This is a genomic window from Vibrio pelagius (assembly GCF_024347575.1).
Lineage (GTDB): Bacteria > Pseudomonadota > Gammaproteobacteria > Enterobacterales > Vibrionaceae > Vibrio > Vibrio pelagius.
In genome coordinates this window covers 346,029-395,604 of record NZ_AP025505.1, presented here as the reverse complement: position 1 = coordinate 395,604, position 49,576 = coordinate 346,029, and the positions used below count along the sequence as shown (strand labels likewise).

The following is a 49,576-nucleotide window of genomic DNA, read 5'->3' as shown; positions in this document are numbered from 1 at the left end:
AAGTAATACCAACGGTTGTATCTTATTCGAAAACGGAAAACTATCCGTTGCTTGTTGCTCTCAAATACCAAAATATCAACAGCACCAGTGTGATTAAACCGACAGCTGCAACTTTATATTTTTTAATTAACTGTTCAGCTTTATCACCGGCAACATACATGACGATGGCAATCCCGAAGTACCTGATCGAACGAGACAGACCCGTTGCGAATAGAAATAAAGATAACGAAAAAGAAGTTGCTCCCGCTGACAACATCGCTATTTGAAATGGTATTGGCGCTACACCTAAGGTCATGATAAACCAGAAACCTTCAGTATTCATTCTCTGTATAACCGTGTCGAGGCGTTGCTCTGATATCCAGTTTTCGACGAGCCAATCTCGCAGTAGTTCGAAGGTAAAGTATCCAAACGCATAACCCAATAAGGCGCCCGTCATACAACCTAAGGTTGCCATTAACGCAATCTGCCAAATCTTATCACGTCGTTTCTGCAACAGTGGAATAAGTAGTGCTTCTAGAGGAATAGGAACAATCGTAGACTCAAGAAGAGAAGCCGTGAAAATACCGCCTAAAATATTTTCAGATTCGATGAGAGCTTTGGTTTTTCGTTTCAATTTTTTAACCATGCACATTTATCCTTCAAAATGCAACGGGATCAACCCTAAAACAAACTACGCCTTTCGTTATCAACTAATCGTAATTTGAGGACGACTTACTTTGCTTAGCACAACATTGATAAGTACCAGCAACGGTCCTCCTATCAACATGCCCATCGCTCCCCATAACCAACCCCAAAACACTAACCAAACAAACAGAATCAAAGGGTTTAAACGGAACCTTTTGCCAAGTAAAGTCGGGGTCGCTAATTGACTCTCTATGAGATTGATGACCAAAAAAAGCGAAGCAACAGTCAATGAGTAGCTTAAGGATTCAAACTGCAAAAAGGACACCAAGGCAAAACAAGCCACTGAAATCATCGGCCCAAGATAAGGGATATAGTTCATCAAACCAGCAAATGCTCCCCATAAAAACGGGTCTTTGAGCCCCATCATGTAGAACACGCAACCAACGACCAATCCCAAACAAATGTTGATAATCGTGATAGAACTTATGTAGCGCGATAGATCAGTTTGGACCACTTTCACAAGCCCAACCACTTTACGTTTATCAGAAAATCGCGTGAGCAAAGATAAACATTGAGAATACATCTGTCGGCCATAACTCATCATGAAGTACGCCATAAAAAGTGCGACCATCAACTGTGTGACTATCGTTGGAGTTGTGGTGAGTACTGATTTAATAATAGAAAATGAGGTATTACTTGTAAGTCCATCATGCGTCATCGTGCTACTCAGAGTGAAATCAGTCTCTTTGACCAACTCACTATTCTCAGTAGCTTCACTGACTTCGTTAGAGACGTTCTCAATTAACATGGGTAACTTAGACCACCATTGCTGAGCAGGCTCACTTAACAGGTTTAAGCTCAACACAATGAAACTAACGAACCCTAATAAAACAGCGATAACGTTGATGATACGAGGAATGCCAAAACGCACTAATCGATTGACTAACGGGCTACATAGAAGTGAAATAAAAAAACCGAAAAAAACGGGCAACAAAAAGGGTTTTGCAACATGTAATATGAAAATGAACATTATGATAAGAGCAATGGTCATTAAACTAAGCTGTAATATCCTATCTCTTTTAACGTCCATCATATTCCTCAGATATTAAGATTTTGTTTCCGATTAGTCACACCAAATTCAGTGGTGAATAACGACATTGGAGATGAAACCCATTAATTATTGTTCAAGTGAACGAATTAATTGGCGAGCCTGTTTATAGCCATAAAAAAGCGTTCTGATATTTTTAGCTTTGCTTGTGGCAATCATACTGAGTGCTAAGATCCCTACTGAGTGGAGTGGGTACTCCTGGACATAACTTTTTCCTTTAAAATAAAGCAGATTCATGCTGAGTCCGATTTGACGAGATTTACTATCACACTCAAGCCTTTTCATTAAAATTTTCCGCTGCCGTTTTTTCATTGATCGCATGATAAAATCTCCCAAGCTGCTCTTTAGTGTATTTAAAACCCACGAATTGGGTGTAATATCGACTGCCGAGTCCCAAAAGCACAAGGATAGCGCCAAACGCTCCAATGAACGCGCCGTACCCTACCAGAAGGTTCGAAGTTAAATAGTACCCAACAACTCCAGCACCGACAGCGATGCTAATTAGAAACATCGGCAGTAGAGTCACGAAGAGGAATTTAATGACAATCAGTTTTCTACTCGCGGCAACCGTGTTATGCAACTCCAAAGAAAACAACTCAAAAATCGATAGGAACCACTGTTGAGTGTGAGACTGGAGAGCAGTTAGGTCTTGTAGAAGCCCCTTTAGTTGAACAAACGCATGATCTAGAAGCTCCGCTTCGCGGTCTTGAGGCTCATTGTGTGCGTCTTTGGAATGATTAGACTGCATAACTTTCCTCTTCGTGTTCACTAAAGCTTATTTGATTAACTTAGAAATTGCCCAGCCTGCAACAAATGCGCAGCCAACGCTCAAAAGCGGACGCTCTTTAATCATATTTTCAGCCTGCTCTGCTTTACTTTTTACAGTTTCAGAACCTGCTTCTAGCGTATCTTGAACAGTATTTTTGACATTTTCTATTGCTTCTGTAGCAACCTCTTCTGCCATCTCATAAACTTCTTCGGCTTGTTGCTTAGGATCCGTTTTTTTACTATTTGCATTTGGCATACATAATCTCCTTAACTGAGTTAATTGGAAAAAATAAAGTGATCGCAAGACAGTAATTATCACTTCTTACAATAAGCCAAGCGAACATCATGCCAACTTTAAAACATCCTGCTATATATGGTATTTTCGGGTTCAAGATAAGTTAAAGTCTCAGTGTTCATGTAATATTTTCACTTATTTTTTCTACCAATTGTATCTTTTACAAAAAAACAGGCTTCTCTATCCATAAATTAGGATTCAATGGTGGTTTTATTTGGCACGCAACATGCTTTATTCCTATTACGTGAAATCCAAATGAGGCAATATGAGTAATAAAAACATTTCATCCATTATTAGTTTGATAGAAAGTGGAAATATCATATATGAAAGAGCGATATCCAATGTGGATAACGAAGATATAAGAGAAAGTCTTTTTGATATATATGCCGTCAAGAAGTGTGTTGAGCTAAAACTAAAATCGCTCTCCAGACCTTCAAAACAGCATCAAATCATTCCAGACAGCTATACCATTAATGCTCGACGTTGCTGGATTGAAGCAGAGGAAGGCCAAGGCAGAGCTGATAACCACCTCTATCTCAAACACCTGTCAGGCATAGAAGAAAAAACCATTGATGACATCGCAATTTTATCAGATCAAGTACCAGAATTAAGACAAAAAATAACAACTATTCAGAGAGAAGTAGAAATGTGTCGTCATCATCTTCGTGGCTTACAGTCAATGGATTGAGCAGTCAATTTGTGCAGGTATGGAAAAACAGTTCGGACAAGAAGGAGTATCAATATGCGGATTGAAAATAACAATGGGTCTATAGACGCGACGCACGACCAACGGATAGATAAAATATTATTTGCTCTTAAAGGACATTATCAATCATGCCGCGATCTCGTTGAGTACAGGGCGCATCAAGCTCTCTCTAGAGCTGCAAGTCGATTTTTAAAAATCGAGCGTTCAATGATCAATGAAATTAAACTTAAAATTAGTGACTTAAATCCAGAGATAGATAGTTCAGCGCGGAAGTACCAGCCTATTGTGATTAGCAATTACGACGAGATGTATCAGAGCAACCGACAGTTAATCACGTATTTGAAAAATGCGATTGGCACATTTAACAATCCGAAATTGTCGTCATTCTTCTCTTACTGGGTTGCCGCATTGCAGGTGGAAAATGACGAAATGGCGAAGCACTTATAGCATATATCGATTTTATCCGTCGCATGCAAACTAGAGTAATAAAAAAGCGTCAAGCCTATTTGCTTGACGCTTTTTAATATTGTGATCATTTTATATTAGAGACATTATTCGACACTATACTTGATAGACTTTCTCCTCCTTTCGCCTCAAAATCCAATGTGCGAATAGGAAACGGAATCGTAATCCCAGCATCCGACAGTGATTCTTTAATCGCTACAATACTGTCATTTTGTGCTTCCATGTAACCATAGTCACCAGGGTAATCAATCCAAAACCACACTAGCAAGTTGATACTACTATCGGCAAAACTAGCAGCATGAACAGCTGTGTCATCAGGGTTACTCACGTAAGGTTTCTGATTAATAGCTTCTGTTATTACTTTGGTTGCCAAAGTTGGACTGTCCGCATAAGAGATACCTACCGGAATTTCTATTTTTCTGACACCTTTTCGGCTGTAGTTCGTCAGGATGTTGCGAAACACCATTTTATTGGGAATCATCACCTGCTGACCTGAAAATGTCTCCACAAGAGTGTTGCGCAAATTAATCTGAATGACTTGCCCCATCACACCGTTGGATTCAACAATATCTCCTATTTTGAATGGTTTGCGGATACTCATTGTGATCCCTGAAATCAGGTTTTCAGTCATATCCTGGAAAGCAAAACCAATAGCGAGCCCCAAAATCCCTGCACCAGCGAGGAGTGATGTGACCGTACCTTGCAAGCCAACGAAATCTAATGCTACAAAAAAACCAACGGTTATTATGCCCACCTTAACAATCGATGCTAATAAGTTAGTCGCTTCCTTTGAATCTACGACTCGGTCGCTCAAATTCCTAAACAATCGACCGCCTAAGTTGGCGATAAAGATAAAAGCAAACAACGTAAGGATCGCTACAATAATATTCGGAATCAACTTGATGGTTTCAACAAGCCAATGCTCCAGCTTTTGTTCAATCAAATGATTAAACTTCTCAATGTCAAAAGAGAGGTTCATCTCCATGATGATCTCCTTTATTTTTAGTTCGTTCTATGATCGCTGACTAGGGAATGCAAACGGATAAGGCATGGCTTTTAATACTTATCTCAAGTGACTCTGCAGAGAACTTTTCTCCGTCAATGACATAATTAATCTGTCGATTTGAGTCGATTTTGACTCGCTTTGCAGACTCATATTCAAAGAAGGAGGCTTGTTCTTTGAGCCCTAGGCTTGAGAGGAGTACATCAGACATCGCTAAAGCTCTTTCCCCAAGCGAATCAGTATGTTCTAAATAGGTAATATGCAATTGGCCATCATCAGGTCTTGGCTCTTTCCCCCCTTGAGCAAGCACCGTGCTGAAAGGCGATGTGTTGGCAACCACTAAACTTTGTAATTCGGCTTCTCGTGATACCTCCCCATCTATAGTGACTACAAACCACTGGCTTTCTCCTACGACAACCGCAGAAAACAGACCCGACAAGTAAGCCAGTTGGCCACTTTTATTTTTCTGTTCACGATGAGCGTAATCAATCATCTTCTCTTCAAACCCAATACCAAGAATGAGCAGTATTGGCTGATCGTTACAGTACGCTAAATCCATTTTCTTAGAGTTGCCAGATAAGATAGCCTCGCAAGCCTTTTCAACAGGCGACATTTTTGTCGCAAAACCATAAAGTACATGGCATAAAGCATTTGCTGTCCCCAATGGGATAATCCCGAGGGCTATGTCTGTCCCTACGATTTGTCTTGCCACCTCGCTGACGGTACCATCGCCGCCAGAGACTATGATATGAGAGGCATTTCTCGCTCTAGCTCGTTCGGCTAAAGATTCCGCTGACACTTCTTTACTGGTGGTCGCTATCTCTAAATTGAACTTTCGGGTTAGCTCTCTAATAACCTGCTGCTCATATGTTTTCCATTTTCCCCCACCCGCGACAGGGTTAGCAATTAGGCAGCATTTATCTTCAAGGTGGAGTAGCCCTTTATCACAGATAGCATTCAACACTTTTCTTTGTTTTTTATTTAACTGTGCAGTGCTTCGTACATCATTGATGTCTTTGAGCACCTGTTCCACCCTTAAAGATGGGTTTTTCGCTAGCAGATATGCAGCAACCACAAACACTGAGCGCCCACGTCCAAGTGCACAATGAACAACCACTGACCTCGATTGGTTTATCTGAGTGTCTATCCAATTAAGCGCATGTTTAAGCTTTCGTAGTTTAGGGACTTGATGATCGAGAACAGGGGTATTGAGATAGTGGAACTCATCGCTGGTCATAGCACTCTCTAACCCAGAGAACTCCGCTGTTACATCAACAATACACGTTATATTTTGCGATTGCAGAAATGCCAAGTCGGATGGGAGTAAACGTCGTGAGACATATAACCCCTCTCCTACTTTCTGAATAGGCTCAACTTTATCTCTTTTTATAGCCCAGATATTGTATAAACGAACACCCAGAAAAAAAGGAATAAACGCCCATCTGATCCACCATGCTATTTTTCCATCACTATTTTTTCTGAATATGGATGGCATCTTGAAGATATAGGCCACGCTAACGATAGACACCGATAACCCTGACCAGACGAACAGTAAGCTAAATAATACATTGGGGACAACCAGTGCCACGGAAAAACAAGCGATAGCAATGAGAATATAGTACTTAACAATAAACATAGTGAGGCCTTAATTTCTTTGTTTCTTCGTGTAAAAAAAAGGGTCCATAAATGAACCCAGGTTGTTAAACCAAAACCTACGCTTCACTGTTAAGCTTAGGTTACACTTCGAATCAAGCCATTTCTTGCTCATACTTTCTAGCTAACGTTTCTTTTTGTTTGGAGTCTAAAACTCGGCCAGCTGTTTGAAAGAAACGCTGCTCTTCTTCTTCTAAGTGATGCTCCACCTTGTGCTTTAGTGTTTTCATCAATGTGAGCCAGGCTGGTGAAGACATTTCGGTGTCATCCAATTGAGCAAGCACCTTATCGATACCGTGGTGTTCAGCAATACCGTGCCTAGTCATATCAACAGACTTATCACTCTCTATCAAAGGAGAATAGAAATGTCTCTCTTCCGCCACCGCATGTTTAGTTAATTCCTCTTTAAGACTGGAATAAAATTCTTGCCTAGCTTGAGAATCGCCTGATGTTTTGAGTATTGCATCCATCAAAAGTCGTTGCTTCTCATGGCTATCTTTCAACACATCAAATATGTTTTTCATATTTAGCTCCTGATTCATTTCTTTTGTATGAGATTCGGATGATTTAATTCATAAGTTAATGCGTGTTATTAGCAGTCCTGATCTTTGGCATCCATTTGCTCTTTCACATTCTCACAACTGTCCTCGATCTTATTTTGAACATCCTCTATCGTCTCATCTGCTCGTTCACCCGCTTTTTCAAGGGGACCATCGTCACTACATGCGGCAAGCGTAAAAGCGAGACCTGAAACCATTAGGAAACGGAAAATAACTGTACTTATATTCATAAAAACTCCTAACTCTTATTTTTGTTAATTAAACTCATCACCACTGACACAAGCAACGAGATGACAAATATATAAAACATAACTTTAGCTACTGTGGCCGCAGCGCCTGCTATACCACCAAATCCAAATAAAGCTGCAATGATGGCAAGAACGAAAAATATTAACGCCCAATGAAGCATAATAATCTCTCTTCGGTTTATTCGGGAATTTGTTATTGAATTACTTCAAGTTTATCAATGACTTTATCAACATCAGAAGTGTTACGAGCAATAGATAATGCGAGGTCATGCTCAGTATCCGATGCCACCGACCCCTTCAACACAACGGTATTTCCATTAGTTTCTACTTCGATATCAGAACCACTGACTTCCGTATTCATTAGCAGTCGAGTCTTAACAATGGCCGTTATCTTAGTATCCATTAAAACCTGAGTTGACTCTTTGTTCTCTTTTTCATTGTCGATGACCGTCAGTTCATTTTTGACCGATTTAACACGATCAAGACTTAATACTAATTCCTCGGCAAGGGATTTTTCTGTCTCATTTTCTACCGACCCTGTTAAAGTGACAACTTGGTCTTTAACATAAGTATTAATATCAAAAGAGTTCAGATTAGAATTCAGTAATAAAGTTGTTTCCGCTTTGCCATCAATCCAAGCATCTAACGTCTCTTCTTTCCACATACTATCTGCAATAGCCACAGAAGAAGAAGTAGCAATAACCGTTGTTAGTAGAATTTTACTTGCAATGTTTTTCATTATTTTTCTCCTTTTTTAACTGACACCACTAACAGAGCAAGCTGCATGCCAAAAAGATAAGCAATTGAATTAAAAGACTTTTAATTTAAAATAAAAACCTTGAATAATATTATTTACGATGCTGGATGAACATTTTACAAGGAGTGTTTGTAAAAAGTATAAATACTCGAACCTTGATATTCAGCAATGCGAAATTAATAAATTCAAAAACATAAAAAACTCACCCTATACGTTGTAACTATCAGGAAAGAAACATACATTCTCATTGCCTATACCTCGTGTTATCATCACTCTCACTACTGTTTAAAGAGAGTTAAATCATGACATTACCAACACTGTTCGTAGAATTGAAAGATCAGAAACTACTGTCTCAAATAAACTCTCTGGAGGAGTTGTCACGATTTGATACGATAAGCAATAAGGACAACGAGCACTGGATAGATAGCCTACAACGACTTCAACCTAATGCCGCTATTGTTGAAGTATCTCAATTTACCAATGATGATTTCGTCGCCCTATCAAGTGCAACAGGCCTAGAAGAATTAGATTTAATCATCATCGGTTCCGGTGCACCCAATAAGAATTTAGACATGATGATGAAAAGCGGTGCTATTTTTCACTACAGAAAGCCGGTCGATATTCAAACGTTAGCGGATACTCTAGCGGACTTCAGTCAATACTTTTTGGAAAGACAAGAAGAGGGAAAAAAAATATCCACAAGCGATTTAGACCAGTTTGGGATGTTAGTGGGTTCCTCGAGGCCTATGCATAACTTGTATCGCACACTCAGACGCGTAGCGAAAACAGAAGCCAACGTATTGATTGTTGGTGAGAGTGGCGCCGGCAAAGAACTAGTCGCGCAGACTATTCACCTTGCCAGTGATAGAAAAGAGCAGCCTTTTATTGCTATAAACTGTGGCGCCATCAGTCCAGAATTAGTGGATAGTGAGCTCTTTGGTCATGAAAAGGGGGCGTTTACAGGTGCTAACCGAACACACCAAGGTGTTTTTAAGCAAGCTGAGGGAGGGACGTTGTTTCTTGATGAAGTCACAGAAATGCCCCTTGAGCATCAAGTAAAACTGTTGCGAGTGCTTGAAACTGGTGAGTATCGCCCGGTCGGCAGTAATACACTTCATGTTGCCAACACACGTATTATCGCGGCGACCAACCGTGATCCCCAAGTGGCTATTGAAGAGCAATTTCTACGAGAAGACCTCTATTTTAGGTTAGCTCACTTCCCTATTAATATTCCCCCCCTCAGAGAGCGAGGCTGTGATATTGTCGGCCTTGCTAAGCACTTCATCGCGCACCGGAATGCGAACGAAGTTGCCCCAAAAGCTATTTTGCCCTCCGCCCTCGAAAAAATCGCAGCGCATACATGGCCAGGCAATGTTAGGGAATTAAAACACTGCATCGAACGAGCGTTCATCTTGGCAGACGATACAATTAAAGACGAGCACCTCATTTTTGATACGCCCCCATTAGAAACAGGGTCAACTCTAGAAGATAGGGTACCGGCAGGTGTGGCATTGGAAGAGATAGAAAAAGCCGCCATTATGAACACGCTTGAAGAAAATGAAGGCAACAAAAAAGAAACAGCTGAGGATTTAGGGATAAGTATAAAAACCCTCTATAACAAACTGGATAAATATCAAAACTAGTAAAGCTAGTTAAACCACTTTTGGTGATGAGTAGGACCAAGCATAGCCCAATCTGTAGGGAAACCTGGCCACCTTGTTATAAAGGTGGCTTTTTCATCTTCAACTAAGCAACCGAAGCCGAGAAGACGGTGGTTAATGCTGCTTACTCTCGAAGTGTCTAACGACATAATCGATAAAAGTTCTGACTTTTTGAGATTGCTCCCTATGGAAAGGATAAACGACATACAGTGAATGCTTATCAACTTGCCACATCGGTAAAACTTCAACTAATTCCCCTGACTCTAACTCACTTTTAACGAATAAATCAGGAAGCAAGCAGATACCGTGGCCTGAACACGCTGTTTGTTTGAGTGCCAACCCACTGTTTACCACATAAGCGCTTGATGTGAGCTCAATCTCTTTGACTTCATCCGCATTTCTAAATCGCCAACGCCTAGCTGACGAAGAAAAACTGTATATGAGGCACTTGTGATGATCGAGGTCTTCTGGCTTAAGAATCTCTCTGGATTTTGAAAGGTACTCAGGAGAAGCGCAAAGCACTCGTCTCATATCGATTAATTTTCGGGATCTTAGACTAGAATTGCTTAACTCCCCCCCACCCCGAATCGCAATATCAATGCCTGAGTCGATGAGATCGATATACTGGTCACTCATAACCACTTCAATAGACAAATCAGGATATTGGTGCATGAAATCACAAACAATGGGGTTAATTTCTAAAATGCCTAACGACATAGGAACGCTGATTTTCAGCGTTCCTTTTAACGTATGAGACGACTCAATGACTGACAAATCTGCATGTTTCAAATCATCTAATATGTTGCAAACCTGATTGTAGTAAAGTTGACCATTCTCCGTTATGTGCATGTTTCGTGTCGTTCGGTTTATCAGAGGGCTTTTAAGATAGTCTTCCAACTCATTGATATTCTTACTAACTGCTGCTTTTGACAAGCATAAATCTTCAGCTGCTGCTTTGAAGCTTCCCAGCTCTACAACTCTTCTGAAAACGGTTAGCGCCCTTATTTTATCCACTTCATCCTCACTTAAAACCTTTATTGTTCACCTAAAGTAAACTGTTTGGTCACTAATATATAGTTTATTCACTATTTTTGGTCAATTAGTATTTGATGGTGAGTTTGACGTAGCGATTAAAGCTGAGCTGGAAACGCTGATGTCTTCTTTTAAAAACGCACAGGTTACATAAGTTTAGGTAATTCAATGAATTAAGGTGGATTTTATTATGGCTGTATTAGAAAAAGGGATTTGGTATCCAAATAAAGAAGTAAACGAACTCTCTAGTGAAGACAGCTTTGACCTGCCAGAAGTCGCAGAGCAAAAGCGTTATCACTTATACATGTCATTTGCGTGCCCTTTTGCTCATCGTCCTTATTTGGTTATCAATTACCTAGGACTGAATGATGCGATCTCCGTTTCATCTGTCGCCGCAAAGCGATATGCCGAAGAGTGGTTGTTTGACAATGCTCATTCCGACCCTTTATTTGATTCTAAGAACTTGGTTGAGCTGTACCAACGAGCAAATCCACATTACACCGGCAGGGTGACAGTCCCAGTATTGTGGGACAAACAAGAACATATCATAGTAGGAAATGACTCTGCTGCAATAGCGATGGATCTTGCCACTAAGTGGCTACCTTTAGCTAAGAACAAAGTTCAGTTAGTTCCAAACACCCTGCGAGAAGAAATAGAAATGCTCAACGAGTGGTTACACCTTAACGTGAATCGGAAGGTCTACCACGTTGGTTTTGCCAAAGGGCAGTCAGAGTATGACCTCGCCAGCGATACCTTGTTTGATGCTATGGAGCAGTTGGACAGAAAACTAAGTCAAGCTCGTTATCTGCATGGTTCGAGCATCACGCTATCGGATCTATTTCTGTTACCGACACTGGTGAGATTTGAAGCCGTTTATGAAGTTCACTTCAAAGCCAATAAAAAGCCACTAAAAGCCTTCGAGAATCTTTACCGCTATATGCTGGATTTACTCAGTCACGAAAGTATCAGAAAAACGATCGATATCGATTACATGAAACTGCATTACTATTTCTCACACACGCACATTAATCCACATAGAATTGTTCCTGCTGGCCCTACTATAACTTGGTAAGTTAGCAACGCTCAATTTGGCGGCATGTAAGGCAAGTGAACAACTACTACAAAGTTTAAAGACAGCCTATTAAAAAGGTATCGCCTCAAACAGAGTGCGTACCTTTTTAAGTCATCGTTGGTGATCCTTTAAATACTACGCATAGGTCATCTTAGTTGCGAGAGCGAATCGGTTCCAAGCATTAATCATAATGACTTGCATCATCGACTCTGCAAGCAACTCTTCTCCAAGCAAATCTAAACACTGCTGATAAGTCGTTTCCGAAACCCCGGCATTGAAAATCATTGTCATTTCGTCGGTGAGCGCTAGTAACGCTCGCTCCGTGCTATTGAATAGTGGCGACTCTTGCCATGCTGAGATAGCAAACAGCTTGTGCTGTGAAACACCAGCTTGTAATGCTTCAGTTGTATGCATTTGAATACAATAAGCACATTTGTTGATTATTGATGCTCTAATTTTAATTAATTTCTTAAGTTCATTAGATAGCGCTCCATTCGATAAATGCCCCTCTATAGATAACATTGCATTCAAAGATTTAGACTGAACTTGACCGAGATCGATACGTTTTGACATTTTAACACCTCTATTTGGTTAGAAAATATCGCTACCAATGCGATAGCGTTATTGTCCACAATTCGAAAAAGAAGCAGAATAGGTATATTGTGTGAATCAGTTGTGCGTAAAACGCAAAGGTGAATATGTGTTCGAGCTGATAAAAATATTTGACCAAGTGGTGGCGTCAGGCAGTTTCTCTCAAGCAGGTAGAGCTCTAAATATGGCTCCTTCTTCTGTAGCTAGGAATATAGATAATCTTGAAAACAAAGTTAAAGCTTCACTATTTAAGCGCAGTACACGACAGCTCATACTCACTGAGGAAGGACAATATTTTTACGAGCAATCTGCCAAAATCTTACGAGATAGCGATCGATTATTGGAAGAAATGCAGGGAATTCAAGGCGAACCAGAAGGCGTGCTGCGAATTTCAGTTTTCGAAAGCTTCGGCAATTTGTGTCTTACTCCACTGATCCCTGAGTTTCTAGAACGATATCCTAAAATACAAGTTGAGTTAGAACTGGATAACAACGTAGTCGATTTAAATAGTGAAAATATTGATGTGGCGATCCGAATTGGTACACCGCAAGACAGCCGACTCAAAGCTCGCCACCTGCTTACCAATAACGCGTCACTCGTTGCAGCTCCGCCTTACATTGAAAAGTATGGAAGTATCGCTCATCCCGAAGACTTACAGCACCACAACTGTTTGTTGATTCACAATGAACGGCAAAAAAACTATTGGTACTTCAAAAAGAATACTTCGAGCAAAAAAGTGTTAGTGACGGGCAACTTGATATCAAAAGGTGGCTCTCCTCTTTTAAACGCTGCACTTAGCGGGGTTGGCGTGCTTTTGCTATCAGACTGGATGCTAAAGCCTTACTTAGAAAATGGGCAGCTGAAGGTGTTGCTCCCTGATTGGAAATCAATGCTCAATGAACAAGGAAGCGGTGAAATCTTCGCAATATATAAAAGTACTCACTACCCAAGGCCTCATATCCGTTTGTTTATTGATTTTTTAGTCGAAAAACTGGAGCCTTTAAAACGTATTCATCAGCCTTAGTTTCGCTTGAGTGATTGGGTTACGAGGGTTTTGTTCGATTTATTGTCTCCTACCCCATACCGTCGGACACTTCTTAGCTAAAAAGTGTCCTCGAATGTTTCAGATCACTCTTATCAAATCTTGGCGTGACAGTGCAACTCTAATCAATGTCAAGTTAACAGCGACGAGTTCTCTATTTCCAAGCAGTCACCGTAACTCACCCCTTTCTCAGTCAGTTACGTTTGACTAAACCAAAGTGCTTTTTACCACGTTTAATCAACCAATATTGATCAAACAGTGGAAAACCTAATTGTACGTTATCTGGTTTTATTTTTTCTCCATTCACGCTAACAGCATTGTCTTCAATCAGCTCTCTAGCGATGCGTTTTGATTTTGCTAATCCTAATTCAACCAACAGCTCAACAACGTTTTGCTGAGTGCTTTCGATGCTTGGAATGCCATCTAGCTCTAATTGTTTGACCTCACTATAGCTCAACTTCTCAACGCAATTTGTGAATAATGCATGTGTAATACGCTCTGCGCTGATCAGACCTGACTCACCATGAACAAAACGAGTCATATTCTGCGCCAGAATCTTTTGTGCCTTGGGTTTACCGAAACTTGACCTATCTTGCAACTCTATCTGTTCGATCTCTTCACAGGTTAAAAATGTGTAGTATCGAAGAAGGTTGTAAACATCGGTATCCTCAGTAGATAACCAGAACTGATAAAACATATACGGTGATGTTTTTTCAGGGTCAAGCCAAATGGCCCCGCCTTCTGTTTTACCAAATTTAGTACCGTCAGATTTCGTTATCAAAGGTAGGGTCAAACCAAACACTTGTTCTCCATTCTGACGACGTGTTAGATCAATACCACTGACAATATTTCCCCATTGGTCATTACCTCCAATTTGCAAACGGCAACCTAAGTTTTTGTTAAGCAAAGCAAAATCATAAGACTGGAGTAAACTGTAACTAAATTCTGTAAATGAAATACCGTGCTCAGGCCTTTGCAATCTTTGTTTTACCGACTCACGACTAATCATATTATTGACCGAGAAATGCTTACCGACGTCACGGAAAAAATCAATAATATTGATGTCTTTCATCCAATCTGCGTTGTTGACGATAGTCATAGGCTGGCCTAAATGAGGGGTAAGCAACTTCTCGATTTGAGTTGTTAAACCTTTGACCCAGTTGGCTACCACGTCTTCAGTATTCAAATTGCGCTCGATTGCTTTAAAACTTGGATCGCCAATCATACCGGTCGCACCACCAATAAGCGCTAGCGCTTGATGTCCGGCATCTTGGAACCGTTTAAGCATAATTAAAGGGACTAAATGTCCGATATGAAGGCTGCTCGCGGTAGGATCGAAACCGCAATAAACCGTTTGTGGTTGGCTAAGCAGCTGCTGTATTTGCTCTAAATCGCTCGCTTGAGCAATTAAGCCGCGCGCCTGTAATTCCTGGATGAATGTCATCTAAAACGTCTTCTCTGTAATCAAACATGTGATATCCAGATTACGAATAGAACCTTATGCGCGATATATCCCTAAAGGGACAATAGATGCATTTAGTAGGTAATGATATGGTTTAGAAAGACTTGAAAAAGTTCACTCAGTGATGACACTCTTAGGTGAGCATAGATACGCTTTCTGTGATTTTTTACCGTTCCTTCTGTGATGCCCAACTGTTTTGCTATTTCTTTAGAATCAAGTCCTTGCAATATTAAGCGAGTGATTTGCTTTTCTCTAGTTGAAAGCAGATTTTTTCCAAAAGAGTGCAAGCCAACCTCTATGAACTCTCGCTTTTTTTCTGAATAAGACTCAGGAGAAAAGACTGGCTCTGCAAGAAGGAACTCCGTTTGCTTCCAATGCTGTTGGCATAACGATTGAATGACTGAGAAGTACGATTTCAACGTTTTTATATCTGATAATGAGAATGAAGTTTCGTTTTGGGTACAGCCCAAATAAATGACGACCCAACGAGTTTCCTCAACGTTAACAACAATACTTAACTCATCTTTCCAGCCAGTTTGCAGATAAAATTGATGACAGTATGCTTGATAATCCATACCCCGTTTGGCTACGTCTTTTAATGAAAAAACGCCTTGCTGCTTATCCGTAGTTATCATTTTGTAGAATGGGTCATCTTGAAATGCAGAACTGAGGTAACGATCAAAAAGCAACTCTCGATTGTCTTCAATAGAGTCATAAAGATAAATGGGATGCTTGTTTGTACGCAGGCCGAGAATGACTGCACTGTCATAGTTCACGATAACAGCGATGAAAGCCATGAGATTAGATGTAAAGCTCGGTGATTTCAGAGACGAAATAGAGTCAGCGAGGAGATCATTAAACTGCGAATTAAGCATAATGTTAGAGGAGCATAATAAAGACTTAAAGCATAACGCAATTACTTAGATTGCTCAAAGAAGAGAACAAGAGTGCGCAGCTATTATTTTCTGAGTTTGAGAAAGTAATCTAGGTGCATTATTCTCATAATCAACATAAAAAAGTCAGCGATCGCTCGCTGACTAGTCATATGACACGGTTTAACTCAAAGCGACTTAAAGAGTTCGAGTAAAAAGCCTTTTACTACTCTTTAGTCGTTGCTTTGAAGTCCGATAATGTCACACGTAAACCTGAAGGTTGTACATTGGCGATTTCGAGTTTGGCACCATGAATCTCTGCTACTTGCTTAACAATGGCAAGCCCTAACCCAAACCCTTGCTTGGAACGATCGAGCCTCACTCTCCTTTCAAGCATAGTGTCCAGAGCTTGCTGTGTTGCACCAGCACCTTGATCGATGATTGACAGAGATAAGCGCCCACCATATTTGACAAGGTTAACGACAATCTCACCCTCCTCAGACTCAGGCTTTCCATACTTTAGAGCATTCTCGACCAAGTTAAGCAGTGCACTTTCAATCAAGGTTTCATCAATTTGAGTAAAGGCAGTTTCTGAATCGTCTAAGTCGGTTTCAAAAGCAATAGATTGACCTTGGCTGAACACCATAGGGGCATATTTTTGACAAAAATATCGGCAGAACTCAACCAGATCGACGTTCGACCAATAGTCACTCGTGACGGAACTACTTTGCGCTTTGACATAATGCAGCATCTGCTCGGTCAAACGACTCATTAATGCAATGTTACGCTCCAAGCCCTCGAGCTTACTTTCTTCTGGATGACGTCGGTACATATCGAGTTGCATCTTCATTTCGGCGAGCGGTGTACGCAACTGATGAGAGAGATCAGAGTTGAAGTTGTGACTGATTTCAATGCTTTGCTCAAGCTTTGCCATCAAGCTATTGAGTGACTGCACCAGCGCCTCAACCTCTGGTGGGACTCGAGTATCAATAGGTTCTAAGTTGAACTCAGAGCGAAGGCGAATCTCTTTCTGAAGCTCGCGAAGTGGCTTGAGTCCTTTGCGAACGATAAAGGCAACTAACACCAGAGTTCCAACACACACCGATATAGCGACGAATGAAATTTGTCGCCTTAGGCCAGAGATGGTGGCGTTGCGCCCTTGCTTTGATTCAGCAACAACGATAAGTGCATCACCTAATGAGGTGCGCGAGGTGTACTGAACTGCGCGCAGATCGGTGCCCGCGTAGACAGTATCGTACATGGTGACAGGGTTACCTTTTTCATCAGCCAAAGACAACCCTTCGAAACCAGCCAACATATCACCGTTAGGTGCCACGATACGATAGAAAATTTTTTCACTTCTAACATCACTGAGCGTATCGATAGAGAAATAGTCCATATCGATTTTCAACTTATTACCTTTAACGTACAGTTTGTCGTCAATGGTCTTGGTTACCGCTACTAACATGTTGTCGTATAAGCGTTCGGACTTATCTTTCAGTACCCAAGTGCTGATAAAAAAGATGAGGACAGTAAGTAAGATAAGCGCACTAGCGATTGCGAGGTAGAGCCTTTGAGAAAGTGAATGAAGATTAATCACTGGACGGCTTTCCCAACATATAACCTAAGCCTCTAACTGTACGTATGTTTAGGTCAGGAGAGAACTTTTTCCGCAGTCTTGATACGTAGGTCTCGATGGCCGTTTCGCTGAGTTCTTCATCAAAGGAGGAAATATGCTGAACGATCTGTGGCTTGCTCACAACGCGTTCGACATTTCCCAACAGACACTCCAGCACTGATATCTCACGCCGATGCAGGACCACATCTTGACCGTAGAAAGTTACTTTTTTATTGGGAACGTCGAAAGAAAGTTGACCGTGTTCAATCAGATTACTTGCTCGCGACGAAGCTCTTCTGAGCAGAGCATGAACCCTAGCAACTACTTCTTCCGGCTCGAATGGCTTACATAAATAATCATCGGCTCCTTCATTAAGGCCCAAAATACGTTCATTCAAAGAGGCACGCGCCGAAATAATCAGGACAGGCAGGTCGCTTTTTTTCTGTCGGATAGTGCGAAGAATCCGCAGTCCGTCACAGTCTGGCAGCCCAAGATCCAACAAAAGTAGATCAAATTGTTGAGTGTGGATGACGTGAGAAGCTTGTTCGCCAGAATGCAATACATCAACAGCAAAGCCTTGCTCTAAAAGAATTTTTTGTAAACCTTCAGCGATAACAACGCTGTCTTCGACGATTAATATTCGCATGACCTACTTCAAACTTCTGATTTAAAAGTACGTATCTGTCATCTATGCAAGGTTGGTGACAGGATGTGTGGTTAGGGTTGCAGATGTAAACAAAAGGTTAACACCAATAAAACTATTACTAAGGAAGGGTAAAATGATTTCGCTTAACAAGGCAATCTTAAAACTTTCAGCTGTGACTGGGCTAACACTCTCTATCTTGCTTTCTCACACTGCGCTGGCTGATGACTATCCGAAAAAACCGGTTAACTTTGTCGTCGGCTTTGGTGTTGGAGGCAGTGCAGACCGAATGACACGAGCGATGTCGAGCTTTGTCGCGGAAGAGTTAGGGCAACCAGTTAAGGTAATCAATAAAAAAGGTGCCGGTACGCAGATTGCTGCTAACTATGTCCTCAACCGTCCCGATGACGGTTATACGGTATTCTCATCAACCTTTGCTCCCTATCTCCCAAATACTATTTTGAAAGGTAATGCGAGCTATACCATTAATGATTTTTCGTATATGAACTTCCAATGGTTCGACTTTGAACTGATTGCGGTAAACAAAGACACACCTTATCAAGACTTATCCAGCTTGCTAGCTGCGATCAAAGAGAAGCCAAAATCTGTCAAAGCGGCGGTCGTACAAGGCTCTGGCGGTCACTTGATGGCGAAGCTACTGCTTGAAAAAAATGGTATTCCACAAGAAAACTTGAATCTAGTAACCTTCAACAGTGGCGGTAAAGCGCGCTCTGCGGTTGCGGGTGGTCAGGTCGACTTTATTGTTATTAGTGCACAAGGAAGCGAAGGCATTCGTGAATTCCTTCGCCCAATCGCGGTGGTTCGCGATAAGCCAAGTGAACGCTGGGATGCACCGGCAATCAATGACGCTTTGAAGACGCTCGGAACAGAGGTCCCTGTATTGACTGGTTCAATGCGTGGTTTCGCTGTGACTAATGAGTTTAAAAACAAATACCCAGAGCGCTACCAGAAACTAGCCCAAGCATTTGAAAGTACTTTGGCTCGTCAAGATGTCCAGAAATTTTTGAAATCGAGCGACATTGGCGGCGTATGGGTTGGCCCTGAGCGTGCAACTGAAATGATGGTCGAAAACTACGAAACATTTAAAACTTATAAATATCTCCTTGATTAATCGATCACAACTCACCTTTGTTGGCTAGTTTCCTCTAGCCAACACTTTCTCTCTGGAGGCTCTATGAGATTGTTAAGTCAACGCTCTGCGGACTTCGCTGTAGTCATCGTTTTGGCTCTGTTTGTCAGCTGGTATACGTGGGACGCTTTTAACGTGTCGTCTGCGGTAGAAAACTTGATCCTAATTGTTCCAATAGCATCGATTGCTTTAGTGCTGTGTATTCTCGAATTTGCAAGGCAGAGCGTGGATAAACCGAGTGGCACTCAACAAGCAGACACGGCAAAAAGTGGTGATGATTTGAAGTCAGTATTGCCCATTATCGGACTGTTTAGTGCGTATGTTTTGTCATTGGAAACGATCGGCTTCGACATCGCGACGACACTGTTTGTTGGCTCGTTTTTGTGGTCCCAAAAAGAGCGACGTTTGGTGTGGGTTGTAGGCTATAGCGTGGCATTTGGTTTGCTGATGTCGACTTTCTTCGCTCAAATGCTGCCTTACCCGATGCCAATGACCTTGCTACCCACCGACTACTAGGAACATTATATGCTTGATTTTACCGCAATTGCAGCAGGTAGTGAGCTGCTATTTTCCTCAATCGGCCCATGGCTTTACGTCTTCCCGGGCATCATCATAGGTTTGGTGTTTGGGGCGATACCTGGTCTTCAAATCTCAATGGCGATGGCAATCTTTTTGCCTGCCACGCTGTACATGAGCTTTCTCGAAGCCATGCTGTTTCTAACGGCCATTTTCACTGGAGGCTCTTTTGGTAGCGGCATTCCTGCTATCTTGATGAATATACCCGGAACCTCTTCGGCGATAGCCACAGCATTTGATGGCTATCCAATGGCGCGTAAAGGTGAGCACAACAAAGCTCTAGGTGTTGCACTGGGCGCATCATGTTTTGGCGTACTGTTTGGCTATATGATTTTGTTTATGCTTATTCAGCCGATCTCTGGCATGGTGCTTAAACTCGGGCCCTCGGAAATGTTCTTCGTCATCTTGTGGGGCATGACACTGATCGCCAGCCTTAAAGGTGACTTCATGCTCAAAGGACTGCTGTCAGGAATGGTTGGCCTACTTATCGGTACGATTGGCTTTAGTGAAGTTGGGGTTGCGCGTGGCACTATGGGTAATGAGTATTTGTTAGATGGTGTACCTGTGATCCCCGCTATGATGGGCATGTTCGCAGCCTCTGAGCTGTTTAAGCTAGTCAACACGAAGTACTTAGTTGCGGATGAGTCAGCTCGCCGCGTAAGTATTCGCAAGATCTTAGGGGGCGTGAAACATGCGTTTAAGCATCCAAAAGTGATGCTGCGCGGCAGTGTCATTGGGGTGTTTGTCGGTGCGGTGCCAGGCGTTGGCTCCTCTGTTTCTAACCTTCTTTCGTACGTTGAAACCAAACGTCGAGACGAAAATCCAGATAGCTATGGCGAAGGCAATCCAAAAGGTGTTGTAGCGGCTGAGTCTGCGAACTCAACCTCGGAAGCTGGTTCGATGGCAACATTACTTGCTTTAGGTATTCCTGGTGGAGGTGCGACGGCGGTCATGCTCGCGGCTTTTGCCATGCACAATATTACCGGTGGCCCTCAATTTATTCGTGAAGAAACGGATATTGTCTATGCGATCATTCTTGCTAACTTTGGTCAGGTTTTTCTGTTGATCGCGCTTGGTTTGATGTTTATTCCTTTGCTCGCTAACGTAGTGAAAGTACCAATGAACATTCTAATTCCATCGGTGCTATCGATGGCAGTATTTGGTTCATTTGGGCTAACAGGTAACATTTCTGGCCCCGTTACTGTATTAGTATTCTCTATCGTAGGTTGGGTGTTTAGCCGACTGAATTACTCAGTCCCAGCTGCCGTTATTGGCATCCTTTTAGGGGGAATGGCGGAAAGCAATCTTCTACATACATATCAGATAAGTGGAGGAGAAATCGGCTACGTGTTCGAACGCCCTATCACCTTATTAATCATTGGATTACTAATGCTTTCTCTGTTCGGATCCAAAATAACCGGTCTACTAACTCGAAGAGCACAACAACCTCACAACCAACAAACCTCATAAAACGAAGTGATCGATTCTCACAACTAACGAGGGTCGATCGCTACGGAATCAATATAATCTTCCCATGTAACGTCGCTGATTTAGATTCAACTATTTCGATAGCAGATTGAACTTGTTCCAATGGAATACAGCGATCAACGTCTAGTTGTATTTTATTGGTAATGAAATGATCTAGCATCATCGAAAACTTTTCACGCCGGATATCTTTACCAACAGCGTCTTCCCAGTAACGCAAGAAAAATGTACTGAAGTTAATGTGATGGTTTTTCATATACTCATAAAAGCGAGGCTCATAAAACTCCAGAGAAAGAGTTCCATAGTTGATGTACTGCCCATTATCGCAGACGGTATGAACCAACTCAGTTCCCTTACAACCTCCAATAGCGTCGAATGCGATATTGGGCCTAGGCAAACCAAGTTGGTGTATTTGAGTGATTAGATCTACTTTTGCGTCTATTACATGGTTAGAACTATATGGATAATGTTCAGGCTTCGACGTGACAGCAATAAGAGTGAATCCTAGGGATGAGGATAACTGGGCAAAAATCTTACCTATTGCTGAATTTCCCGCGTTAATAATCAGTACATCATCTTTTGTCAACGCAGCAATTTCAGTGGTCAAGACCCAAGCAGTGAGCGCGTTAATATATAATTGGCATGCGTAACCACTTCCCAGGTGATGAGGAATATGAAAGAGGTTGTCCGGAGATACCTCGATATACTTCTGCCATGTGCCACTTGTCGCTACAACAACTCGCTGACCAACGACAAACTCCACATCATTAGATTCTATTACAAGCCCAACGGCCTCAAATCCCGGAACTCTGGGCGGTTGATGACAATGCCGATACTGACCTACTCCATGAATAGACAACAGATCACTTGGGTTAATGTTTGTCGCTTCGATACGTACTCGGATCTTGTCATTCTTAAGCGATTCCAAAGGTAGACGCTCTAAAGTCAATGATTCTCTGGGTTGACCGAAACGGAACTGGTTAACTCGTGTGTTTATTGTGGTATCAGTCATTTTCAAGTTACTTGTATGAGTGGAGAAAGGTAGGTCTCTTAATTATGTCTGTCCAAACATAACCCCGGTTCTTTTATACTGCCGAATTTCTCAATGTTCTGACTAGGAAGTCATAAAGGTAATCCACGGCTTGCGAGCTTTTCGAATGAGCACTCCGGTAAACAGAGACTTCCATTGGCTCTAGCGGGCCAAGCCCCTGCTCTTCACCAAGTACCGTTAGATGAGATGGCACACTGCATTGCGTGAACACCGCCACAGCAAGGCCACTTTCCACTGCTGCGATTTGGCCAGCTAGACTTGAGCTATTATACACCACTTTATACGGTTTCCCTTGTAACGCGAGTGAGTTGATGGCGCTTCTTCTCGCAAGACTCGTGCTCTCATAAACAGCAATTGGCAATATTTCTCGTCGCCACAGTTCAAATTGAGGCGTACCAACCCAAACCATAGGTTCATGAAAAAGTAATGTGCCTCGGAAGGCATTATCTCTAGATACAAGAGCTAAATCTAATTCGTTGCTTGCGATCTTAGGAATCAATGACGTTGATTGTTCGCACGTTAATTCAATTTCTACGCCACCAAATCGAGGAGCAAAATTTCGTAAAACAGGTGTCAGATAATTTGCTGCATAGTCATCAGGCACCCCTAACTTTACTTGACCAACTAACTCTTCACCGTGGAATGCCGCCTGTACTTCTGAATGTAAATCTAAGATACGTCGCGCATAACCAAGCAGCATCTGACCTTCTGACGTTAGTTCCATATGACGGTTATTTCTGATTAATAGCTTCTGGCCGACCGCCGATTCTAGCTTCTTTAATTGCATACTGACGGCGGACTGTGAACGGTGCACTAAAGCGGTTGCGTTGGAGAGAGAACCCGAATCCACCACCGCAACAAAACATTTTAGCCAATCAATTTGTAGGTCTTGATAGTTCATACATTCGCTTTTCGAATTAATATATCCTGAATTATGCGCTTTCCACAAATATATATCTAGTCTAGTGTTACGTTCTTCGTCATTAGAAAATAGATTGAATATTCATATGCATACCCATGATTTACGCTTGGAAATACCAAGGATACAACAAGGATTCATCAGATTAATTCCTATCTCTGTATTCGTCTTCGTATTTGGTGCCGCATTCGGGTTAGCGGCATCCCAAGAAGGATTGAGCGGATCATCATCGGTTTGGATGAGTACTTTAGTTTTTGCTGGAGCCGCGCAATTTGGAGCGCTAGATCTATGGGGAACATCCGTGCCTCTTATACCACTAGCCATCACGGTGTTTGCAATTAATGCTCGTCATTTGTTAATTGGAGCAACGTTATATCCTCATATTCGAGAGCTAAATCCGATAACCCGCTATAGCATTATGTTGGTTGCTTCTGATGCAAACTGGGCTTTGTCAATGCGAGCGTTTAGCCAAAACAAGGTACAAGAAGGACTTGGCCTTTTGTTTGGTGGTGGCCTTGCTCTGTGGGCATTTTGGGCCTTGGGTACATGGGCTGGATTTTATCTGGGCAACACCATTAGCAACCCTTCCAGCTTTGGTTTTGACATGGTCATGGGATGTTTTTTATTAACGATGGTTCTAGAGGGCAACAAAGATAACAAAACATCAATGATATGGTTAGTTGCTGGGGTGACATCCATTGCGGCTTATTTTTATTTACCAGAAAACAGTCACGTCATTGTTGGAGCTTTGTCGGGAGGATTAATGGGTATTGTTATTGGAGATAAGAAACAGGATGATTGATACAACAGAAACAGGAACATGGCTACTCATTATCATCATGGCGATCGTTACAATTGTTACGCGATGGGGCGGCATTTTTATCATGTCTTATGTACCAATAAATTATCGAGTACAACAGTTCATAACAGCGATGTCAGGGGCTGTTCTGATTGCCATTATTGCACCTATGCTGATTACGAGCGATCTTGGCGGAAAGCTTGCTTTACTAGTAACGGCATTTGGTACTTTGATACTGAAAAAGCCATTGATTTCAATTCTAGCAGGCATGTTCGTGGCAGCGGTTATTCGTGGTATTTAAAGCCAACGACTGCGTGGTAAACTCCGGACCGTCCATACATTTAGTCAATTGATGTCGATAAGAAGACTTGCTTGTTCGTAAAGACCATTTTGCAATTGGTTTAATGAGTTTCCTAGATTCCAATCAAGTCGCTACTGTCTGCAAATTAAAGAAACAAAGGTTGGCATCAATATAACTCTTTGCAGGCACAGGCAGCAGCGATGTTTCCCAGAAGTTTCGCTAGCAACCATTAGCGATCAACTCAACGTTAACATCGGCAACGCCCAAAGACCGATCAACGGTAAAATAGTAACTGACGGCACAATTGGTGCCTGCTGAGTGGCCTTTGGGGAAGAGTGCTAATGCATAGGCTTCGGTATCTACGGGTAAGAATTTGTTAAGTTTAATTTGGTCAACTACACAAACCGGGGCCTGACAAATTTCGTTGAACACACTGCTATCTTTATAGGCATTTCCCAGATACACATAATCATTGTCCATTAGGTGCTCGAGTTTGTTGTCCCAGATTTCTTGCGGGTAACCATAGTACGTTTGTATTTGGATACCATTCACATCCGTGATTACCTCGTATTGTTGATCAGTCCCCAAGATGACAGATTTGTAGTACACCCCTTCGACGACAAACTGCAATGTTGCTTTAACACTTTCCATGACGCTAAGTCTTGCACTGTCTTGTAGGTTTAAGAACTTAGGAGCCGCCGTAACACTTAAAATACCCAACAACACAATGACGACAACTAACTCGATAAGAGTGAATCCTCTAGCTTGCTTCATGGTTCTCTTCAAATACATCTAAAAGATGCAGAGTTGTACTTTAGCAGCAGCCCGTAGTCTAGAGCCCGCCCCATAAACCAGAAATTTCTGACAAAGGCCCGCTAGTTTTCCCCATGTTCACGCATACTGAAATGTTAAGAGTCTATGTTCAGGCCACAATTTGCCGCTGTAAATCCGCAAAGTATGCTCCCAACGTGTGATCACTAGACATAAACAATGTCACTGTGACCACCACAATATCAAGATGTCTACTACACTCAAAAAGTACTACGTCAATGAAGGTTTAATATATGAAAGTTCTCACTTTAGGTGCAGCGCTAGGCGCTTTGTTCTGCGCGAGTATTAATGCTGCAGTTGATAAGCCAAATATTGTTGTGATTTTCGGTGACGACATTGGTTGGCAAAACGTTAGTGCTTACGGTATGGGTACCATGGGTTATACCACGCCTAATATAGATAAAATTGCCACCCAAGGCGCTCGATTTACCGACCATTATGCCCAACCTAGTTGTACCGCGGGTCGTGCGGCATTCATCACAGGTCAATATCCGATTCGATCTGGTATGACAACTGTAGCCATGCCTGGGGGTGCGTTGGGTATAAAACAGGGCTCTCCTTCTCTAGCCGAAGAACTTAAAGACGTCGGCTACGCAACCGGGCAGTTCGGTAAAAACCATTTGGGAGACCACAATTTCGCCCTTCCTACTGTCCATGGCTTTGACGAGTTTTTCGGCAATCTATATCACCTAAACACACAAGAGGAGCATGAGCAGCGAGATTATCAAAACTTTGCAAAAGCGTACTCAGGGTCTGTTGAAGAATACGCCAAAAAATTTGGTACACGTGGCGTTCTACATTGTTTCGCGACAGAAACAGAAGACACAACCGTAGACCCGCGTTTTGGTGTTGTAGGTAAACAAAAGTGTGAAGACACAGGTGCCCTTGGCCAGGAGCGGATGAAAGATTTTGATCGTCAAGAGATGCTCCCTGCTGCATTGACCTTTATCGATAAAGCCATTGAGCAAGACAAACCTTTTTTTGTGTGGGTGAACACCAGTCGCATGCACTTGTACACCCGATTGGATGAAAAGTGGCGCTACGCAGCAGAGAATTACACCAGTGAATTTGACTACTATGGAAGTGGCATGCTGCAACATGACGATGATATCGGATTCCTACTATCTGAAATCGATAAGCGAAAAATTACCGACAATACGATAGTCGTATACACCACTGATAACGGCCCGGAACACTCTTCATGGCCTCATGGAGGAACCACCCCTTTCCGTGGTGAAAAAATGACAACGTATGAAGGCGGTGTCAGAGTGCCTACACTGGTTAGGTGGCCCGCGCAAATTCCAGCTGGTCAAATCCTAAATGGTATCCAAGGTCACCAAGACTTATTTACCACGCTCGCAGCGGCTGCCGGAATTAAGAACGTGAATGACAAAGTGATCAAAGAAAAAAAGCAGTTTATTGATGGCGTTGATAATCTTGCATATTGGAAAGGCGAAAGTGACAAGTCTGCACGACAATCGATTCTTTACTACTTCGAAAGCCAACTTTCAGCGATCCGAATCGGCCCCTGGAAGTTCCATTTTGCTATTGCTGAGAACTACTACGACAACCTGCTACCACTTTCGAAACCTAAAATTTACAATTTGAGAGCTGATCCTTTTGAAAGTTATGACTCAATTGATGCAAATGGGCATTTAATTCAGAAGATGTCTTGGCTATTAGCTCCAGCATCTGAAATCGTAACGGAGCACGTGCAATCGTTGGTAGAATACCCGCCCACACAGGGCGGCTCGACGTTTGATATGACCAAGGTCATTGAAGACGCGATGTCGAAAACCCAACAATAGCAGATGAGCAAAAAGTCCGATCAACATTATTTTGTTGGTCGGACTTTTTTAGCCATCCCTTTATCAACACTACGTATATAATGTTGTACTCTTATCCACCAGCCATTGGGCTGCTTTTCCGAGCTTCTGTCTAGTAACTCGATCGACTTGTAACAACCAATCTTTCTCTTCACCCCTAACTTGTAGTTTTCTTAAATCAGAGTGATGACTAATGACGTGATGTGGCAATAAACTCCAGTTGTTATTGATCTTAATTATCTCAATAACCCCCTCTAAATTATTCACGATAGAGTTAGATCGCGTTAATGGCAGGTTGTAGTGTAAGGGGGAATCTTTCAATAACACTTGGTGGTAGTCTTTTACGTTGTCAAACACGACATTTGAATCCGATAACAGAGGATGCGATTGATGAACAGCTATCGCAAATGAAACATAGCCAATCGAGCCAAGCTCTACATTTCTCGGAGGTTCTTGCCCCCAAATCATAAAACCAATATCTGCTTCCTTTCTTTCAACCATATCAGCGACAAGATTATTTTCGACAACGTTTAAATTGAGCTGCGTGAAGGGAAAAAGCACGTAGAACTCTTTTAACACATCGTAAAACTTAGGCGTGAGCAATAATGCATTTGCAGCAATGGTCAACGTCTCTTCTACACCCGAGCCAAATGCCTTCATCATATGTTCTATTTGGTAAGCGTCGCTCAACAGACTCACTGAATAGGAGTAAAGTCTGGTTCCCTGTGCAGTTAACTTGGGGGTACGGGAGGAGCGATCAAAGATCACAGTGTCAGTATCGATTTCTAAGTTAGCTATTGTGGTACTGACGGCAGATTGTGCTTTTCCTAACTTTCTTGCAGCAGCAGAAAATGAACCACATTCTACACATGTAACCAAGGTTTCTAACTGTTGGAGCGTAAACATTATAACCCATCTGTATTTTAGATATTAACCAACTACATAGTATCACTTTTGTAGATAATAATATGTCATCACAAAAAAACTTGATGGTGTAAATTATGAATAGTCCGAAAAATACTGAAAAATCAACAACTCAAAAAGAACTAGATGACCTAAGAGCACGCTTAAAACAGAACTCTACAGCTATGCAACAAGCTTCTAAAAAAGCCGACTCAACAGAGATAATGTCGGGAGTGATTAAAACTATCGGGACTTTTGAGAAAAGCTGAATTTAAAAGAAAAACGACCCTTCTAATACATTGAGAATTTAGTCAGCGAGAGTGTCGCTGACTTATCAATGTCGAGTAGGCACATTCGAACTAAAGGACATAAGTTTGATGGCATGCGGATGGGAAATTAGGGTGATTTATCCCAACTATTCCATTTTTACCAGATTTTCACGCGAGCATCTGGCGCCAAGTACATTTCACTGTCCTTGGTAACATTAAACGCTTCGTACCATTCATCTATATTTCGAACGATACCGTTGATGCGAAACTGATTTGGAGCATGCGGGTCGCTAAGGATCCGTGATCGAGTCGCTTCCACAGTCGCCTTTTCACGCCAAACTTGCGCCCACGCTATGAAAAAACGTTGGATTCCAGTCGTGCCCGCTATGACTGGTGCTTTTCCATTAGGATACGTGTCAATGCAATATTGTTTGTAAGCTTCAAGAGCGATCGTAAGCCCCCCCAAATCTCCCAAGTTCTCGCCAAGCGTCAACCTGCCATCAATGTTCAGGCCATCAAACTCGAACTCACTATATTGTTTAACGAGTTGGGTCGTTTTTACTTCGTAGCGTTTGCTTGCAGTTCTAGTCCACCAGTCGCGTAATACGCCACGGCCATCAAACATCCGTCCTTGATCGTCAAAACCATGTCCAATCTCATGGCCTATAACAGCGCCAATTGCTCCAAAATTATACGCCATATCAACATCAGCAGAGTAAAATGGCGGTTGTAGGATGGCCGCAGGAAATACGATTTCATTTGACGTAGCGGTGTAATATGCATTGACAGTTTGTGGCAACATGTCCCACTCCCAACTGTCGACAGGGTTGCCTATTTTTGCTATCTGAATCCTAGCAGTTCGTTGATTGATGTTCTCAATATTGGCTATTAAGCGGTTCGCAGAAAATTGAATATCCGAGGTATCGTGCCACCGATCTGGGTAGCCGATTTTGACGGTAAATTGATCTAGTTTACGAAGCGCTTCCTCTTTAGTTTCTATATCCATCCATTCATTAGCCGCAAAGCGTTTCGCAAACGAGTCCTGAAGATAGCCTATCAGGCTCGTCATCTCTTCTTTATTTTCTTGTGGAAAGTATCGATCTACGTATATCTTGCCAAGTTTCTCCCCGTAGATTTCATCTATGAGTCTAAGCGCTGTTTCTTCTCGAGGTTTATCTGTCGTCACACCATTCAAGACACGACTGTAAAACTCGAAGTGTTCCATAGATATCTGCTTCGGGAGGAAGCGGGCATATCCATTCACATAATGAAATTCTAGGTAAGCTCGTAATGTTTTAATGTCTGTGCGAGCGAAAGTCTTAGCTAAGTGCAGAATAGCTCCGTCTGTCATCACTATGATCTTATCTCGACCTTTATCGCTAAGACCCAGCTCATCAAAATACAGTTCCCAAGGAAAATCTGGTGCATGATCTTGCAGTTGTCTTAGATTCAATGGTCGATACATTTTTTCAACATCTCTCATTTCAGCGTTAGACCAATAACCTTGAGCCAGAACTGTTTCGAGCTCAAACACAGACAGGGCGCGCTCTGTGGCATCTTGATAGTTGAGTGCGGAAAAAACCGTAGCAATATATGAAAGATATTCGTCACGAATGCGATCCATTTTTTCGCCTTTGTCGATATAGTATGCGCGGGCCATTGATAAACCACCCTGCACTATATGCAGTCTGTTGGTTGTTGGATCCTTCTCATCTTGAGCAACTATCATATCGACAAAAGAGTCCACACCAGCTTTTGCCATGAAAGCGGCAGCTTCTTCCCTAGTGCTAATTGTCTCGATCGCCTCAAGCGTCTTTTCGAGAGGTGATAAACCACGGCGTTCTATTTCATCTAAATCCATGTAGCTACGATATAGATTGACGATATTCTTTTCATCATGAGTGAGGTTAGATAACTTAGACGTGGTAAGCTCATCGACAATAGTGCGTAGATTTTTCTGTGTCTTTAGGTGTACATCTACGAAAGCATTTCGAAATGGATAGCCTAATGGGATGTCTGCACTAGACTCCCAGTTGGCATTCACATACTGATTAAAATCAGTGCCGGGGGAGACTTTCTCACTGAGCTCTATGGACTGTTCTCCGTAGGGCACAGTTTGTGCGAATACGCTGCAGCAACAGACAGCAAGAAGTAACGGAAACCGTTTAGTTTTCATATTTAGAGTTAGAAATAGGTATAGATAACTACAAGTGTAGACGATACTAAAACCATAAAAGATGACTCCATTTTTGAGAAGGTTCAGGTTTTAATGGCGTCTTCAATATAAACAGAAAAACTCAGCAACATTTTTATGAATTTCATCGTTTATCGAGTTCATAAAAAAGCATCTTATGACCGACGATAATGTGTTTATATAATTCGTAATCTTCCGAAATATTGACGTAATTTGTTACACATCGTAACCGGAGAACATGCATTATGATTCAGTGTTATTGATATTTAATATGTAAATAACTGAACAGAAACGCATAAACCCAACTTAATGGGTGGTTACAATTGTATGCTAGAAAAATACGCCGTCACTTGGTTAATATTTAACCAACCAAGGAGGCGCGTATGAAACGATTCGAGAACATACTTTTTGCTACGCAAGGATTGCCCGGTCATAGTGACGCTCTCAGCCAAGCAATACGATTAGCAGCGAGCAATCGCGTTCCGGTTTCAGGTTTAATTGCCTGTCCAGACTTCCCTACCGATCTGGCTCAATATCAACAAAGTTATGAGCAGTCTTTGCATGATTCGCTTCAGCAAAGTGTCAAAGCGTTGCGTGAACAACACGGCATCTCGGAAGAACAGGTGCCCTTTCCGCTACGGGTGCACAGCAGTGAACAACCAGCGGTTTGCATCATCCAAGAAGCGTTAACCCATCACAATGACTTAATCATTAAAGAGGCTGAACCACTCAGTGAAGGGGCGGAAGGTTTCAAAGCGATAGACATGACGCTGTTGCGTAAATGCCCTTGCCCAGTGTGGCTTCACCGCCCTATTTCCAAACCCAGAGACAAGCGACGCATTGCTGTGGCCGTCGATCCTATGACTACAAACCCCGAACAAGAAACGCTTGCCCGTCGTTTATTGGAGTTGTCTCGTTCGATTGCAGACACCTGCGACAGTCGATTGCACATTATCTCTTGCTGGGAACATTACTTAGAGAACTATCTCAACAGCAATGTTTGGATACAAGTAGAAGAAGCTCAACTGGAAAATGAAGTATCTCTTGCTAAAGCTAAGCACGCACAGGCGTTACAACGTTTGATCGAGGAGTCAGGAATTTCTGGTGAAACCGTAATTCATCAACTGCATGGCAAGCCAGACAACAAAATTCCAGAGTGTGTCGACGAGGTCGAAATTGATGTTCTAGTCATGGGCACATTAGCTCGAACCGGTATTTCTGGCTTTGTAATAGGCAATACCGCTGAGAACATTCTACAATCGATTAATTGCTCCTTGGTAGCGCTGAAGCCAGAAGGTTTCATCTCCCCTATCAAGTAAATATTCACCCAAATAGCATTAGCAGGAGAAGTACCAAAACAAACTGCCACCTAATACTGACGACTTCCTAAAGGAGGATGGTATGAAAAAATTATGTCCTAATTGCCGAACTGAAATGCTCGAACGTTCAAACATTCATGTATGCCCGAGAAATGAAATCGGAGATTGCTCATATGACGCTCTAAGTCTTGCGCATGAAGTATCTGCCTACCAACTCAAAGAAGTAAATACCTGCAGCGACCTACACTCCTACGTCGCTCAAGATAGTAAGTAGCTTGAACCATTAACCGTATCAATTTATATCGAAATGGATGGTGCTATTGAATAACGTATTAGGAAATAAAAATACTCAGGGATCAAAAGATCGTTCGTTGATTCTAACGATCTTCCCTGTACTGCCCGTAATCATTTTCCTGTTTATCATCAGTTGGTATGAGCCGGGAGGCGTAAGTTGGCAAGCGGCTTGGGTTCCGGGTTTAGATGTTAACCTGAGCTTCAAGTTGGATGGCTTGTCTTTCCTATTTGCATGTTTGATCAGCGGCATCGGTGCGCTTATCCAGATTTACGCACTGGCTTACCTGAAGGGGCATTCGTCTCGATTCTCTTTCCACCTGTACTTAACGCTGTTCATGTTAGCCATGCTCGGGGTTGTCACGAGCGACAATATCCTGCTTCTTTTTGTGTTTTGGGAGCTCACCACCATCACGTCGTATCTTTTGATTGGTTTTAATCACGAGAAAGACAAATCCCGCAAGAACGCATTACAATCGCTCATTGTCACTGGCGCTGGTGGCTTAGCGTTATTAGCAGGCCTGATACTGCTGGGTGAAATGGCTGGCAGTTATGAGATAAGTACCATCGTCGCGCAAAGTGCGTTGATTGCACAACATGAATGGTTTTTACCTTCGCTGATTCTGATCTTACTCGGTGCTTTCACCAAATCGGCGCAGTTTCCATTCCACTTTTGGTTGCCGAATGCCATGGCAGCGCCAACGCCAGTGAGCGCATATCTTCATTCCGCCACTATGGTAAAAGCTGGCGTGTACTTGCTTGCCCGTGTCTCACCCATCTACTCGTCTAGTGAGATCTGGTTCTACACACTCGGCATTTTCGGCGGCTTTACCGCGATATGGTGCGCACTGCTCGCTCTTAAGCAAACCGATCTGAAGCTGATGCTGGCATACAGTACCAACGTCGCCTTGGGCAAATTAGTGTTAATGATAGGCATGGGTACTGAGTTGGCGATGACGGCCGCGCTGCTGTTTATCTTGGCGCACTCGTTCTACAAAGCAGCGCTGTTTATGGTGGTGGGGAATATCGATAAAGCGACAGGAACGCGTGATATTCGTATGCTGCATGGTTTGAAAACAGCACTAGTACTCAGTGTCATAGCCGCGATCCTTGCCGCCTTGTCGAAATCTGGAGTACCGCCACTACTCGGTTTCTTAAGCAAAGAATATATGTACAAATCCGGTCTGGAAGCGAGTGTCATCCTCACCACCTTATTCCTTCTGGTAAACGTCACTATGGTGACACTGTCGCTAGCTCTGATTGTAAAACCTATCTTCGCGACTTATGAAGGTAGTGCAACGTCAGCCAAGAAAGTGGAAGCCAATAAAGGGCTATGGATGCCAGCAATGCTGCTTGCAGTAGCCAGTGTACTTGTTCCGTTATTTGGCTTAGGGTGGATCAACAACAACGTGGTTATTCCGGGGGTTTTGTCGAGCTTGCCGGACTCAGAACCACAAGCAACCAAGCTATGGCAGGGCGTGAATCTACCGTTGGTGCTCAGTGCATTAACCTTGTTAATCGGTTTTGTTTTGTATCGAGTCTACCCTAGGCTACTAGTGATTTGGCAACGTAGAGTACCCGTATTGCCAACGGCCGAATCCAGTTTCGACAAAATTATGGCTGGCATGATGCGTTTGGCGAAATGGCAAACGCAGTTATTGCAGCAAAAGCGTTTAAGCCATTATGTGTTGTTGTTCTTTATCGTGCTGGCTGGATTACTGTTAAGTAACCCGGTAGTGATCCCACAAGCTCGCTTTGCTGCATTAGCCAACATTAGTTTCTACGAGATCAGCATTGCTCTGCTACTCATCGGTGCTGCCTTAGTATGCACCTTTACCACATCTCGCTTACTAGCGGTCTCTGCCCTGGGTTTAGTGGGCTTTATGACCACCTTAGTCTTTATGCTTTACAGCGCACCAGACGTCGCGAAAACCTTATTGTTGGTTGAAACCTTAATGGTTGTATTTGTGGCGCTTTTGATACGTCATATCCCAGCTTTATTGACGGTGCCGCAACATTCGGTACGTCGAAGATTACTTCACGGGGCGATAGCGGGTGTGATTGGTATGTCGGTAACGGCGTTGTTGATAAACATCACCGCACCACCTCTAGATTCCACTCTGGCTGATTTCTTCGCAGAGAATAGCGTTCCCGGCGGACATGGACGCAACATCGTCAACGTGATTTTGGTTGATTTCCGAGCCTTCGATACGTTAGGCGAGGTGATTGTGGTCGTGATGGCGGGTATCGCCGCAGTTAGCTTGTTGAAAACGCACTATCACAAACGCAACCGTATTCGTTCCCTTATCTTTGCGACCACCGCACACATCGTTGCAGCACTGATGTTGGTGTTCTCACTTTACCTTTTGTTACGAGGTCACAACGAGCCGGGTGGCGGCTTTATTGGTGCGCTGATCGCTGTGATTGGTTTTGCGCTACTGATGTTTGCCGAATCGCCACAATATGTGCGTGACCGCTTGTATTACGCACCATTTAGCATTGCTCTGTTTGGCATCTTCTTAAGCTTTGTGGCAGGCCTAATGAGCTTTGCCTTCAATTTGCCTTTCTTAACGGGTTTGTGGTGGAAAGACATTCTGCCACTAGGCACACCGCTGATATTCGATGTCGGCATCTACCTCGCCATTATTGGTGGTGTGATGGGGATGTTGCTGCGCGTGAATGAGGAGTTGGACTGATGGAAATACTATGGAGTCTCGTGGTCGGTGTGTTTGTCGCGGCTGGTGTCTATCTCATGCTTGAACGACACATCTTACGCTTACTATTTGGTTTGATCTTGTTGAGCAGTGCGGTGAACATTGCGATTTTCACTGCTGGACGTTTAACTCCCGGACTACCGCCATTGATTGAGACGAATTCAGTGTTGCCACCAGAAGGTGCGGCAAACCCGCTTCCTCAAGCCCTAATTCTGACTGCCATTGTGATTGGCTTTGGTTTGTTGGTGTTTGCATTAATGTTGTTTTACCGCGCATATTTCGAAGCGGGCTCGGCAGATGTGGATGCGATGCGACGTTCTGAGGAGGATGAATGACGACGATTTGGTTGACGTTACCCGTAGTTGTTTCTCTTCTTACCGCTGTCGCCATCTTCTGCGCGAAACGTAACAAAGCGCTGGTGGATGCGATAAGTGGCACAAGCGCATTGGCAACCTTGGTGATTGCGGCATTGTTGACGCACGATGTTATCAACGGTGGGCCACAAGCAGTAGCCTTTGGTCAATGGGCGGCACCATTCGGCATTGTTTTTGTGGCAGATTATCTCGCGGTCGCCATGGTGTTGGTGACGGCCATTATTAGTGTCGTGAGCGTGTTTTATGCCATGGGCGATCTGCAAGAAAAGGCGTCTTACGGCACGTTTCATGCGCTGATATATGTCTTGTTGGCCGGTGTGTATGGTGCGTTTCTTACCGGAGATATTTTCAACCTCTACGTGTGGTTTGAAGTGATGTTGATAGCATCGTTTGGTTTAATGATCTTGGACGGTTCAAAGCAACAAGTGGATGGAGCAGTAAAGTACGTGATACTCAATCTAATCTCGACCTTGGTCTTCTTGCTTGCGATTGGCTTGCTCTATGGCGCAACAGGGACTTTGAACCTTGCGGATTTACACGCCAAAGCCGCACAGATTCCGTCTGACACCAATACCTTACTTGCCGTACTGTTCCTATTCGCGTTTGCAATTAAAGCGGCGTTGTTTCCTGTTTTTGCTTGGCTTCCAGCTTCTTACCATACGTTGCCGAGCGCGGTTGTCGCACTATTCGCTGCGTTGCTCACCAAGGTTGGGGTGTACGCATTAATCCGTGTGTTCACCTTGATTTTCCCACTATCAGAAAGCGGTTGGCAGCCAACTTTGATGTGGGTGGCAGGACTTACGATGTTAACTGGCGTATTGGGGGCCGCGAGCCAGTACGACATTAAAAAGATTCTCTCTTTCCATATCATTAGCCAGATTGGTTATATGATCATGGGATTGGCGATCTACACGCCGCTTGCCATTGCGGGCGCGATTTTTTACATCGTGCACCACATCATAGTAAAAGCAAATTTATTCCTGATTGGCGGCTTTATCGAGCGTAAATATGGCTCGGGCAACTTGGGGCAATTAGGCGGCGTTTACAAAGCCATGCCTTGGCTCGCTTTCTTGTTTCTCATTCCTGCATTCTCCCTGGCGGGGTTTCCACCTTTATCGGGCTTCTGGGGCAAGTTCCTTGTCATCAAATCTAGCTTGCAAACCGAGTTGTATTGGCTTGCAGGTGCGGCGCTTTTAGTGGGGCTGTTAACGGTGTTCTCGATGACCAAGATCTGGAACGAAGTGTTTTGGAAAAAGCCTCAGCAAACACTGAAAGCGCAGCCAATGAACAAGTACACAAAAGGATTATATTGCGTGCCAATAGCCACATTGACCACCTTAAGTCTGATTATTGGTTTGGCAGCCGAGCCTTTTTACCAATTTGCAGAACTCGCCGCAGAACAGTTGATTGAGCCCCAAGCTTACGTAAAAGCAGTTCTTGGAGAGAGTGCATTGGCTAACAGTGTAATAGTTGACAACGAAATAGCTCAAAACGTGACATTGAATACGATGGGAGGTAACCAGTGATTTATCTCTTTTTAAACTTATTTCTCGCTCTGGCCTGGATGCTATTAAATGGCAACTATACCAGTATCGATTTCATTCTTGGCTTTGTGGTCGGTTTTTTCGCTCTATGGCTAAGCCAACCATTTGGATTAAAAACCAGTTACTTCAGACGCTTTAGCGCTTTGGTCAGCTTGTTCTTTTTTTTCTGTTACGAAATGATGATATCGGTAGCGAAAGTTGTTTGGGATGTGGTTACACCAACTCATTTGAGTGAGCCAGATATTGTCTATGTACCGCTGGATGTTAAGTCAGATTTAGAAATCTCCTTACTCGCAAACATGGTTTCTCTGACACCGGGAAGCTTGAGTTTAGATGTCACGCCGGACAAAAAGCATTTGGTTGTACATGCGATGTTTGCGCCAGAGCACGAAAAGGTTATTCAGGAAATCAAAGACGGTTTAGAGAAACGGATTTTGGAGGTGACGCGTGGCTGATGGATTACAAGTAAGTAGTTGGTTACAGATGAGTATCACGTTCGCTTATATTGGTTTGTTGCTCAGTGTTTTGATGGCATTCATTCGCTTGGTTCTTGGTCCCACCTTGGCCGACAGAGTGATAGCACTTGACCTGATTTCATTTTTAACAGTGGGCTTTATTGCTGTTTATACCCTAGAGAGTGGACAACAATCTCTATTGGATATTGCTATCACACTCGGTCTAGTGGCTTTCCTTGGAACCATTGCCTTTGCGAGGTTGATCTTCAAAAGAAAAGGAGAAGCGTAATGGACATTATCGTTGGGATTTTACTCTGTCTCGGAACCTTGTTTACACTTATCGCGAGCCTTGGAATTTTACGAATGCCCGATCTTTACACGCGAATGCACGCAGCAACCAAAGCCGGCACGGTGGGCTTAGCTTCACTGTTATTGGCGGTGGCAATCGCGATACCGGATATCACGGTGATTTCACGAGTAATTGGTACAATGTTATTTATCTTTATCACCGCCCCGGTAGCGGCACACTTGCTAGGTAAGGCGACGCAAGAAAGTGGTTATCAAATCTGGAGAAACAACAAGAAATAGAACGTGTGCTGTTTGTTGGTGGAAGTGAAAAGGTGAATGTTCTGTTGCTGTCCGAATAAAAAACCAGCCTAAATCACTATAGGCTGGTTTATATAATTTGAGGTTTATGTCTCTACTTAAGCTCAATAGATTAGAAAGTCTACGCTTCTGCAGTTACTCGTTCACTCTGCTCTACTTGGTCGGTATCTTTTTTATTGAAGCCTTCGTGCAGGCGGTAGTAGCGTTGGTAGATAAGGCCACTGATTGTCATCATGATTGCTGGAAGGCCGATCATCATGAATTCCAGTCCCATAATGGTGCTTGCTGATTGTTCTACGTTTGGCACGTAACCCACAACTGATAAGCCAACACCAACAATGAAGCCACCCGCTGCGCCTGCGAATTTCACAAGCATAGTTTGCACAGAGAAGATAACACTCTCGCTGCGGCGACCTGTTTTGTGTTCGCCGTAGTCCACGACGTCTGCCAGCATTACCGTTTGCAGAGCGTTCGCAATACCGACACCGAACTTGATTGCTGCGCCTGCCATACCAATCATTAGCGCATTAGCTGGAGCGATGAAGCCCATCAGTAGTAGAAGCACGCAAGACAGAATTGGGAAGCCACAAGCGATAGGCCATAACAGCTTACGCGGTAGAAATGCCGCAATACGTGGGAACAAGAACACACCCGCTACTTCTGCTGCGCCCGCAACCGCCATGTAAACAGGGAATAGTTCTGCGTTTCCAAGTGCGTAAGAGAAGTAATAAATTGCGAAGCCACCAACAAGTAAGTTAGCAATTTGGAACGACAGAACAGTACCAATCAATGCTTTCAGCTGATCGTTCTTGCCGATGATAGTTAGCACATCTTTAAAGCTAAACTTCTCTGCTGGTTTTGCGTTAGCTGGCGCTGCTTTCTCTTTCACGTTACGTGCAATCAAGAATGCGCTCATCACGAACAAAACTGCAATCAGCATAGCAACATTGAAGAAACCGTCACCTTGGTTACCGTTACCTAGTTCACCCACGATGTGGAGGCCATAAGTACCCGTAATAAACCATGCAAGGCTTGCAAAAAGACGTGGCCACACAACCAACTTTTCACGCTCTTGACGCTCACTCGACAGTGCCGGAATCATTGACCAGTAAGGGATGTCCATAATGGTGTAGGTAAGACCCCATAGGATGTACGCCGCTGCCGCATAGATGTACAGAGTTGTGCCTTCAAACATATGGGTGCTGAAAAGGCCGACTAACACGATAGCGTTCAGTACTGTACCAATCACAATCCAAGGGCGGAATTTACCGAATTTTGAGCGCGTATTATCAACAATGACTCCCATCATAGGGTCGGTCACCGCATCAATGATACGCGCAGCTAAAAAGATCGTACCCACGAAAGCGGCAGAGAGACCTGCGACATCCGTAAAGTAAAACATTAAGAAGATATAGATAGGTGCGCAGGCAAAATCTTTGCCGAGAGCTCCGAGGCCGTAGGACAGCTTGGTTTGTAGAGTAATTTTATCAGACATTTTAGTTCCTTAGTGTCGTACTGCTGTTCACTCCCCTAACTAGAATGAATAACGTCGACGTCTTTTATTTATATTTCGAGGGTAATGCTACTCACACACTCGCCACCTTACTGTGATCAAAAACCGCCTTATGGAAACGTTTCCATTAAAATTACAGAAATGAGACATCGAGCACGAACATGGGAAACCGCTACAAAATATAAATATTTTTCTCCTTTAAATTAGCAAGTTACGACAATTGATAATAATAACAATTATCAATAAGATATTACAAAGAAACACAAAAAGCCACACAAACCTCAGACTTGTGCGGCATTTTCTCCCTTGTTGAGAGAGCGATTTTCGTTCTATTGAAAAGTTATAGCTCTATGCGATATCGATACGCTGAAGCTTGATTAACATGGCACTCTCGGCATCCAAGATAGGCATCGTGAGACCGACCTCTGCGCACCAATCACCTGATAGTTCGCAGCCAGATTCCGTCCAGGGAGGCTGATAGTTCACGATATCGTCGTAGTTAGACGGTTTATCCAATACCGTTACTCGGTATGTCGCTTGTGGATCCAATCCGGGGACACGCAAATGACCACTCAATGAATTGGTTGGCATCGCGAGCTGTGCAACCATCACTACAGCTTCCGACTGATCGTTAGAGACAACCGCATGAATTTGGTGCGCTTTATCGTCAGTAGGGATCCGCCAAGTACTACCGCTGTGCAGTAATGGACGCAACATTTTGTGTAGTTTGATGTAGCGTTCAAAGCCCTCTTTCTCCGCTTGATCTTCTTTCACTGGGTCAAGCTCAATCCCCATGTGACCGAACAGGGCTGTAAGCCCACGGAACTCGATGCTGTGACGACGGCGCGTACTATGACAGTGGCTCGCAGCAATATGGCTGCCCATTACTTCTGGCGGGAAGAAGTAGCTCATACCGCGTTGAATAGTTTGACGCTCAAGTGCGTCGTTATTGTCTGAAGCCCAGAATCGATGTGTGCGCTTTAAAACCTCATAATCAATACGGCCGCCGCCCGCCGCGCAAGATTCAATCTCCACTTGCGGGTGCTTTTCACGAACTTTATCCACTAACTGATAGTAACGTTGGGTTTGATTGTGCGCCGCAGCCTGACCTAAGTGCGCTGGCTGAACGACTTCGCGGTTCATGTCCCACTTGATGTAAGCGATATTGTAGGTCGAAAGGAAATGGTCCAGTCGCTCAAGCAAGAAGTTAAACGCATCATCATTTTGCAGGTTGATGACATATTGATTACGACCTGTTGGTTGCTCGTAGCCATCGACTGCCAATAGCCAGTCAGGATGAGAGCGATACAGATCTGAATCTCTATTGATCATTTCTGGCTCAAACCACAACCCAAATTCCATTCCCAGACTGTTTACGTGTTCCACAATCGGGCGTAAACCATTCGGGTATTTGGCTTCACACAAAAACCAATCCCCTAGCCCAGATTTATCTCCGTTGCGCCCTTTGAACCAGCCATCATCAATGATAAAGCGCTCTACACCCATCTCTGCCGAATGAGTTGCCATCGACATGATGTATTCTGGATCGTGATCGAAGTAAATGCCTTCCCATGTATTGAGGTGAATAGGACGAGACTTATCAGTAAAATCTCTTGGTAAAATAGCTTCGCGTACATGAGCATGAAAGTGATGGCTCATGGCATTCAAACCTGTATTGCTATGGCTTGCGTACAACCAAGGTGTCGTCAAGCTTTCACCCTCTTCCAATGCGATTTCACCCGGAAGATAAATCACCTCTGCTTGCATATATCTTCGACCATCGGCCTTAACATCAACACGCAGTCGGTGATTACCGCTCCATGCAAAGTGGAAGCCCCATACATCGCCATTCATCTCATCGAAGTGTGCAGTACCAACAACTAACGCCGGATAGTGTTCATGAGATGTGCGCCCACGACGGTTCTCTTGTTGGTAACCGCCTTGTAGCAACGGTTGACGAACAGTTTGAAATTCATGAACCCAACGACCGTAATATGTCATTAGCTCATTCGCACGCGCAGGCAAAGGCAAGGTATTCGCAAGGCGATTGACCTGATACACACCCTCTTTTTTATTTGTGAGCGTGTGACGCGTTTTAACCACGTCATTGACATCTAAAATCAGTTCAGTTTTTAAAAGCAAGCCAGCAATAACGTCTTCGCTCTCAACCACGATGCCATTCTGGTTTTCTTCAACATGACGGATAACAAATACCGGAGCCCAATCCTGGCCATTACGATGCCCTTCAACACCAGGACTGCTAAATAAACCACGACCAAGCTCTGGGCTTAAAGTCATCGAAACATCATTGTCCAAACGCCCGTACGGCACCGGGCGATACAAAGCTCTGCGATACTCTTTGTAGTCACCGCTGACATTCTTCCCCCAATGTAGGATCTCTGCATGGTCCCCAAGCTCTACTATCAGCTGCGTTTGTTGGCCTGTTAGCTCAACCAGTGTTTTATCCATCATCTTGTCTTACCTTGAAACTGGAAATTACGTCGCATCATAATGAAATCTTCGAAATAATCTGTGACGAACCCTTAATTATGGAAACGTTTCCATAATTAACATAGCTTATTGAGAGGTTGGAGTTGCTTATATTTGGTGGCTACTTTTGAGAAAGAATATACGTCTACGTCTTCACTGACACAAACATCTTCGATATAAACACCCATTTCTCTCTATGTAAAAGCTTTTATTATCATCAACTTAAAAACACAACCCTATCATTTAGGCGACTAAACATCCATTTAATACCTGCCGCCCTTGCGGTCATGGCATAGCCCTCGTATTCTGAAGCCTTCGAGTACGTCATGAAGTGTCTTTATTGGGTCCTAACTTAATACCCCAGATTGACGATGTCGTCAGATTAAAGTGTCAACTTTGATTTAAGTGACTACATTTAACTTCTTTGTCTCACATGCCCAATTGATTTCAGTTGGGCTATCTTAACCCGACTAAATTAATATATTTCAACCACTTAAATTCAGCACTTCTTTATTATCTCTAGTAAAGTCCGACACAACACCGAGATAACGATTCAACAAAAACATCAAAAAGCACTCCCCAAAAACATCAAAAACCAATAAAAACGCGATAGATATCACATTAAATATCCAAAAAACCATCAATCGTCAAAAATGCCAACCCCATCATGAAAACGTTTCCAGAGTTTATTTACACTGCGCAGCGAGTTAGGACTCAAAACAATAAAAAATAAATCCATATAAATAGAATGGAGACACTTCATGAAACAAAAGACGCTTGTAAGAGCGCTAGGGCTAACCCTCGCCCTTGTTCCGCTTGCTAGTATGGCCGCAGTGGAGAACATCACATACTTTGGCTATGCCAAGTGGGGCAACATTTACACCGATAACGACGAACACAATTCAGGCAAAGGCGAACGCAACGATGTAATTCGAGCGAGCCAAGGCTACGGCAACTACCGTTTAGGTAACGAGCTGAACTGGTGGGAAGCGGGCCTCAAAGCCGACGTTTGGCAACAAGGTGAAGCGTACTTTGATACCACGCTTTACCTAGGAAGTGGCGAGAGCTGGGGTGACGTTAGCTTGATTCAGATGTGGTCTGCAGGTCACGGCCTGATTGACGGACAAGCCGATGCCACTGTGTGGGCGGGCGAGCGTTTTTACCGCCGTCATGAAGTTCACATGATTGACATCAAATACTGGGACACATCGAGCACAGGTATCGGTGTTGAAAACTGGGATCTTGGTTTTGCTAAAGGTCACATCGCATGGATGGCTCCAAATTCTAGCGCAGATGGCCGCAGCTTACACAATATCGACGCACGTTTGAGCGACATTGAACTAAGCGACAGTGCAGATCTTACGGTCGGTTTGAACTACGTGTTCACGCAAAATTCCAGCTATGACGAGAGTGACATCACCACTTCTGGCGCGATGTTATCGACACTCTACCGCCAAGCTTGGGATTACGGCTCAAACACATTCGCTTTCCAATACGGTACTGATGCGCTTGCGGGCGGTTTGATGAGTGCAGAAGGTGGCTCCAACCGTAAATACAGCACAGGTGTTGAGCATGATGGTTACAGCTGGCGTATTTTCAATTCAGGTGACCTAAACGTAAGTGAAGACTTCCAAGTAATGTACTCCATCGCCTACCAAGATAAAAATCTCGACAACGACGAAGGTGAGAAGTGGTTCAGCGTGGGCGCTCGCCCTCAATACAGTTGGACAGAATACATGGCAACCGCACTTGAAGTTGGCTACGAATCAGTAGAAGCACAAAATGGTGCTGGCACCAATGACATGTACAAAGTGACAGTGTCGCAAATGTTCCAAGCAGGCAAAGGCGTTTGGGCTCGTCCATCACTCCGTTTATTCGCGACTTACTCAGAGAAAACCGATGAGTGGGGACGCGGCAATGATGTCTACGGCCAAGCACAAAGCATCGCCAAGCAAAATATTGATGAGATCACTTTCGGCTTTAACGTCGAAACGTGGTGGTAATCCAAACCCGCTACTATTTATGAACCCAAAGGGGTGAGTAATACACTCACCCCACAAAGGACAACGCAGATGAAACTAAAACCGCTAGCAACTCTATTCATGGCTCTGTCTCTTGGCGCGTGCAGTGGATTACCAGAGCAAACTTTCAATACCGATTTGAGCCAACCACAATGTTGCTCAACGTTAGATGCTTTGCCTCTGACCGCTCTACCGATTCCTTTCCACCAGCAGGTGGTTATGGATGCAAATCTACCAAGCTTGAGCAATGCGGTTTTACTTTTTTCAGATTCTTCTAAACCACTCCCAGTGATGAGCTATCAAATCACTTCTGACTCGCCATTCTCGCTGCTTGTACGCTCTTATGTCGATAACCAAGCCTTATTTGCTGCGAGCGTCTTAGTTTATAACGAAAACTGGCAGCTTGTTTCTCGTTACTCGGCACAGGATTTCGAGTACCACCCAACCGGCATGCGCGGTTTAGAACGTATCGAGAAAGTCATCACGATCAACCCGCAGCTAAACGGTGCTCAATACATAGTCCTTGCTTCCGACTCATCAATGCTTGGACAAAAGCTCGCACGACAGCACCCAGAACAGGTGTATACGGAATCTCAGAACATTATCGGCAGTAAACAGCTTCCTTTAGTCGCGGAATACCAAGCATTTGGTGTCGTCGAGGTGACCACCAGCGCGTCAAACAACAGTGCCGTTCTCACACTGCTGACAGAACTAGGCACCCAAACCAAGCAGAAACAGAACTCTCAAATGACACCATCCGCCTCTCCAGAAGCGCTGGATGAGTGGGAAGTGTTTCAATCTCAAATCGATAAAGCACTCGAAAACAACGATGTACAGCAAGCCGCTGCGCTAGCCAACCAAGCATCACAACAAGGCTATACCCAAGCCAAAGATTATCTCGTAGAGCAACTAGCGAAATAACGATTCGTCGCTCTCCGACTCGTTCGCAACGCAATTCACTTTATTACGCTGCGAAATGATTGCGAAAACAAATTAGTAACAAAGAAATTTAAATAGGAACATCATGACAGCATTCTCAGATATTATTCAAAGACGTGATTGGAAAAACCCACAATCGGTCAATATCAATAACCTTAAGGCGCACAGCCCACTTGCAAGCTTTCGTGATGAAGAAGATGCTCGTGACAATGTTAATGCCCAGCGTCAATCGCTGAACGGCCAATGGAAATTCAAACTGTTTGATGCGCCAGAGCAAGTTGACGGCGAGTTCATCGAGTCACAATTCAATGACATAGACTGGGATGAGATTACTGTCCCTTCAAACTGGCAAATGCAAGGTTACGACAAGCCTATCTACGCCAACGTGAAATACCCATTCGAAGTAAACCCGCCGTTTGTGCCGAGTGATAACCCAACGGGTTGCTACCGTACTAGCGTGTCACTTTCAGCAGAAGATTTAGACAATACGCAACGCATTATCTTTGATGGCGTGAACTCGGCTTTCCACCTTTGGTGTAACGGCACTTGGGTTGGTTACAGCCAAGATAGCCGCCTGCCTTCTGAATTCGACCTAACGCCTTACCTTGTTGCGGGTGAAAACAGCCTAGCCGTCATGGTGATTCGTTGGAGTGATGGAAGCTACCTAGAAGACCAAGATATGTGGTGGCTAAGTGGTATCTTCCGCGACGTCACTTTGCTGTCTAAACCACAACACTGCATTGAAGACGTGTTCATCACACCGGATTTAGACGCGTGTTACCGCGATGGTTCACTGTCGGTTGTGACTTCGATTTCTGCGCCGGACACCTACCAAGTTCAAGTGCAGCTGTTTGATGGCGAACAAGCCGTGACAGAGCCACGCATCGACCGTCCGCACAACCGCCGCATTGACGAACGTGGTACGTGGGACGACGTGGTATTCCAAACATTGCACGTACGCGAGCCAAAGAAATGGACGGCGGAAACACCGAACCTTTACCGCTTAGTCGTTTCATTGTTGGATGAAAATGGCACGCACTTAGAAAGCGAAGCGTACCCTGTGGGCTTCCGTAAAGTCGAAATCACCGATGGCCAATTGAAGCTAAACGGTAAGCCTTTGCTGATCCGCGGCGTGAACCGTCACGAACATCACCCAGAGCTTGGTCATGTGATGACGGAAGAAGACATGATCCGTGACATCTGCTTGATGAAGCAATACAACTTCAATGCGGTACGTACAGCGCACTACCCGAACCACCCTCGTTGGTACGAACTATGTGACCAATACGGCTTGTACGTGTGCGATGAAGCGAACATCGAAACCCATGGCATGCAACCAATGAACCGCCTATCGAGCGATCCACAATGGGCGCACGCTTACATGAGCCGCTACACCCAAATGGTGATGCGCGATAAGAACCACCCTTCGATCATCATTTGGTCTTTAGGTAACGAATCCGGTCACGGCAGCAACCACAATGCGATGTACGCTTGGTCTAAAAACTACGATCCTTCTCGCCCAGTACAGTACGAAGGTGGTGGTTCAAACACCACGGCAACCGACATCATTGCACCGATGTACGCGCGTGTGAATACGGTCATCGAAGACGAAGCTGTGCCTAAATGGGCAATCAAGAAATGGGTGTCGTTACCTAACGAAACTCGTCCTTTGATTTTGTGTGAATACGCACACGCGATGGGCAACAGTCTGGGCAGCTTTAATGACTACTGGGATGCGTTCCGCGATTACCCTCGCCTACAAGGCGGCTTTATTTGGGATTGGGTCGATCAAGGCTTGAGCCAATGGGATGAAAACGGCCAACACTTCTGGGCTTACGGCGGCGACTTTGGCGATGAAATCAATGACCGTCAGTTCTGCATCAACGGTTTGATCTTCCCTGATCGCACGGTTCATCCAACGTTGGAAGAAGCAAAATACTGCCAACGCATGATCACTGTGTCACTGCAAGAGCAAACCCAAGACGCATGTACACTGTTAGTGACTAACGAGAACTTGTTCCGCGCAACCGATAATGAGCAATTGAACTGGTCTTTGTTGGAAGATGGCAAAGTTATCCAAACGGGTTCTTTGGCGCTTAATGTAGAAGCCGACAGCCAAGCAAGCATTGAGATTGCCCTTAACTTCAAGCCAAAAGCGGAAGCGCAATATCACTTAAATACCGACATTACTCTGATTGCTGCAACACCTTGGGCAGACGCAGAGCACGTCGTTGCTTCTGAGCAAATGTCACTACGCAATACAGTAGGCCTTGCTCTGCCAGCATTGGAAACGCAACCGGCGCCAATGCTAACGCAGCAAGACAATGCCATTTTGGTGTCTAGCTTGGATGAAAAACATCAATGGCGTTGGGATAGCGAAACTGGCTTGATGACAGATTGGCGTGTCGATGGTGAAGCACAAATGCTTGCGGCACCACAAGATAATTTCTTCCGTGCTCCACTGGATAACGACATCGGCGTGAGCGAAATCGACAACGTCGACCCAAATGCTTGGATGTGTCGTTGGGACATGGCGGGTATCGGCCAGTGGGAGCGCCAATGTGTCGCTTGCCACAGTGAAACTATGGCACATGCGGTGAAAGTGACTTCGACGTTCGCTTACCACTTTAATGGTGTAATACAAGCGATCACGACGTGGACGCACACCCTGAGCAATAACGGCGAGATGATATTGACTGTAGATGTGAAGCTAGCTGATGATTTGCCACCAATGCCACGTATCGGTTTGGAACTTGAACTACCATTGAACGAGCAAAAAGCGCCGATCACATGGCAAGGCTTAGGTCCGTTTGAAAACTACCCAGACCGTTTGGCAGCGGCGCGCTTCGGCCAGCACACACAAACGCTTGAGCAAATGCACACGCCATACATTTTCCCAACCGATAACGGTCTGCGTTGTGGTACGCAATGGTTGAAGGTGAATGAGTTAGAAATCTCGGGTGACTTCCAGTTCAGTGTGAGTCAGTACGCTCAGCAACACTTAGCAGCAGCGAAACACACCAATGATTTGGTCGCGGAACAGAAGATTTACATGCGCTTAGATCATAAACACATGGGTGTGGGCGGTGATGACTCTTGGAGCCCAAGTGTGCACAAGGAATTCCAGTTAACGGACAATCAATACGCTTACAAGGTGACGTTTAAACCCGCTCAGTAATCGATAGATAACCTAAACACACGCCAATGTCGCTCAATCCCCAAGTTCCGGCTTGGGGAATTTTTAGGTTCATCGCGGATTAGCGGGAACTTAAAACAAAAACGGTAGTAAGTGATATGGTTTAGTCGCCAAACAAAAATCATACACAAACTACCGTTTCCATGCCGAATCATACTTTCCTATCTTCATTCTGGGAAGGCTTTCAAATAGTAAAGTCTCACCAGACAGCAACACTTATTACCCTTACTCTTAAACCTAACTCTGAAGCTAAATGCCTCTGTGGTCTTGAAGACGAAGCTATCCATGAGTATCAATGGCGTCATGTAAAGGATGCCATGTTACTCGGTGTTCCAGTTGAACTTTCCGTTCAAACTCGAAGGATTAAGTGTCGCGACTGCGGCATAAAAACAGAGTCTCTATCTTGGTTAGAGCCTTATGCTCGCATAACGAAGCGCCTAAAAAGTTATATAGAACAACTATTACCTCTTCTCCCTATTAAGCATATCTCCCAGTTAACGAGCGTTCATTGGCACACAATTAAAGAGATAGATAAACACCGGCTTAGACAAGTTGTACCGTCAATAAAATGGGAAGACCTAAGGCAACTCGTCATGGACGAGTTCGCCATCTTTAAAGGACATCGATATGCCACGGTCATCGCTGATGCTAAGACTCACCAAGTCATTTGGATAGGATTAGGTCGTAGCCGCAAAGACATACGACCGTTCTTCGAGCAATTAGGCGAGCATGGGATAAATATCGAAGCCGTCGCGATGGACATGAATACGGCTTTCGATCTTGAAGTTCAAGCGCACTGTCCGAACGCAAAAATCGTTTACGACTTATTCCATGTTGTCGCTAAGTTCGGTCGCGAGGTGATGGATAGAGTTAGAGTCGACCAAGCCAACAAACTTAAGCAAGACAAAAAAGCGAGGCAATGGGTGAAGCGTTCACGCTGGGTACTGCTGAAAAATAGAGGCAACTTAAATACACGCCAAGAAAGCTATCTTACTGAAATATTGAATATCAATAAGGACTTAATGACCACTTATATACTCGGAGCACAACTCAAAGAGCTTTGGTATTGTGAATCAGAAGGGCACGCTAAGGGGCTCTGGGACGCGTGGTGGGAACAAGTGCAAGAGAGTGGGATTAAGCCATTAAAAGAGTTCGCTCGAAAACTCAGACCATATCTTCACGGGGTTATCGCATCGGCAAGTTATCCGTTAAATACTTGCACGCTTGAAGGGATAAACAACAAGATAAAGCTAATCAAGCGAATGGGATATGGTTATCGAGATACTGACTACTTCTTCTTGAAGATAAAAGCGGCTTTCCCCGGAAAGCCGCGATGAACCAATTTTTATCGTTTTGTAAAAGGGAGAACAGAAAAACGCCCCGTTGCAGCATAGGCGCTATTTGATGAGGGAAAGGATCTCTTTGAACTCTGGAGCACGGCAATCTTCGACCATTTCATACAAGCACATCTCAACGCCCGTCAACCCCACCCCATTAGCAGTGAGCTTAGCAAGCGCCAACGCTTTGTTTGCCGCCGTTCTTGAAGCGGTACAGTCTGTAACAAGCTCGACTCGATACCCCATTTTACGCAGAGATAACGCGGTTTGATAAACGCAGATATGCGCTTCAA

Annotated in this window: 48 protein-coding genes (1 of these 48 running past the window's edge); 24 read left to right on the top strand and 24 right to left on the bottom strand. The window is 43.7% G+C overall.

From position 1 onward, the window contains the following. Window positions 1-40 precede the first annotated feature (40 nt). From vsple_RS21935 to vsple_RS21920, 4 genes are all read right to left on the bottom strand, one after another. On the bottom strand, window positions 41-631 hold the full coding sequence (locus tag vsple_RS21935; protein ID WP_261884196.1) for a YqaA family protein: 591 nt from the start codon (window positions 629-631) through the stop codon (window positions 41-43). Window positions 632-685: 54 nt separating this feature from the next. After that, a complete protein-coding gene (locus vsple_RS21930; RefSeq protein WP_261884195.1) occupies window positions 686-1,717 on the bottom strand; it encodes an AI-2E family transporter in 1,032 nt (343 codons plus the stop codon). Window positions 1,718-2,003: 286 nt separating this feature from the next. Beyond that, complete coding sequence (locus vsple_RS21925; protein WP_255232990.1) at window positions 2,004-2,480, bottom strand: hypothetical protein; 477 nt, start codon at window positions 2,478-2,480, stop codon at window positions 2,004-2,006. A gap of 27 nt (window positions 2,481-2,507) precedes the next feature. After that, window positions 2,508-2,756: a hypothetical protein gene (locus vsple_RS21920; protein WP_261884194.1), complete on the bottom strand. Its 249-nt coding sequence runs from the start codon at window positions 2,754-2,756 to the stop codon at window positions 2,508-2,510. 304 nt (window positions 2,757-3,060) lie between these two features. On the opposite strand from vsple_RS21920, the gene vsple_RS21915 reads away from it, so the two are divergent. Next, window positions 3,061-3,483 (top strand): DUF2383 domain-containing protein, encoded by a 423-nt coding sequence (locus vsple_RS21915; RefSeq protein ID WP_261884193.1) that lies wholly within the window; start codon window positions 3,061-3,063, stop codon window positions 3,481-3,483. A gap of 54 nt (window positions 3,484-3,537) precedes the next feature. Continuing rightward, a complete protein-coding gene (locus vsple_RS21910) occupies window positions 3,538-3,948 on the top strand; it encodes a hypothetical protein (protein WP_261884192.1) in 411 nt (136 codons plus the stop codon). Between the two features lie 85 nt (window positions 3,949-4,033). Here the strand turns inward: vsple_RS21910 and vsple_RS21905 are convergent, their stop codons facing one another. The 6 genes from vsple_RS21905 to vsple_RS21880 form a co-directional block, all read right to left on the bottom strand. Continuing rightward, the gene (locus vsple_RS21905) at window positions 4,034-4,951 is read right to left on the bottom strand and encodes a mechanosensitive ion channel family protein (protein ID WP_261884191.1); all 918 of its coding nucleotides are present in this window, start codon (window positions 4,949-4,951) and stop codon (window positions 4,034-4,036) included. A 40-nt stretch (window positions 4,952-4,991) separates the two neighbouring features. Continuing rightward, complete coding sequence (locus vsple_RS21900; RefSeq protein WP_261884190.1) at window positions 4,992-6,605, bottom strand: diacylglycerol kinase family protein; 1,614 nt, start codon at window positions 6,603-6,605, stop codon at window positions 4,992-4,994. A 112-nt stretch (window positions 6,606-6,717) separates the two neighbouring features. Then, window positions 6,718-7,146 (bottom strand): hemerythrin domain-containing protein, encoded by a 429-nt coding sequence (locus vsple_RS21895; RefSeq protein ID WP_261884189.1) that lies wholly within the window; start codon window positions 7,144-7,146, stop codon window positions 6,718-6,720. A 68-nt stretch (window positions 7,147-7,214) separates the two neighbouring features. Continuing rightward, window positions 7,215-7,412 carry a hypothetical protein gene (locus vsple_RS21890; protein ID WP_255232997.1) on the bottom strand — a complete coding sequence of 66 codons (198 nt, stop codon included), beginning with the start codon at window positions 7,410-7,412 and terminating at the stop codon, window positions 7,215-7,217. An 8-nt stretch (window positions 7,413-7,420) separates the two neighbouring features. Next, window positions 7,421-7,591, bottom strand: a complete 171-nt coding sequence (locus tag vsple_RS21885) for a DUF1328 domain-containing protein (protein ID WP_261884188.1) — start codon at window positions 7,589-7,591, stop codon at window positions 7,421-7,423. Between the two features lie 32 nt (window positions 7,592-7,623). After that, window positions 7,624-8,169 carry a BON domain-containing protein gene (locus vsple_RS21880; protein ID WP_255232999.1) on the bottom strand — a complete coding sequence of 182 codons (546 nt, stop codon included), beginning with the start codon at window positions 8,167-8,169 and terminating at the stop codon, window positions 7,624-7,626. 320 nt (window positions 8,170-8,489) lie between these two features. Between vsple_RS21880 and vsple_RS21875 the strand changes: the two genes are divergently transcribed. Then, window positions 8,490-9,830 (top strand): sigma-54 interaction domain-containing protein, encoded by a 1,341-nt coding sequence (locus vsple_RS21875; RefSeq protein ID WP_261884187.1) that lies wholly within the window; start codon window positions 8,490-8,492, stop codon window positions 9,828-9,830. 132 nt (window positions 9,831-9,962) lie between these two features. On the opposite strand, the gene vsple_RS21870 is transcribed toward vsple_RS21875, so the two are convergent. Beyond that, window positions 9,963-10,862 (bottom strand): LysR family transcriptional regulator, encoded by a 900-nt coding sequence (locus vsple_RS21870; protein WP_255233001.1) that lies wholly within the window; start codon window positions 10,860-10,862, stop codon window positions 9,963-9,965. A 208-nt stretch (window positions 10,863-11,070) separates the two neighbouring features. Here vsple_RS21870 and vsple_RS21865 point away from each other — a divergent pair, with 208 nt between their 5' ends. Beyond that, window positions 11,071-11,952 carry a glutathione S-transferase C-terminal domain-containing protein gene (locus vsple_RS21865; protein ID WP_261884186.1) on the top strand — a complete coding sequence of 294 codons (882 nt, stop codon included), beginning with the start codon at window positions 11,071-11,073 and terminating at the stop codon, window positions 11,950-11,952. A gap of 135 nt (window positions 11,953-12,087) precedes the next feature. On the opposite strand, the gene vsple_RS21860 is transcribed toward vsple_RS21865, so the two are convergent. After that, on the bottom strand, window positions 12,088-12,525 hold the full coding sequence (locus vsple_RS21860) for a carboxymuconolactone decarboxylase family protein (RefSeq protein WP_261884185.1): 438 nt from the start codon (window positions 12,523-12,525) through the stop codon (window positions 12,088-12,090). A 127-nt stretch (window positions 12,526-12,652) separates the two neighbouring features. Between vsple_RS21860 and vsple_RS21855 the strand changes: the two genes are divergently transcribed. After that, on the top strand, window positions 12,653-13,567 hold the full coding sequence (locus vsple_RS21855) for a LysR family transcriptional regulator (protein ID WP_261884358.1): 915 nt from the start codon (window positions 12,653-12,655) through the stop codon (window positions 13,565-13,567). Window positions 13,568-13,778: 211 nt separating this feature from the next. On the opposite strand, the gene tyrS is transcribed toward vsple_RS21855, so the two are convergent. The 4 genes from tyrS to vsple_RS21835 form a co-directional block, all read right to left on the bottom strand. Beyond that, complete coding sequence (gene tyrS / locus vsple_RS21850; protein WP_261884184.1) at window positions 13,779-15,029, bottom strand: tyrosine--tRNA ligase; 1,251 nt, start codon at window positions 15,027-15,029, stop codon at window positions 13,779-13,781. A gap of 92 nt (window positions 15,030-15,121) precedes the next feature. Beyond that, a complete protein-coding gene (locus tag vsple_RS21845) occupies window positions 15,122-15,922 on the bottom strand; it encodes a helix-turn-helix domain-containing protein (RefSeq protein ID WP_261884183.1) in 801 nt (266 codons plus the stop codon). Window positions 15,923-16,145: 223 nt separating this feature from the next. After that, complete coding sequence (locus tag vsple_RS21840; RefSeq protein WP_261884182.1) at window positions 16,146-17,519, bottom strand: sensor histidine kinase; 1,374 nt, start codon at window positions 17,517-17,519, stop codon at window positions 16,146-16,148. After that, complete coding sequence (locus vsple_RS21835; protein ID WP_261884181.1) at window positions 17,512-18,183, bottom strand: response regulator transcription factor; 672 nt, start codon at window positions 18,181-18,183, stop codon at window positions 17,512-17,514. Before vsple_RS21835 ends, vsple_RS21840 begins: the two co-directional genes overlap by 8 nt. Before the next feature lie 133 nt (window positions 18,184-18,316). Here vsple_RS21835 and vsple_RS21830 point away from each other — a divergent pair, with 133 nt between their 5' ends. From vsple_RS21830 to vsple_RS21820, 3 genes are all read left to right on the top strand, one after another. Then, window positions 18,317-19,312, top strand: a complete 996-nt coding sequence (locus vsple_RS21830; RefSeq protein WP_261884180.1) for a Bug family tripartite tricarboxylate transporter substrate binding protein — start codon at window positions 18,317-18,319, stop codon at window positions 19,310-19,312. 63 nt (window positions 19,313-19,375) lie between these two features. Next, window positions 19,376-19,846: a tripartite tricarboxylate transporter TctB family protein gene (locus tag vsple_RS21825; RefSeq protein WP_261884179.1), complete on the top strand. Its 471-nt coding sequence runs from the start codon at window positions 19,376-19,378 to the stop codon at window positions 19,844-19,846. A 9-nt stretch (window positions 19,847-19,855) separates the two neighbouring features. Further along, window positions 19,856-21,376, top strand: a complete 1,521-nt coding sequence (locus vsple_RS21820; RefSeq protein ID WP_261884178.1) for a tripartite tricarboxylate transporter permease — start codon at window positions 19,856-19,858, stop codon at window positions 21,374-21,376. A gap of 40 nt (window positions 21,377-21,416) precedes the next feature. On the opposite strand, the gene vsple_RS21815 is transcribed toward vsple_RS21820, so the two are convergent. Both vsple_RS21815 and vsple_RS21810 read right to left on the bottom strand, forming a co-directional pair. Beyond that, window positions 21,417-22,403: a zinc-dependent alcohol dehydrogenase family protein gene (locus vsple_RS21815; RefSeq protein WP_261884177.1), complete on the bottom strand. Its 987-nt coding sequence runs from the start codon at window positions 22,401-22,403 to the stop codon at window positions 21,417-21,419. A gap of 73 nt (window positions 22,404-22,476) precedes the next feature. Beyond that, window positions 22,477-23,343 (bottom strand): LysR family transcriptional regulator, encoded by an 867-nt coding sequence (locus tag vsple_RS21810; protein WP_261884176.1) that lies wholly within the window; start codon window positions 23,341-23,343, stop codon window positions 22,477-22,479. Window positions 23,344-23,449: 106 nt separating this feature from the next. On the opposite strand from vsple_RS21810, the gene vsple_RS21805 reads away from it, so the two are divergent. Together vsple_RS21805 and vsple_RS21800 are read left to right on the top strand one after the other, a co-directional pair. Continuing rightward, the gene (locus vsple_RS21805) at window positions 23,450-24,163 is read left to right on the top strand and encodes an AzlC family ABC transporter permease (RefSeq protein ID WP_261884175.1); all 714 of its coding nucleotides are present in this window, start codon (window positions 23,450-23,452) and stop codon (window positions 24,161-24,163) included. Next, window positions 24,156-24,461: an AzlD family protein gene (locus vsple_RS21800; protein ID WP_261884174.1), complete on the top strand. Its 306-nt coding sequence runs from the start codon at window positions 24,156-24,158 to the stop codon at window positions 24,459-24,461. The genes vsple_RS21805 and vsple_RS21800 overlap by 8 nt, the downstream gene beginning before the upstream one ends. Before the next feature lie 219 nt (window positions 24,462-24,680). Here the strand turns inward: vsple_RS21800 and vsple_RS21955 are convergent, their stop codons facing one another. After that, entirely contained in the window at window positions 24,681-25,235 is a 555-nt protein-coding gene (locus tag vsple_RS21955; protein WP_276540054.1) for a pilus assembly FimT family protein, read from the bottom strand. A gap of 290 nt (window positions 25,236-25,525) precedes the next feature. Here vsple_RS21955 and vsple_RS21790 point away from each other — a divergent pair, with 290 nt between their 5' ends. Next, window positions 25,526-27,100 (top strand): arylsulfatase, encoded by a 1,575-nt coding sequence (locus tag vsple_RS21790; RefSeq protein WP_261884173.1) that lies wholly within the window; start codon window positions 25,526-25,528, stop codon window positions 27,098-27,100. Between the two features lie 69 nt (window positions 27,101-27,169). On the opposite strand, the gene vsple_RS21785 is transcribed toward vsple_RS21790, so the two are convergent. Beyond that, window positions 27,170-28,024 carry a LysR family transcriptional regulator gene (locus tag vsple_RS21785; protein WP_261884172.1) on the bottom strand — a complete coding sequence of 285 codons (855 nt, stop codon included), beginning with the start codon at window positions 28,022-28,024 and terminating at the stop codon, window positions 27,170-27,172. 95 nt (window positions 28,025-28,119) lie between these two features. Here vsple_RS21785 and vsple_RS21780 point away from each other — a divergent pair, with 95 nt between their 5' ends. Continuing rightward, complete coding sequence (locus vsple_RS21780; protein WP_261884171.1) at window positions 28,120-28,290, top strand: hypothetical protein; 171 nt, start codon at window positions 28,120-28,122, stop codon at window positions 28,288-28,290. A gap of 157 nt (window positions 28,291-28,447) precedes the next feature. Here vsple_RS21780 and vsple_RS21775 read toward each other — a convergent pair whose 3' ends face one another. Continuing rightward, window positions 28,448-30,466: a M13 family metallopeptidase gene (locus tag vsple_RS21775; protein WP_261884170.1), complete on the bottom strand. Its 2,019-nt coding sequence runs from the start codon at window positions 30,464-30,466 to the stop codon at window positions 28,448-28,450. Window positions 30,467-30,867: 401 nt separating this feature from the next. Here vsple_RS21775 and vsple_RS21770 point away from each other — a divergent pair, with 401 nt between their 5' ends. From vsple_RS21770 to mnhG, 8 genes are all read left to right on the top strand, one after another. Then, window positions 30,868-31,803: a universal stress protein gene (locus vsple_RS21770; protein WP_261884169.1), complete on the top strand. Its 936-nt coding sequence runs from the start codon at window positions 30,868-30,870 to the stop codon at window positions 31,801-31,803. Window positions 31,804-31,885: 82 nt separating this feature from the next. Next, window positions 31,886-32,077 (top strand): hypothetical protein, encoded by a 192-nt coding sequence (locus vsple_RS21765; protein ID WP_261884359.1) that lies wholly within the window; start codon window positions 31,886-31,888, stop codon window positions 32,075-32,077. A 145-nt stretch (window positions 32,078-32,222) separates the two neighbouring features. Then, a complete protein-coding gene (mbhE, locus tag vsple_RS21760) occupies window positions 32,223-34,790 on the top strand; it encodes a hydrogen gas-evolving membrane-bound hydrogenase subunit E (protein WP_261884357.1) in 2,568 nt (855 codons plus the stop codon). Further along, window positions 34,790-35,143, top strand: a complete 354-nt coding sequence (locus vsple_RS21755) for a Na+/H+ antiporter subunit C (protein ID WP_261884168.1) — start codon at window positions 34,790-34,792, stop codon at window positions 35,141-35,143. The genes mbhE and vsple_RS21755 overlap by 1 nt, the downstream gene beginning before the upstream one ends. Beyond that, on the top strand, window positions 35,140-36,708 hold the full coding sequence (locus tag vsple_RS21750) for a Na+/H+ antiporter subunit D (RefSeq protein ID WP_261884167.1): 1,569 nt from the start codon (window positions 35,140-35,142) through the stop codon (window positions 36,706-36,708). The genes vsple_RS21755 and vsple_RS21750 overlap by 4 nt, the downstream gene beginning before the upstream one ends. Further along, the gene (locus tag vsple_RS21745) at window positions 36,705-37,181 is read left to right on the top strand and encodes a Na+/H+ antiporter subunit E (RefSeq protein ID WP_261884166.1); all 477 of its coding nucleotides are present in this window, start codon (window positions 36,705-36,707) and stop codon (window positions 37,179-37,181) included. The genes vsple_RS21750 and vsple_RS21745 overlap by 4 nt, the downstream gene beginning before the upstream one ends. Before the next feature lie 28 nt (window positions 37,182-37,209). After that, on the top strand, window positions 37,210-37,470 hold the full coding sequence (locus vsple_RS21740; RefSeq protein WP_261884356.1) for a cation:proton antiporter: 261 nt from the start codon (window positions 37,210-37,212) through the stop codon (window positions 37,468-37,470). After that, on the top strand, window positions 37,470-37,769 hold the full coding sequence (mnhG, locus tag vsple_RS21735; RefSeq protein ID WP_045384992.1) for a monovalent cation/H(+) antiporter subunit G: 300 nt from the start codon (window positions 37,470-37,472) through the stop codon (window positions 37,767-37,769). Before vsple_RS21740 ends, mnhG begins: the two co-directional genes overlap by 1 nt. Window positions 37,770-37,908: 139 nt before the next feature. On the opposite strand, the gene melB is transcribed toward mnhG, so the two are convergent. Next, the gene (gene melB, locus vsple_RS21730) at window positions 37,909-39,282 is read right to left on the bottom strand and encodes a melibiose:sodium transporter MelB (RefSeq protein WP_261884165.1); all 1,374 of its coding nucleotides are present in this window, start codon (window positions 39,280-39,282) and stop codon (window positions 37,909-37,911) included. Between the two features lie 366 nt (window positions 39,283-39,648). After that, window positions 39,649-41,772: an alpha-galactosidase gene (locus vsple_RS21725; protein ID WP_261884164.1), complete on the bottom strand. Its 2,124-nt coding sequence runs from the start codon at window positions 41,770-41,772 to the stop codon at window positions 39,649-39,651. Window positions 41,773-42,551: 779 nt separating this feature from the next. Here vsple_RS21725 and vsple_RS21720 point away from each other — a divergent pair. The 4 genes from vsple_RS21720 (at window position 42,552) to vsple_RS21705 (ending at window position 49,283) form a co-directional block, all read left to right on the top strand. Further along, window positions 42,552-43,793: a carbohydrate porin gene (locus vsple_RS21720; protein WP_261884163.1), complete on the top strand. Its 1,242-nt coding sequence runs from the start codon at window positions 42,552-42,554 to the stop codon at window positions 43,791-43,793. 69 nt (window positions 43,794-43,862) lie between these two features. After that, window positions 43,863-44,732: a MalM family protein gene (locus tag vsple_RS21715; RefSeq protein ID WP_261884162.1), complete on the top strand. Its 870-nt coding sequence runs from the start codon at window positions 43,863-43,865 to the stop codon at window positions 44,730-44,732. 103 nt (window positions 44,733-44,835) lie between these two features. Continuing rightward, entirely contained in the window at window positions 44,836-47,928 is a 3,093-nt protein-coding gene (locus vsple_RS21710; RefSeq protein WP_261884161.1) for a beta-galactosidase, read from the top strand. A 161-nt stretch (window positions 47,929-48,089) separates the two neighbouring features. After that, complete coding sequence (locus vsple_RS21705) at window positions 48,090-49,283, top strand: ISL3 family transposase (RefSeq protein ID WP_261884160.1); 1,194 nt, start codon at window positions 48,090-48,092, stop codon at window positions 49,281-49,283. Window positions 49,284-49,343: 60 nt separating this feature from the next. On the opposite strand, the gene vsple_RS21700 is transcribed toward vsple_RS21705, so the two are convergent. Continuing rightward, window positions 49,344-49,576, bottom strand: the final stretch of a protein-coding gene (locus tag vsple_RS21700; RefSeq protein WP_261884159.1) for a hydrolase. The gene runs 310 nt beyond the window's last position; 233 of the gene's 543 nt are visible here — the last part of the coding sequence; its start codon lies beyond the right edge, outside the window; its stop codon occupies window positions 49,344-49,346.

Coding starts and splice junctions, on each gene's coding strand:
- vsple_RS21935 (WP_261884196.1), bottom strand. CDS start 631: ATGTGCATGGTTAAAAAATTGAAACGAAAAACCAAAGCTCTCATCGAA.
- vsple_RS21930 (WP_261884195.1), bottom strand. CDS start 1,717: ATGATGGACGTTAAAAGAGATAGGATATTACAGCTTAGTTTAATGACC.
- vsple_RS21925 (WP_255232990.1), bottom strand. CDS start 2,480: ATGCAGTCTAATCATTCCAAAGACGCACACAATGAGCCTCAAGACCGC.
- vsple_RS21920 (WP_261884194.1), bottom strand. CDS start 2,756: ATGCCAAATGCAAATAGTAAAAAAACGGATCCTAAGCAACAAGCCGAA.
- vsple_RS21915 (WP_261884193.1), top strand. CDS start 3,061: ATGAGTAATAAAAACATTTCATCCATTATTAGTTTGATAGAAAGTGGA.
- vsple_RS21910 (WP_261884192.1), top strand. CDS start 3,538: ATGCGGATTGAAAATAACAATGGGTCTATAGACGCGACGCACGACCAA.
- vsple_RS21905 (WP_261884191.1), bottom strand. CDS start 4,951: ATGGAGATGAACCTCTCTTTTGACATTGAGAAGTTTAATCATTTGATT.
- vsple_RS21900 (WP_261884190.1), bottom strand. CDS start 6,605: ATGTTTATTGTTAAGTACTATATTCTCATTGCTATCGCTTGTTTTTCC.
- vsple_RS21895 (WP_261884189.1), bottom strand. CDS start 7,146: ATGAAAAACATATTTGATGTGTTGAAAGATAGCCATGAGAAGCAACGA.
- vsple_RS21890 (WP_255232997.1), bottom strand. CDS start 7,412: ATGAATATAAGTACAGTTATTTTCCGTTTCCTAATGGTTTCAGGTCTC.
- vsple_RS21885 (WP_261884188.1), bottom strand. CDS start 7,591: ATGCTTCATTGGGCGTTAATATTTTTCGTTCTTGCCATCATTGCAGCT.
- vsple_RS21880 (WP_255232999.1), bottom strand. CDS start 8,169: ATGAAAAACATTGCAAGTAAAATTCTACTAACAACGGTTATTGCTACT.
- vsple_RS21875 (WP_261884187.1), top strand. CDS start 8,490: ATGACATTACCAACACTGTTCGTAGAATTGAAAGATCAGAAACTACTG.
- vsple_RS21865 (WP_261884186.1), top strand. CDS start 11,071: ATGGCTGTATTAGAAAAAGGGATTTGGTATCCAAATAAAGAAGTAAAC.
- vsple_RS21860 (WP_261884185.1), bottom strand. CDS start 12,525: ATGTCAAAACGTATCGATCTCGGTCAAGTTCAGTCTAAATCTTTGAAT.
- tyrS (WP_261884184.1), bottom strand. CDS start 15,029: ATGACATTCATCCAGGAATTACAGGCGCGCGGCTTAATTGCTCAAGCG.
- vsple_RS21845 (WP_261884183.1), bottom strand. CDS start 15,922: ATGCTTAATTCGCAGTTTAATGATCTCCTCGCTGACTCTATTTCGTCT.
- vsple_RS21835 (WP_261884181.1), bottom strand. CDS start 18,183: ATGCGAATATTAATCGTCGAAGACAGCGTTGTTATCGCTGAAGGTTTA.
- vsple_RS21830 (WP_261884180.1), top strand. CDS start 18,317: ATGATTTCGCTTAACAAGGCAATCTTAAAACTTTCAGCTGTGACTGGG.
- vsple_RS21825 (WP_261884179.1), top strand. CDS start 19,376: ATGAGATTGTTAAGTCAACGCTCTGCGGACTTCGCTGTAGTCATCGTT.
- vsple_RS21820 (WP_261884178.1), top strand. CDS start 19,856: ATGCTTGATTTTACCGCAATTGCAGCAGGTAGTGAGCTGCTATTTTCC.
- vsple_RS21815 (WP_261884177.1), bottom strand. CDS start 22,403: ATGACTGATACCACAATAAACACACGAGTTAACCAGTTCCGTTTCGGT.
- vsple_RS21810 (WP_261884176.1), bottom strand. CDS start 23,343: ATGAACTATCAAGACCTACAAATTGATTGGCTAAAATGTTTTGTTGCG.
- vsple_RS21805 (WP_261884175.1), top strand. CDS start 23,450: ATGCATACCCATGATTTACGCTTGGAAATACCAAGGATACAACAAGGA.
- vsple_RS21800 (WP_261884174.1), top strand. CDS start 24,156: ATGATTGATACAACAGAAACAGGAACATGGCTACTCATTATCATCATG.
- vsple_RS21955 (WP_276540054.1), bottom strand. CDS start 25,235: ATGAAGCAAGCTAGAGGATTCACTCTTATCGAGTTAGTTGTCGTCATT.
- vsple_RS21790 (WP_261884173.1), top strand. CDS start 25,526: ATGAAAGTTCTCACTTTAGGTGCAGCGCTAGGCGCTTTGTTCTGCGCG.
- vsple_RS21785 (WP_261884172.1), bottom strand. CDS start 28,024: ATGTTTACGCTCCAACAGTTAGAAACCTTGGTTACATGTGTAGAATGT.
- vsple_RS21780 (WP_261884171.1), top strand. CDS start 28,120: ATGAATAGTCCGAAAAATACTGAAAAATCAACAACTCAAAAAGAACTA.
- vsple_RS21775 (WP_261884170.1), bottom strand. CDS start 30,466: ATGAAAACTAAACGGTTTCCGTTACTTCTTGCTGTCTGTTGCTGCAGC.
- vsple_RS21770 (WP_261884169.1), top strand. CDS start 30,868: ATGAAACGATTCGAGAACATACTTTTTGCTACGCAAGGATTGCCCGGT.
- vsple_RS21765 (WP_261884359.1), top strand. CDS start 31,886: ATGAAAAAATTATGTCCTAATTGCCGAACTGAAATGCTCGAACGTTCA.
- vsple_RS21755 (WP_261884168.1), top strand. CDS start 34,790: ATGGAAATACTATGGAGTCTCGTGGTCGGTGTGTTTGTCGCGGCTGGT.
- vsple_RS21750 (WP_261884167.1), top strand. CDS start 35,140: ATGACGACGATTTGGTTGACGTTACCCGTAGTTGTTTCTCTTCTTACC.
- vsple_RS21740 (WP_261884356.1), top strand. CDS start 37,210: ATGAGTATCACGTTCGCTTATATTGGTTTGTTGCTCAGTGTTTTGATG.
- mnhG (WP_045384992.1), top strand. CDS start 37,470: ATGGACATTATCGTTGGGATTTTACTCTGTCTCGGAACCTTGTTTACA.
- melB (WP_261884165.1), bottom strand. CDS start 39,282: ATGTCTGATAAAATTACTCTACAAACCAAGCTGTCCTACGGCCTCGGA.
- vsple_RS21725 (WP_261884164.1), bottom strand. CDS start 41,772: ATGATGGATAAAACACTGGTTGAGCTAACAGGCCAACAAACGCAGCTG.
- vsple_RS21720 (WP_261884163.1), top strand. CDS start 42,552: ATGAAACAAAAGACGCTTGTAAGAGCGCTAGGGCTAACCCTCGCCCTT.
- vsple_RS21715 (WP_261884162.1), top strand. CDS start 43,863: ATGAAACTAAAACCGCTAGCAACTCTATTCATGGCTCTGTCTCTTGGC.
- vsple_RS21710 (WP_261884161.1), top strand. CDS start 44,836: ATGACAGCATTCTCAGATATTATTCAAAGACGTGATTGGAAAAACCCA.
- vsple_RS21705 (WP_261884160.1), top strand. CDS start 48,090: ATGCCGAATCATACTTTCCTATCTTCATTCTGGGAAGGCTTTCAAATA.